This window comes from Streptomyces sp. NPDC085524 (assembly GCF_044541755.1).
Taxonomy (GTDB): domain Bacteria; phylum Actinomycetota; class Actinomycetes; order Streptomycetales; family Streptomycetaceae; genus Streptomyces.
The window spans coordinates 110,050-166,227 of sequence record NZ_JBITTH010000005.1 but is presented as its reverse complement, the minus strand read 5'-3'; the positions used below and the strand labels follow the sequence as shown (position 1 = coordinate 166,227).

Sequence of the window (56,178 nt, the reverse complement as noted above, 5' to 3'; positions counted from 1 at the left end):
AGTACACGATGGAGTGAAATGCCTACCGGCTCTATAACCCGTATGGGTTCGAAGCGTTGTTTCCGGTGTGGGTGCAGCGCCCGCGAACTCCTCCGGAAGGCAGGGAAACTGATGCGTCACAGTCGTCGGAAGGGCTTGATCGCGGCGGTGGTCGCGGGAGGCGGGCTGGCGGTCGCGGGCGTGGGAGGCTTCGCCCACGCCGATGCGGATGCGGACGGCCGGGCCGAACGCTCGCCGGGACTGCTGTCCGGGAATCTGGTACAGCTGCCCGTCCACGTCCCGGTGAACGTGTGCGGGAACACCGTGAGCGTGGTCGGCGTACTCAACCCGGCGGCCGGCAACACCTGTTCCAACGGCGCACCCGGGGGCGGTGGAGGGAATCCTGACCCGCGGCCCTCGCACCCGGCGAAACCCGGGGCCGGGGCCGACGGGGGTGCCTCGGCCGATGGGCGCGCAACGGATTCGCCCGGCGTGCTGTCGGGCAACGGCCTCCAGCTTCCGGTCGACCTCCCGCTGAACGTCAGCGGCAACTCCGTGAACGTCGTGGGCATCGGCAACCCCGTCCACGGCAACACCTCCGTCAACGGCGGGACTCCCGGTGGAGCCGAGCCGACCCAGCCGCCCGCGACCGGGCAGCCCGTGACCCCGCCGAAGCCCCCGGTACCCCCGCAGCAGCCCCAGAAGCCCCAGACGCCCCAGCAGACCCGGCACACCGGAGCGCTCGCCCACACCGGCTCCGAGGGGGTCGGCTACCTCCTGCCCGGCGGCGGCGCCCTGCTCCTCGGCGGCGTCCTCCTCTACCGCCGCTTCCGCCTCAACTAGGGCGAGTGCGCCACCCGTCCAGGACGGCGTCGATCTGCGCGGCCAGCCGGGCCCGGGCCGCGAACCGGGGTACGCCCGCCATCAGCAGGGCGTCGTACTCGGTGTCCGTGTGCCGCACGGCCGCCCGTACCGCGACGGTGACCGCGAGTTCGTCGAGCGCCCGGCCGGCCGCAGTGCGGCCCACCCGGCCGCTGCCGCGCAGCGAGGCGTGCGCGGCGATCGCCACGGCCCGGTCGGCCGGGCAGCCGGGGAACAGCCGCACTATCTCGGCGGCGAAGGCCGCCGTGAACCGGGTGTCCTCGGCCGTACGCCGCACCCGGTCGCGCTCCCTGCGCCGGGCCCGCGCCTCGGAGTCCGCGAAGCAGGCGCGTTCCGCGCGCGCCAGCGCGGCGTCCTCGACGTACAGGCCCTGGCGCTCGTAGCGGCGGCGGCGCTTGTTGAAGCGGACGACGACCGCCGAGAGCGAACTGGCCTCGCGGGAGCGGCGGGTGAGCGCGGCGTCCCCGCGCGGCAGGTAGACGAGGTGCCCGAGATCCGCGCAGTCCAGGCAGCGCGGTACCCCGGCCTCCCGGACGAGGTGCCGCAGCGGGCCCTGCCGGCACTCCGCACAGTGGATCTGCTTCGCGGACTCGAACACCACCAGGCTCATACAGGTGTGATACCGCCGCAGGGCCCTCATATCACCTGACAGGAAACGGCGGTTGATGTTTCCGCAATTCCTTCTCGTCTCCGGGCAGCGCTTCTACCGTGATTCGGTGGTCCACCAGCGGTCCACTGAGGAGGGGTGCATGCGCGCACTGCAGGTGAGGGCCGCACAACCCCGCCCGAGACCCAGACCGAAGCCGCTTCCGAAGCCGCGGTCGAAGAGCAGGCCGAAGCCGGCGGCGCCGGCCCGGGAGGTCGTCATACCGCCGGGCGGCTGCACCGGCTGGCACTTCCACCGGGTCCCGCTGGACGCCGTGGTGCTGGAGGGAACCCTGACCCGGGTCCTGCACGACGGCACGGTCGAGGTGCACCCGGCAGGGACCTCCTTCGTGGAACCGGCCGGCATCGACCACATCCACCTCGGCCACAACCTCGGCGCCGAACCGGTCGTCCTCCGCATCACCCCCGCACTCCCGGTGGGCACCCCCTTCGCCATATCCACCCCGCCCCCGCCGGGAGTCAGCGGGGCGTCCTGCTGCCGTTGACAATGGACCGGTGCAGTTCGAAGCGATCACCTGGCAGCGGATGGCCGAGCGGCTCGCCGGTCATCTCGACGACACCCCCGAGCAGGGGAGTTGGCGGCGAGTCGGCATCGACGGGGCGCCCGCCGCCGACACCGGTGTGCTCGCGGGACACCTCCAGGAGGCGCTGCGCCTGCGCAGCCGGCCCGCGCTGGTGGTGGCGGCCGAGGGGTTCCTGCGGCCGGCCTCCCTGCGCTTCGAGTTCGGGCGCGAGGACGTGGACTCGTACCTCGGCGGCTGGTACGACACGGCCGCGCTCTGGCGGGAGGTGTTCGGCCCGACGGACCCCGGAGGCACCGGGCGGGTGCTGCCCGACCTCTGGGACCCGGTGACGGACCGGGCGACCCGCAGCCCGTACGTCGAACTCCCGCCCGGCGGCGTGCTGATCGTGCACGGGCCGCTGCTGCTGGGGCACTGGTTCCCCTTCGACCTCAGCGTCCACATCCGGCTGTCGGCGGGCGCGCTCGCCCGCCGCACCGAGGAGCGGGCCCGCTGGACGCTGCCCGCGTTCGCCCGCTACGAGGCCGAGACCGACCCCGCGGCAGGGGCCGACGCGGTGGTCCGGGCCGACGACCCCCGCCATCCAGCCTGGACCGGCCTGCGCCCCTCCGCCGGCTGACCCCCGCCGACTGACCCCGCCCCCGTCCCCGCCCCGTCCCGGAGGTCCGGGGTCCGTAACGGGGGCATCCGCGCCCGGCGACGAACCGGATCCGGCCATCGTCCCGGCCGGAACCGCGCGCTACGTTGACGGAGGACTTCGACGGCGGCCACCCGGTGGTGCCTTGGCAGAGGGGGGGACGGCAATGGACGGACGCGGCAGGCCGGTTGCGGGTCCGGCACGGCTGCGGCGGCAGGCGTGCGCCGTGCTCGTGCTGTGCGGGGCCCTGGTCCTCACGGCGTGCAACGGCGACGACGGTGCCGGTGACGCGGGAGCCGCGGGCACGACCCCCGGCACGGGCACGGCGAGCCCGGCGAACCCGTCGGCCACGGCCACGGCCACGGCCACCGCCACCACCGCCACCACCGGCGGGCCGACGCCGTCCGCCTCCGCGGGCCCCGCCAAGAAGCCGACGCCGGCCTCGACCGCCGCCCCGACCGGCAAGCCGAAGCCGCCCGCCCCCGCTCCCGCCCCACCTGCAGCAGGCCACCCGTCGCGGACGACGAGATCGCCGTCTACCGCTGGACCCCCGAGGGCGGGTCCGCCGCCCTGATCGTCAAGCACGGGAACTGGGGCTGCGCCGTCACGGACGGCAGGACCCCCTTCGTGACCGTCGGCGAGGAAACGTTCATCCCGATCGCCGAGGATGCGAAGATCACCGCCCTCAGCCCGATCCTGTCCACGACCGTGAGCAAGCCGATCACCCTGCACGAGCTCACGTCGTGGCTGGAATCCCACCCGAACAGGGGCCTGGTGTTCCACTACAACGCGAACCACCGGGGCATCATCGACACCCTCGGCCAGGAGGAGTACACGCCGTAGGGGGCCGACCGCCGCTACGGACGGCCGCCCAGCCGGGTGACCGCCTGCGCGGCCGCCCGGCACCCCGCCCGGGCCGCGTCCGCCGGGGTCGCGCCCGCGAGCCGGGCCGACAGGAAGCCGCCGGTGAACGCGTCCCCGGCGCCCGTGGTGTCCAGCGCCCCGGCCGGCTCCGCCGGGACCTCGGCGGTGATCCGGCCCCGCTCGGCGACCAGTGCTCCCGCCGATCCCCGGGTCACCACCACCAGCGGTACCCGCCGGCTCAGCTCCACCGCCGCCCGGGCCACCCCCACCGGTTCCGGCAGCCCGGCCAGCAGCCGGGCCTCGTCCTCGTTGGGCAGCAGTACGTCGACCCCCGCCACCGCGTCGAGGAACCGCCGCGGCCCCAGCGCGGCCAGGAACCCGGCCGACGCGGGGTCCACGCTCACCGGCACCCCCCGCGCCCGGGCGTCCCGCAGCGCGACCAGCGCAAGCTCCCGGCTGCTGTCGGCGAAGAACAGGTAGCCGGACAGGTGCAGGTGGGCCGCCCCGTCCAGCAGGGAGGGGGTCCAGTCGGCGGGGCAGAGCCGCAGCGCGGCCCCGCTGTCGGTCAGGAAGGTCCGCTCCGCGTCCTTGGCGACCAGCGCGACCACCGTCCCGGTCGGCTCGTCCGGGTCGACCACCAGCCGCGGCCGCACGCCCGCCGCGAGCAGCGCCTCCTCGTGCCAGCGCGCCGAGTCCGCGCCCACCCGGGCGAGCAGCCGGACCTCCGCGGCCCCCGTCCGGGCCGCCCAGCAGGCCGCGTTGGCCCCGGCGCCGCCGGGCAGGGTCCGGATGCGGGCGGCCGTGTCGGTGGCCGGAGCCAGTGGCTCCGGATGCACCGCGACCACGTCCGTCACCACATCCCCGACGACCAGCAGCGCCCCGGTCACGCCCGTGCCGCCCAGGCCCCCGCGATCCTGGCGCCGAGCCGCACGTTGCCCCGTACCGCCGCCAGGTTCGCCTCCAGCGAGGCCCCGTCCGTCGCCCGGACCAGATACCCCAGCAGGAAGGGCGTCACCGCCTGCCCCGTGATCCCCTGCGCTCGGCACTCGGCGAGCGCCTCCGCCAGGACCCGGTCGTGCAGCCCCGGATCCAGCTGCTCCGCCTCCGCCACCGGATTGGCCACCAGCAGCGCCGACTCCGGACCGCCGAGTGCGTCCTGGGCGGCCATCACCGCCGCCACCTCCTCCGGCCGGTCCACGGTCCAGTCCACCGGCTCGCCCGAATCGGCCAGGTAGAAGCCGGGGAAGCGGTCCGTGCCGTATCCGAGCACCCCCACCCCCAGCGTCTCCAGCCGCTGCAACGTGGCCGGCACGTCCAGGATCGACTTCACGCCCGCGCACACCACGGTGATCCGCGTCCGCGCCAGCAACGACAGGTCCGCGGACTCGTCCTGCGTCTGCGCCCACTCGCGGTGCACGCCCCCCAGCCCGCCCGTGGCGAAGACCCGCAGGCCCGCCCGGGCGGCCAGGAAGGCCGTGGCGGACACCGTGGTCGCGCCGGTCGCGCCCGCCGCCAGGGCCGGCGCCAGATCCCGGTGACCGAGCTTGCGGACCCCGTCCGCGTCCCCGTCCGCGCCCGCGATCCGCTCCAACTGCGCCTTGTCCAGGCCCGCGTGCGCCACGCCGTCCAGGACCGCGATCGTTGCCGGAACGGCGCCCTCCGATCTGACCAGGGCCTCCAGTTCCAGGCCCACCGCCAGATTGCGGGGGCGGGGCAGGCCGTGCGCGAGGATCGTCGACTCCAGGGCCACCACGGGCCGGCGCCGGGCGAGTGCCTCACGTACCTCTTCGGACAGGACCGGGAGCTCAACCGCTGTGTGCTGTGACATGTCCCCATCCATGGCACACGATCGGCGCCCCCAAACGCCCGCCCGCCACTCCCGCCCGAACCTGTCCGAACAGCATCCCCACTGGACAGGGTGACTCGTCGGCCGGGCCGTTCCTGGACGCTCCGCTCACCGTGTCACGCCGGTGGACCGGACTACGCTGGCGCGCCATGAGCACCAGTGATCACTCCGCAGCCCCCGCCTCCTTCGCCGTCTCCGTCCCCGACGTACCGGACGCCGAACTCGAGGCCGATGACCTCGACCCCGACCAGATCGTCTCCGGGGACCCCGTCGTGACGGGCAAGGTGCTCTGGGAGTCGCCGGACGGCAAGCAGCTGCGCGGGATCTGGCAGATCACCCCCGGCGTGGTCACCGACGTCGAGGCCAACGAGCTGTTCGTGGTGGTCAGCGGCCGCGCCACCATCGAGGTCGAGGGCGGCGCGACCCTGGAGGTGGGCCCCGGTTCCGCCTGCGTCCTGCGGGAGGGCGACAAGACCACCTGGACCGTGCACGAGACGCTCCGAAAGGCCTACCACATCAGTTACTGACCGCCCTTGGCGGGAACGGGGTGTCGGCGCGCGGTGAACAGGGCGAGCGCCGCCAGCGGAAGCAGCAGCGCGGCCCCGATGGCATTCAGCCAGCCGTAGCCCGCCTGGGACATGACCAGGCCGGCGGCCGCGCCGCCCACGCCCGCGGAGGCGTTCATCGTGAGGTCGCTCAGGCCCTGTACGGCGGCCCGCGCGGGCTGCGGGACCGAGTCGGTCAGCAGCGCCGAGCCGGACACCATGCCGGCGGACCAGCCGAGGCCGAGGAGGAAGAGGCCGAGTGCGCTCTGGGCGTGGCTCGCCCCGGCGGTACCGGCGAGCAGTGCGGCGGTCGAGAGCAGCCCGGCCGCCAGGCCGATCACGGAGAGCCGGCCGAGGCGGTCCGCGAGCCAGCCCATGAGGGGCGAGAAGGCGAACATGCCGGCGATGTGGCCGCTGATCACCAGCCCGACGAGCTCCAGGCCGGCGCCGTGGTGGCCCAGGTCCACCGGGGTCATCACCATGATCGAGACCATGACGGTGTGCGACACCGCGACGGTGACGAGCGCGAGCCGGGCCCGCGGGGAGGCCTTGACCGCGGCGAACCCGGCACTCAGCGAGCGGCCCTCCCGGGACTGCTCCTCCGGTGAGGCCAGCGCCCGGGCCGTCAGCAGCGGATCGGGCCGCAGGAGTACGGCTATCAGCGCGGCGGTCAGTACGAAGACGGCGCCGGCCCACACGAAGGGGCCCGCCGTCTCGGGTATGGAGGTGCCGACGAAGCTGCGGCTGGCGGGGGCGGAGAGGTTGGGGCCGAGCACCGCGCCGAGGGTGGAGGCCCACACGACGACCGAGATCGCCCGCGCCCGGTGGTCCGGGGCGGCGAGGTCGGCGGCGGCGAACCGGGCTCCGAGGTTGGCGGAGGAGGCGGCGCCGAAGGCGGCCATGCCGACCATGAGCAGCGGGAAGCTCTTGACCGTGGCGGCGAGGACGACGAGCGCCGCGCCGACCGCGCCGATGCCGTACCCCAGCACCAGCCCGGGACGCCGCCCCCGCGAGGTCATCAGGGCGGCGAGCGGCAGCGAGACCAGGGCGGTGCCGATCACCGCGGCGGTGGACGCGAAACCGGACAGCGCCTCGGTGCCGCTGATCTGCGTGGCCAGTACGGGGGCCAGGGCGATGCTGATGGGCACGCCGAGGCCGCCGAGGACCTGGCTGGCCATGAGCACCCCGGAGGTGCGCCGCTGGAGCCGGGCCAGCTCCGCCTCGGTCCTCAGGAGCGGTGCGGCGGACCGGTCCGTGCCGGAGGAGGCGGTCACGCGGCGCACCCCCCTCGAGACGGCGGGACGGAGGGCGGTATCCAGCCGGGTGCGGCGGCAGAAGTAGTCACCGCCGCAGTTTCCCACCCCTTACCCGCCAACGGAACCGGAAAAGCCGCGCGGGCGCCGGGCGCAGCGGGCGCGCCTGGCGGAACGCGGGACCCGTCCGTGCCCGGCGCACCGGCCGGAGCGGGGGCCGCGGTCAGAAGAGCGGCTGCGGCAGGACGCCTTCCAGGGCGAGGAGCTGCCGCTTCGTCTCCACCCCGCCCCCGAAGCCGCCGATGCCCCCGTCGTTCTCCACGACCCGGTGGCACGGCACGACCACCGGCAGCGGATTCGACCCCATTGCGTTGCCCACCGCCTGGGCGGCCCCCGGCTGGCCCGCCCGGGCCGCCAGCTCGCCGTAGCCGACGACCGCGCCGTACGGGACGGAGCGGTCCAGCTCCTGGAGCACCTGCCGGTTGAAGCCGGAGCTGAGGCGCCAGTCCAGCGGCAGCTCGAAGCGCCGCAGCGAACCGGCGAAGTACGCGGACAGCTGGCGTATCGCCTCGGCCAGCAGCACCTCCTCGCCCGGCGCGGGCCGCCGGGCGTCCGCGCCGAGCCGGGAGACGAGCGACCCGATCATGGCGTCGACCCGCTCCGGCGCGGCGTGGAACTCGACGCGGACCAGGCCCACCGGGGTCGCGGCCAGGAGGAGGGGGCCGATGTCGCTGGCGACGACGGTCCATTCGAGGTGCGGCCCGCGGGGCCGCTCGGTGCTGTCCACGCCTCCACCGTACGGCCCCCCACCGACAGCACCGCTCAGAAGCCGCCCACCGCGTCGCGGACCACGTCCGGGGTGTTGGTGATGATCCCGTCCACCCCCATCGCCTGCACCTTGCGGGCGGTCGCCGCGTCGTCGACGGTCCAGGTGTCCACCTCCATCGCCTTGCCGTGGGGCCCCTGCAGGCCGTGCACCGCGGCGACCCAGTCGGCCGAGATCGTCGTGTGCCACGGGTTGATCCGGTCGGTGAACTCGGCGTACGCGGGCAGGTCCGCCACCGTCGGGGTGCCCAGGAAGGCCGTCACCAGGTCCGGGCGCAGCCCGTGCACGATGCGTACGGAGTCGGCGCTGAAGCTCTGCACCACCAGGCGCTGCGTCACGTGGCGCTCGTCGAGCCAGCCCGCCTCGCCGAGCACCTTCAGGGTCTGCTCCTCGATCCCCGGGTAGAGCCCCGGATTCTTGATCTCCAGCAGCAGCCGCTGCCGGTTGCGCTGCACCCGGTCGAGGTACTCCCGCAGGGTCGGCACGAAGGCGCCCGCGTACTCCTCGCCGAACCAGCTGCCCGCGTCCAGCCGGGCGATCTCGGCCGCCGTGAAGTCCTTGACCCTCCAGGGCTTGCGGTCGGGGAAGACCTGTTCGACGTCGGTGGTGCGGGCGAGGGTGTCGTCGTGGATCACCACGAGCTCGCCGTCCTTGGTGCGCTGCACGTCGTTCTCGACCCAGTCGAAGCCCAGCCGCCTCGCCAGGTCGATCGAGTCGAGGGTGTTCTCCGGGGCGTACGCCGAAGCCCCCCGGTGGGCGTAGACGACGGGTTCCCCCACGTCCGCCCGGCGGGCCGCGGGGCCGGCGGGGGAGGCGGTGCCCGGGCCGGGAGCGGCGGCCGAGGCCGTACCGCCCAGCAGGGTGAGGGTGAAACCCAGGAATGCGGCGGCGGTCGCGGCGGCGGGTCGGACGTACATGTGCGTTCTCCTCGGGTCGTGAGCCCTGTTCCTGCGTCAAACGGGTGCGGAGCGGCAGACGTTGTGGGATGCACTTCGCGGTGGTCGGCGGCGGTTCACGGCGGGCCTTCACCGCGATCATGGGGTTGAAGATCACCGAGCCGCCACCGAACTACGACAAACGGACCAGAACGGGTGAGGCCGCCCGGCCCCCGCCCCGCCCGCGCACGGCGCGCCCCCATGCGGGCACGTGCGTGTCAGTGGCGGGTCGTACGGTTGACTCATGCGGCCCGTATCGAAGATCGAACGCACGGTGGCGCCTTTCGAGGTCGTCAGCCCCTATCAGCCCAGCGGCGACCAGCCCGCGGCCATCGCCGAGCTGGAGAAGCGCATCCGTGCAGGTGAGAAGGATGTCGTCCTGCTGGGTGCGACCGGCACCGGAAAGTCGGCGACCACCGCCTGGATGATCGAGAAGCTCCAGCGCCCCACCCTGGTGATGGCGCCGAACAAGACGCTCGCCGCCCAGCTGGCGAACGAGTTCCGCGAGCTCCTGCCGAACAACGCGGTCGAGTACTTCGTCTCGTACTACGACTACTACCAGCCCGAGGCGTACGTACCGCAGTCCGACACCTACATCGAGAAGGACTCCTCGATCAACGAGGAGGTGGAGCGGCTGCGCCACTCCGCGACCAACTCGCTGCTCACCCGGCGGGACGTGATCGTCGTCGCCTCCGTCTCCTGCATCTACGGCCTGGGTACCCCACAGGAGTACGTCGACCGGATGGTCTCCCTCAAGGTCGGCGAGGAGATCGACCGGGACCAGCTGCTGCGCCGCTTCGTCGACATCCAGTACACGCGCAACGACCTGGCCTTCACCCGCGGCACCTTCCGGGTGCGCGGCGACACCATCGAGATCTTCCCGGTCTACGAGGAACTGGCCGTCCGCATCGAGATGTTCGGCGACGAGATCGAGGCCCTCTCCACCCTGCACCCGCTGACCGGCGAGGTCATCAGCGAGGACCGTGAGCTCTACGTCTTCCCCGCCAGCCACTACGTCGCGGGACCCGAGCGCATGGAGAAGGCGATCCGCGGGATCGAGGCCGAGCTGGCCGTGCGCCTCGCGGAGCTGGAGAAGCAGGGCAAGATGCTGGAGGCCCAGCGGCTGCGCATGCGCACCACCTACGACCTGGAGATGATGCGCCAGATCGGGTCCTGCTCCGGCATCGAGAACTACTCGCTGCACATGGACGACCGCGAGCCCGGCTCCGCCCCCAACACCCTCATCGACTACTTCCCCGAGGACTTCCTCCTCGTCATCGACGAGTCGCACGTCACGGTGCCGCAGATCGGGGCGATGTACGAGGGCGACGCCTCGCGCAAGCGGACCCTGGTCGACCACGGCTTCCGGCTGCCGTCCGCGCTCGACAACCGGCCGCTGAAGTGGGAGGAGTTCCTGGAGCGGGTCGGCCAGACCGTCTACCTGTCGGCCACGCCGGGCAAGTACGAGCTCTCCCGCTCCGACGGCTTCGTCGAGCAGATCATCCGCCCCACCGGCCTCGTCGACCCCGAGGTCGTCGTCAAGCCCACCGAGGGCCAGATCGACGACCTGGTGCACGAGATCCGGCAGCGGGTGGAGAAGGACGAGCGCGTCCTGGTCACCACCCTCACCAAGAAGATGGCCGAGGACCTCACCGACTACTTCCTGGAGCTCGGCATCCAGGTCCGCTACCTGCACAGCGACGTGGACACGCTGCGCCGCATCGAGCTGCTGCGCGAGCTGCGGTCCGGCGAGTACGACGTCCTCGTCGGCATCAACCTGCTGCGCGAGGGCCTCGACCTGCCCGAGGTCTCGCTCGTGGCGATCCTCGACGCCGACAAGCAGGGCTTCCTGCGCTCCGGCACCTCGCTCATCCAGACCATCGGCCGCGCGGCGCGCAACGTCTCCGGCCAGGTCCACATGTATGCGGACAGCATCACCCCGGCGATGGCGCAGGCCATCGACGAGACCAACCGGCGCCGCGAGAAGCAGGTCGCCTACAACAAGGCCAACGGGATCGACCCGCAGCCGCTGCGCAAGAAGATCAACGACATCGTCGCCACCATCGCCCGCGAGGAACTCGACACCGAGGAGCTCCTCGGCACGGGCTACCGGCAGACGAAGGACGGCAAGGCCCTCAAGGCGCCGGTGCCCGCCCTGGGCGGCAAGGCCGGTCAGGCGGCCAAGGCCGGCAAGGGTGCGAAGGGGGCCAAGGGCGACAAGGCGGCAGAGGTGCTCACCGACCGCCCGGCCGCCGAACTGGCCGCGCTCATCGAGCAGATGACCGAGCGCATGCGCGGAGCGGCAGCCGAGCTCCAGTTCGAGGTGGCGGCCCGGATCCGCGACGAGGTGGGCGAGTTGAAGAAGGAGCTGCGGCAGATGAAGGAAGCGGGCCTCGCCTGACCCGGAGCCTGTCAGTAGGGTTGGGTCACAGCCGCAGGCACATGCTGCGCGCCCGTCCAATGGGGCGGGCTATGGGAGAGGGGACGACGCGTGACGGTCAACATGACCAAGGGCCAGGCCATCAGCCTGCAGAAGTCGGACGGGGGGACGCTGACCGCGGTCCGGATGGGCCTCGGCTGGCAGGCGGCGAAGCGCCGCGGGCTCTTCGGCTCGCGGACCCGGGAGATCGACCTGGATGCCTCGGCGGTGCTCTTCGCCGACAAGCAGCCGGTGGACGTCGTCTTCTTCCGGCACCTGCAGAGCGACGACGGCTCGGTCCGGCACACCGGTGACAACCTCGTCGGCGGCGCCGGCCAGGGCGGGGACGACGAGTGCATCCTCGTCGACCTGCAGCGCGTGCCGGTGCACATCGACCAGATCGTCTTCACGGTGAACTCCTTCACCGGCCAGACGTTCCAGGAGGTGGAGAACGCGTTCTGCCGCATCGTCGACGAGACCAACGGCCAGGAACTGGCCCGCTACACCCTCGACGGCGGCGGTCAGTACACCGCGCAGATCATGGCGAAGGTGTCGCGCGTGGGCGGCGGCTGGCAGATGACGGCCCTGGGCACCCCGGCCAACGGCCGGACCTTCCAGGACCTGATGCCGGCGATCCTGCCGCACCTGTAAAGCGAAGAGGAACGGGGGAGACGGGACGATGGCGGCCGAACTGGTCCGAGGGCAGAACCATGCCCTGTCCGAACACCAGGTGCGGATCACGGTCTCGGCGGGCACGCCGGTGCTCGCGCTGGCCACGCTCGGGGACGAGCAGGGTGCCGTGACCGGTCAGGACGGGATCGCGCACCCCGGTGCGCGCGCCCTGCCGGGGGTGGAGGCGCCCGACGGGTCCGCCTCCTCGCACCGGTTCGCCGTCGACCTCGACGCGGTGGCCTCCGAGGTGCACCGCGTCGGCGTCCTGCTCTCCCTCCCCCCGGGCGGCCCGGCCCGCTTCGGCGCCGTCGCCGCCTCGCACATCGCGGTCGCGGCCGCGGACGGCACCGAGCTGGCCGAGTACACCCTGACCGGGCTCGACGCCGAGACCGCCGTGGTGGCCCTGGAGCTCTACCGGCGCCAGGGCGCCTGGAAGGTCCGTGCCGTCGGCCAGGGGTACGCGGACGGGCTCGCCGCCCTGTTCGCCGACCACGGGCTCGCCGCCCCCGTCGCGGCGGAGCTGGCCGCTCGGGTGCACGCGAGCGTCGCGGCCCCCGTGGCGTCCGACCCGGTCCCCGTCGCACCCGACCCGGTGCCGGTCTCCGGGGTGCCCTACCCGGGTACGCCGGGCCCCGCACCCGCGCAGACGCCGCCCCCGGCCGATGCCACCACCGGGGACACCACGATCAACTACGCCCACCCGCGCCGCCGCACCACCACGCAGCCGCCCGAGCCCGCCCCGCAGGCGGCTCCGCAGCAGCAGCCGGGCGAGTTCCCGGTCCCCGTCGCGGGCGACGCCAGCGGCTGGTCGATGGAGGAGCGCCTGTACAACCAGGTCTGGGGCATGTTCGAGGACCTGGCCCGCGCGGTCGCCGCCTACCGCAGCGCCGTGGACTTCGCCGACTCCCGCCTGGACCGCGAGCTCGACGAGGCCCTGTCCGACCCGCGCCACCGCATCGGCGGATCCGGCAACGCCGCCCGCGACACCGCGCGGGCCCGTCGCGACGAGCTCGTCGCCCAGGCCCAGGCCGTCCTCGACCGGGACCTCACGCAGCTGGTCGCCGAGTCCGAGGTGGTCGAGCCGGCCCTGCCGGCCGCGTACGCGCGCTGGGACAACCCCGTCTGGCACGCGGGCCGGTCCGCCGGGCTGCCCGACGAGCCTCCGCTGGCCCTGCGCCTGGGCGACCTGCACCTGCCCGAACGGCCCGCCCTGCGGATCCCCATGCTGGTCCGCGTCCCGCTGGAGCGCGGGCTCTGGATCGACAACGGCCGCACCGGCTCCGAGGCCGCGATGGCCATGGACACCGACAAGCTGCGCCGGGCCGCCATGGACATGGCCGTCGCCTACGCGGTACGGCTGCTCGCGGTCCACCCCGCGGACCGGTTCTCCGTCCACGTCATCGACGCGGCCGGGGCCGGATCCGCCTCCCTGGCGCCGCTCGTGCGCGCCGGGGTGCTGGCCGGGCCGCCCGCCGCGGGGGCCGCGGGGGTCACCGAGACGCTGGCGAAGCTGACCCGGCGCGTGGACCTCGTACAGATGGCCCTGCGGGCGGGAGCCCCCGAGGACCTGCCGCCGGACGTGGACACGGCCGAGCAGCTGCTGATCGTGCACGACTTCCCGCACGGCTTCGACGACCGGGCCGTCACGCAGTTGCGCTACCTCGCCGATGAGGGGGCGGCGGTCGGCGTCCATCTGCTGATGGTCGCGGACCGTGACGAGGCCTCGGCCTACGGGCCGCTGCTCGACCCGCTGTGGCGCTCGCTGATGCGGCTGTCGCCCGTCCCGGACGACCACCTCGCCGATCCGTGGGTGCACCACCAGTGGACCTTCGAGCCGAACCTGCCGCCGCAGGGCAGCAGGGTCATCGAAGAGGTGCTGGAGCGGGTTGCGGCAGCCCGGTGGAGCAGCCGATGACCGTTCGCTGACCAGTCCTTGGTCTTCCCTTTACCAAAACTCCCCTCGGCAGGTACCCTGGTGCGTGCGGAGGGGAGTATTCCTGCTTTCCTGCTACGGCGTGCCCGTCAATACGGACAGTTACTCGTCCCGGGGCGTCGGCCCACGGCCTCCAGGCCGTCCGGGTGGAAGAGACCTCCGGCAGCGATGACGCTGACGAAGTGCTGAGCCATCCGCCGGAGGCGTGTTTACCGTGGAAGTTTCCTGGACCCTGTGGGCGCTGACCATTCTCGGTCTGTCGCTCCTCATCGGCGCCGATTTCTTCATCGGCCGCAAACCGCACGACGTATCGATCAAGGAAGCGGGCACCTGGACGGTCGTCTGGATCGCCCTCGCCGGACTCTTCGGCCTCGGCCTGTGGTTCTTCGGCAACGGCCAGGCCTCCCAGGAGTTCTTCGCCGGCTTCATCACCGAGAAGTCCCTGAGCGTCGACAACCTCTTCGTCTTCGTCCTGATCATGGCGAAGTTCGCGGTTCCCTCCCACCTCCAGCAGCGCGTCCTGCTCGTCGGCGTGCTGATCGCCCTGGTGCTGCGCGCGGTCTTCATCGCCGCCGGCGCCGCGATCATCGCCAGCTTCTCCTGGGTCTTCTACATCTTCGGCGCGTTCCTGATCTACACCGCGTGGAAGCTGATCCAGGAGGCCCGCAAGGACGAGGACGAGGAGGAGTTCGAGGAGAACCGCCTCCTGAAGTCCGTCGAGAAGAAGTTCGGCGTCGCCGACCGGTACCACGGCACCAAGCTGTTCATCGAGAAGAACGGCAAGCGCGTACTGACCCCGCTGATGGTCGTCATGCTCGCCATCGGCACCACCGACGTGCTGTTCGCCCTGGACTCGATCCCCGCGATCTTCGGCCTGACCCAGGACCCGTACATCGTCTTCACGGCCAACGCCTTCGCGCTCATGGGCCTGCGCCAGCTGTACTTCCTCATCGGCGGCCTGCTCAAGAAGCTGGTCCACCTCAGCTACGGCCTGTCGATCATCCTGGGCTTCATCGGCATCAAGCTGGTGCTGCACGCCCTGCACGAGTCCGGCCTGCACGTCCCGGTGATCTCGATCCCGGTCTCCCTGGGCGTCATCTGCGGTGTCCTGGTCATCACCACGATCACCAGCCTGATGGCCTCCAAGAAGCGGGCGGCGGCCGAAGCAGCCGCCCGCCCGGAGAGCATCGACGCCTGATCCCGAGGTGCTACGCGGGGGCGGCCGCTTTGGCCGCCCCCGTCTCCGTACCCGCGCCCGCCCGCTCCCGCACGACCACCGGGTTGGTCTCCGGCAGCAGCGCGAAGCAGCCGAGGCTGACCAGGGCGATCCCGCTCAGGTACACGGCGACGCCCCAGGGCGGACCCGAGCCGTCCGCCAGCGCCGTCGCCACGATCGGGGTCAGCGCCCCGCCCAGCACACCGCCCAGGTTGTAGCCGACGGCCGCACCCGTGCAGCGGATCCTCGGGCTGTACAGCTCCGGCAGGTACGCCCCCACCACCGCGAACATCGTCACCATGCCCAGCAGCGCCCCGACGAAGCCCAGCGTCATCAGCAGCGGGTCGGCCGTGCGCAGCAGCGCCACCAGCGGGAACATCCACAGCGCGCACGCCGCACAGCCGGCCAGGCACAGCGGCCGCCGCCCGTGGCGGTCGCCGACCACCGCCACCAGCGGTGTCACCAGCCCCTTGAGCGCGACCGCCGCCATGATGCAGGCCAGCATCACCGTGCGGCTCACGCCCAGGTGCTCGGTGGCGTACGCGAGGGACCAGGTGGTGACCGCGTAGAAGACGGCGTACCCCACGGCGAGCGCCCCGCCGGTCAGCAGGAGCAGCCGCCAGTGGCCGCGCACCACCTCGGCGAGCGGGGCCTCGGCCCGGCGGCCGGTCTCGGCGAGCGCCCGGAACTGCGGGGTCTCCTCCACCGAGCGGCGCAGCCACAGCCCGGCCAGCGCCAGCAGCCCGGCCGCCCAGAAGGGCACCCGCCAGCCCCACGAGGTGAACTGCGCTTCGCTCAGCGAGGCGGACAGCCCCAGGATCATGCCGTTGGCCAGCAGGAACCCCACCGCCGGGCCGATCTGCGGGAAGCTCGACCACAGGCCGCGCCGCGCCTCGGGCGCGTGCTCGGCGGTCAGCAGGACCGCGCCGCCCCACTCGCCGCCGAGTCCGAGGCCCTGCAGGAAGCGCAGCAGGAGCAGGAGCACCGGCGCCGCCGTACCGATCGAGGCGTACGTCGGCACGCAGCCCACCGCCACCGTCGCGAGGCCGGTGAGCAGGAGGGAGCCCAGCAGCACCGGACGGCGGCCGTAGCGGTCGCCGATGTGGCCGAAGACGGCGGAGCCGAGGGGGCGGGCGAGGAAGCCGACGCCGAAGGTGCCGAAGGCGGCGAGCGTTCCGGCGAGCGGGGAGAAGGAGGGGAAGAAGAGCGGGCCGAGCACGAGGGCGGCGGCCGTTCCGTACACGAAGAAGTCGTAGAACTCGATCGCGGTGCCGGCCAGGGAGGCCGAGGCGAGCCGCAGCATGCCGGGCCCGCCGGGCGGCGGTCCGGCGGGGCCGGGACGGGAAGCGGGGGAGGTGGGGGAGGGGTCTTGTTGCATGGTGCAGCAACTACCCCTTCCCCATCGCCCGGGACGTGCGTTCGGTCGGGTACGACCGGAAGGAGTGCACCGCGTCGTGAAGTTGACGCGATGCGGGGGCCGACGGCCGTGCTCTACCAGCCGCGCTCGCGCCATTCGGCGAGGTGCGGCCGCTCCGCGCCGAGGGTGGTGTCGTTGCCGTGGCCCGGGTAGACCCAGGTCTCGTCCGGCAGCTGCTCGAAGAGCTTGTGCTGGACGTCGTCGATCAGGCTGGCGAAGGCCTTCGGGTCGCCCCAGGTGTTGCCGACGCCGCCGGGGAAGAGGCAGTCCCCGGTGAACACGTGGGCGTGCCCGTGCGGGTCGTCGTAGACCAGGGCGATCGAACCGGGCGTGTGCCCGACCAGGTGCCGCGCGGTCAGGGAGACCCGGCCGACGGTGATCACGTCCCCGTCCTGGACCGGGACGTCCGTGGCGACGGGGATGCCCTCCGCGTCGTACGCGCCCGCGTAGGTGCGCGCGCCGGTGGCGTCGACGACGGCCTGGAGCGCGCCCCAGTGGTCGCCGTGCCGGTGGGTCGTGACGACGGACGCGATGCCGTCGTCGCCGATCAGGTTCAGCAGTGTCCCCGGCTCGGCTGCCGCGTCGACGAGCAGCTGCTCGTCGGTGGCCCGGCAGCGCAGCAGGTACGCGTTGTTGTTCATCGAGCCCACCGCGACCTTGGAAATCATCAGGTCCGCGAGCTCGTGCACGTCGGCCGGACCGCCGACCTTGACCTCTCCGGTGTACGTCATGGGTCGATCCTAGAGCGGGGGGAGCTCGGGAAGGCCGTCGCCGGCCATGACGGCGAGGTGGGCGCCCATGAGGCCGCGCCCGGCCAGCCAGCCGAGCAGCTCGTCCATGGAGCCCTCCAGGACCACCGGGGTGCCCTCGGTGCCGCCGGTATGCCAGACGGGGCCGCCTTCTCCGGTCCGCAGGGTCACCGGCGGGACCTCCGGGCGTCCGGACCAGCGGTCGGCGAGGAAGGCGATCTCGCGCTCGGTGAACTCGTCCGGGAGGTCGTCGAGCTCGTAGCCGATGTTCAGGTCGACGTGGTGCAGCGCGACCTCGACCCAGCGGCGGAACGGGACGTTCGAGGCCAGGTCGGTGACGCCGTTGCGCAGTTCGACGGTGCGGGACCAGTCCTGGTCGCGCTCGGAAGTGGCGAGGAAGCGGGCTCCGGAATCGCCGACGTCCGCCAGTTGTTCTTCCAGGGGCCGGACCGCGTCGCGCTCGATGTCCGCGTCGCGGGCGGTGGCGCTCTCGTACATGGGGCGGCCCTCGAGGACGTTGACGAGGGCGTCCGCGTTCCGCGCGAGGTGGGCCAGGATGTGGCCGCGGCTCCAGCCGGGGAGATGTGACTCCTCGGCCAGTGCGGCGTTGTCCAGCTTCGCGACCGCGGTCAGCAGTCGGTCCGTGGCTTCACGTACAGATCGCAGGTCGTGCACATGATCAGTCATGACGGCGAGCCTAGTGGCTGAGGGGCTCCGGCCACACGATCGGGTGAAGAGGTCTCGGGAGTGCCGTAAATCGAATGTGCGTGCTATACGCTCGAAGTCCAAGACTCCATCTCCATCGCAGAGGCGCCCCCCATACCCTGGGACGGGGACCTGTGCCCCCGCTCTCTCAAGAAAGGTGCGGACCGGCGTGACCGACCGTCTCATCGTTCGTGGCGCTCGCGAGCACAACCTCAAGAACGTCTCGCTCGACCTGCCCCGCGACTCACTGATCGTCTTCACCGGACTCTCCGGTTCGGGCAAGTCCTCCCTGGCCTTCGACACGATCTTCGCCGAGGGTCAGCGCCGCTACGTCGAGTCGCTCTCGTCGTACGCCCGCCAGTTCCTCGGCCAGATGGACAAGCCCGACGTCGACTTCATCGAGGGCCTCTCCCCGGCCGTCTCGATCGACCAGAAGTCGACCTCGCGCAACCCGCGCTCGACCGTCGGCACCATCACCGAGGTCTACGACTACCTGCGCCTGCTCTTCGCCCGCATCGGCAAGCCGCACTGCCCCGAGTGCCGGCGCCCGATCTCCCGCCAGTCGCCGCAGGCCATCGTCGACAAGGTGCTCGCGCTCCCCGAGGGCAGCCGCTTCCAGGTGCTCTCGCCGCTGGTGCGCGAGCGCAAGGGCGAGTTCGTCGACCTCTTCTCCGACCTCCAGACCAAGGGCTACAGCCGCGCCCGGGTGGACGGCGCGACCATCCAGCTCTCCGAGCCGCCCACGCTGAAGAAGCAGGAGAAGCACACGATCGAGGTGGTCATCGACCGCCTCACCGTCAAGGAGAGCGCCAAGCGCCGGCTCACCGACTCGGTGGAGACCGCCCTCGGCCTCTCGGGCGGCATGGTCATCCTGGACTTCGTCGACCTCGCCGAGGACGACCCCGAGCGTGAGCGGATGTACTCCGAGCACCTCTACTGCCCGTACGACGACCTGTCCTTCGAGGAGCTGGAGCCGCGTTCCTTCTCCTTCAACTCGCCCTTCGGCGCCTGCCCCGACTGCACCGGCATCGGCACGCGCATGGAGGTGGACCCGGAGCTGATCGTTCCGGACGAGGACAAGTCCCTGGACGAGGGTGCGGTCTCGCCGTGGTCCCTCGGCCACACCAAGGACTACTTCCAGCGGCTGATCGGCGCGCTCGCCGGGGAGCTCGGCTTCCGCACGGACATCCCGTGGGCCGGGCTTCCGGCGCGGGCCAAGAAGGCCCTGCTGTACGGCCACAAGACGCAGATCGAGGTCCGCTACCGCAACCGGTACGGGCGCGAGCGCGCCTACACGACGGCCTTCGAGGGCGCCGTGCCGTTCGTGAAGCGGCGGCACTCCGAGTCCGAGAGCGACGCCAGCCGCGAGCGCTTCGAGGGCTACATGCGCGAGGTGCCCTGCCCGACCTGTGAGGGCACCCGCCTCAAGCCGATCGTGCTCGCCGTGACGGTGATGGAGAAGTCCATCGCCGAGGTCGCCGCGATGTCGATCAGCGAGTGCGCGGACTTCCTCGGCCGGATGCGGCTCGACGCCCGCGACAAGAAGATCGCCGAGCGGGTCCTGAAGGAGGTCAACGAGCGGCTCCGCTTCCTCGTCGACGTCGGCCTGGACTACCTCTCGCTGAACCGCGCCGCAGGCACCCTGTCGGGCGGCGAGGCCCAGCGCATCCGGCTGGCCACGCAGATCGGCTCCGGCCTGGTCGGCGTGCTCTACGTACTGGACGAGCCCTCCATCGGCCTGCACCAGCGCGACAACCACCGGCTGATCGAGACGCTGGTGCGGCTGCGGGACATGGGCAACACGCTCATCGTCGTCGAGCACGACGAGGACACCATCAAGGTCGCCGACTGGGTCGTGGACATCGGCCCGGGCGCGGGCGAGCACGGCGGCAAGGTCGTGCACAGCGGTTCGCTGAAGGAACTGCTGAAGAACACCGAGTCGATGACCGGGCAGTACCTCTCCGGCAAGAAGTCCATCGAGATCCCGGACATCCGCCGACCGGTGAACGGGGAGCGCAGGCTCACCGTCCACGGCGCCCGCGAGAACAACCTGCAGGACATCGACGTGTCCTTCCCGCTCGGCGTGCTCACGGCCGTGACCGGCGTATCGGGCTCGGGCAAGTCGACGCTGGTCAACGACATCCTCTACACGCACCTGGCGCGCGAGCTGAACGGCGCCCGCTCGGTGCCGGGGCGGCACACGCGGGTCGACGGGGACGAGCTGGTCGACAAGGTCGTGCACGTGGACCAGTCGCCGATCGGCCGGACCCCGCGGTCCAACCCGGCCACGTACACCGGTGTCTTCGACCACGTGCGCAAGCTCTTCGCGGAGACGATGGAGGCGAAGGTGCGCGGCTACCTGCCGGGCCGCTTCTCCTTCAACGTCAAGGGCGGCCGGTGCGAGAACTGCTCCGGCGACGGCACGATCAAGATCGAGATGAACTTCCTGCCGGACGTCTACGTCCCCTGCGAGGTCTGCCACGGCGACCGCTACAACCGGGAGACGCTGGAGGTCCACTACAAGGGCAAGTCCATCGCGGAAGTCCTGAACATGCCGATCGAGGAGGCGCTGGACTTCTTCGAGGCGGTTCCGACTATCTCCCGGCACCTGCGGACGCTGACCGAGGTCGGGCTGGGGTACGTGCGGCTCGGACAGTCCGCGCCGACGCTGTCGGGTGGTGAGGCGCAGCGCGTGAAGCTGGCCTCCGAGCTGCAGAAGCGGTCGACGGGCCGGACGGTGTACGTGCTGGACGAGCCGACGACGGGCCTGCACTTCGAGGACATCTCGAAGCTGATCAAGGTCCTGTCGGGGCTGGTGGACAAGGGCAACTCGGTGATCGTCATCGAGCACAACCTGGACGTCATCAAGACCGCGGACTGGGTCATCGACATGGGCCCGGAGGGTGGCTACGGCGGCGGCCTCGTCGTCGCCGAGGGCACTCCGGAGCAGGTCGCCTCGGTGGGGGCGAGCCACACCGGCAAGTTCCTGAGGGACATCCTGGGGGCGGACCGCATCTCCGACGCGGGGTCGCCTCCGGCGCGGGTCGCCGCGAAGAAGGCGCCGGCCAAGAAGGCGGCCGCGAAGAAGGCTGCCGCCCCGGCGAAGAAGACGACGGCGCGGGCCCGCAAGGCGTAGCAGTTCGTCTGCGGCGCCGTTGCCGGGGGCTCTGCCCCCGCACCCCCGCACCCCCGCTCCTCAAACGCCGGAGGGGCTGGGTTTCCCGCTCGGCGGGGCTGGATTGCCCGGAGGGCAATTCCAGCCCCGCCGGCGTTTGAGGCGCGGGGTCTGGGGCGGAGCCCCGGGGAGCGGTGCCGCGGGCTACGATCCCGCCGGGGGCTAGGAGGCCACCCCTACCGCGTGGCACGCGGTGGCGGGGTCCGTCAGGGACGTCAGGAGCGCGTCCGCGACATCTGCGCGGGGGATGACCCGGCCCCCGCGGACGTTGCCGTCGATCGCGCGCCGGTAGGTCCCCGTGTGCGGCTTGTTCCGGAGCATCGGCGGGCGGATGACCGTCCACTGCGTACCGCTCGCCCCCATCGCCGCCTCCATGTCCGCGAGGTCCGCGTACAGGTCCCGCAGCAGCCTGCGCAGCAGCGGGTAGACCACGGCCCGGGTGAACACCCCCTCGCCGTCCGGCAGCCGGCCCACCGGCGCGGCGCTGACCGCCGACAGCCGCCGCACGCCCGCCCGGTCCATGGCCGAGGTGATCGCCTCCAGGGCCGGGCCCGCGATGGGTGTCTCCTTGGCCTGCTTGTTGCTCGCCGCACCCAGCGCGGAGACCACCGCGTCCCGGCCGCTCACCACCGACAGCAGCGCCTCCTCGTCGGTCACGTCGGCCACCGTGGCCACGCGGAGCCGCTCATGGGCGGGAACGGGCAGCCGCGCCGGGTCGCGGACCACCGCGGTCACCTCGTGGCCCGCATCGAGGGCCTGCCGGACGACCTCGCGGCCGACGCCGCCCGTGGCACCGAACACCGTGATCTTCATGGATTCCCCCATGCTCGAAAAGAGTGGGACGAGTGGTGGACACAGGGGTGGGTGAGTGCTCACTCACCCACCCTTCGGCTATGGTGAGTGAATGCTCACCTCCAAGTCAAGCCGTCCCACCCCGGAGCGGCTGCTCGACGCCGCCGAGAAGCTGATGCGCACCAGCGGCCTCGCCAGTGCCACCACGAAGGCCATCGCGCGCGAGGCCGGATGCTCGGAGGCCGCGCTCTACAAACACTTCGCGAACAAGGAAGAGCTCTTCGTGCGCGTGCTGATGGAGCGGACCCCCAATGCGGGCCCGCTCATGGCCGCCCTCCAGGCCGACCCGAGCGGGCAGGGCGTCGAGGAGGGGCTCGCCGACATCGCCCGGCACGCCTCGCTCTTCTACGCCGACGCCATGCCGATGGCCGGCTCGCTCTTCGCCGAGCCCGCCCTGCTCAGCCGTCACCGCGAGGGCGTCCAGAAGATCGGCTCCGGGCCGCACGTGGTCCTCGCCGCGCTGGCCGGGCGGCTGCGCAGGGAACTCGAAGCGGGCCGGCTGCGTCCCGACGCCGATCCGGAGGCGGCGGCCGCGCTGCTGCTCGGGGCCTGCTTCCAGCGGGCCTTCTTCCTGCACTTCTCCGGAGCCGAAGTGGTCCAGCCCGTCGAGGAGTTCGCCCCCGCGGTGGCGTCGACCCTGTGGGCCGCTATCCGGTGAGCTCGGCGGCGTACGGGGGCTCCGCCCCGGCCCGGGTGCAGGTCAGCGCGGCCGCGTGCGCGGCGTACGCCAGGACTCCGGGCCAGTCCACGGGCTCGCCCGGCGCCACGGCCGAAAGCCGGTGCAGCAGGGCGGCGTTGACGGTGTCACCCGCCCCGATGGTGTCCGCCACCGCCATCCGGCGGGCCGGGACCGAGTGCTCGGCGCCCTCCCGCGTCCAGACCGTCAAGCCGGCCGCGCCCCGGGTCAGGACCACCGCCCCGGGCCCCGCCGCCAGCCAGTCGCCGGCCCGGCCGCCGAGCCAGGCCGCGTCCTCCTCCGACAGCTTGAGGACACCCGCGTGCGGGAGCAGCCGCGTGAGGAAGCGGGCCCGGTAGGCCTCCGGGTCGGGGATCAGCGCCGGCCGGATGTTGGGGTCCAGCAGGGTCAGCAGCCCGCGCCGCGACTCCCGGCGCAGCAGGGCCTCGTACGCGCTCGCACCCGGTTCCAGCACCAGTGAGCAGGTGCCGAGCGCAAGGGCCCGGGCCGCCTCGGGGAGGGCGGGCGGCAGGGTGAACAGCCGGTCCGCGGTGCCCTCGACGTAGAAGCCGTACGAGGCGGAGCCGTCCGGGGCCAGGGAGGGCACGGCGAGCGTCGTCGGCTCGGGCCCCCGCTGCACCAGCGACAGATCGACCCCGGCCGTCCGCAGCCCGGCCAGCAGGGCCTCGCCGAAACCGTCCGTGGAGACCCGGGAGCAGAAGGCCACCTCGGCGCCGAGCCGGCCGAGGGCGAGCGCGGTGTTGTACGGGCCCCCGCCCGGCCGGGGCAGCAGCGCACCGGACGGCCGTTCGGTGGGCACCAGGTCGATGAGGGCTTCTCCGCCGACGACGATCACCCGGGGGAAGCTACCCCATCCGGCGGAGGTATCGTCGGTGGGCCGGTGCCCGGCCGGTCCCACACTCCAGGAGAAGCGCATGTCCGCGTCGCAGTCCGCAGCTCGCCGTACCGTCCTCAAGGGCGCCGCCGCGCTCGCCGGGGCCGTCGGCGCCGGCGTGACGCTCACGGCCTGCTCCACGGAGTCCAACAGCGGCAACGGCAGCCCCGCGGTCCCGTCCGCGCCGGTGGAGCTGGGCGCCGCGTCCGAGGTCCCGGTGGGCGGCGCGAAGCTGTACCGGGAGAAGAAGCTGATCGTCAGCTGCCAGGCGGAGGGCCAGTACAAGGCCTTCAGCGCCCAGTGCACGCACGCGGGCTGCGTCCTCGACAAGATCGAGAAGGACGCGGGCAACTGCCCCTGCCACGGCAGCCGCTTCGACGTGAACACCGGCAAGGTCCTGCAGGGCCCGGCCACCGACCCGCTGCCGGCCGTCCCGGTCAAGGCGGAGAACGGCAAGCTGATCGCGGGCTGACCCGCCGGCCGCCCCCGCCGCCCCCGCCCCTCAGGGCGTCGCCAGCCTGCGCGACCACCACGGGTCGCCGGGCGCGGCGAACGGGTCGTTCAGGGTACGGGCGAGGAAGCGGGCGTCGACCGGGGCGAGCAGCGCGCGCAGTTCGGCCGCCGGACGGCGCGGGAGCGCGCAGCACAAGGCCTCCAGGACTGCACGGACCTCCGCCCCCGCGAAGGGGTCGCAGCAGACGCAGACCTCGTCCACGGCGTACATCGGCCAGGGTCCGGGCCGGTGGGCGAGCGCGTGCCAGCGCCGCCACGCCTCGGAGACGGGCCCGGGCCAGGACGGCCGACGCTCGATCCGGGCGATCGCGGCGAGGGTCCGGCCGGACAGGCCGGGTACCGGTGCAGCACGCCGTCCGCGCGCCGGGCGGGTCCGTGGGGGCAGGCTCCGGCGCACCTGCGCGGAACTCCTACGCGGCATACGCCTTTCGTTGCTGGTCCATGCCGTCATCCTGCCCGAGCCGCGGCCGTACGGCAGCTGCATTTCCGCGGGTTCCCCCGCTTCCGGCCGGGGCTAGGGGGTGTCCGGCGGATCATGGCCGGGCCCGGCCCGCCTGGCACCGCGGCTGTCCGACCCTGATCCGCCGGACACCCCCTAGTCCCAGTCCCAGGCGATCCCCAGGAGCCCGCGCCTCACCGACTGTTCGACCAGGTGGACCGCCCGGTGGCGGCCGCTCGGGGTGAGGTCCACGAGGGCGGTGCGCGGGGCGTCGGGGCCCGAGCGGGCGAAGCGGCGGCAGCGGACCGGGAGGGCCGCCTCGTCGAAGCGGACCTGGAGCATGTACTGGCCGCCCGCGTAGCTGAAGCCCCGCACGTACTCGTCGCTGCGCGCGCCCGTGCCGTCCTCCACCCCGTAGCCGAAGACGTACGTGTCCCCGCGCCGCAGCCGCGCGTCGAAGAGCAGCTCCGCGACCACCAGCCCGGCCCCGGGATGGCGGCGGACCCGGCCCGTGCGGCAGTTCTCGTACGCCGTCACATGCATCCGGGACACGTCGCAGCCCGGGTCGCCCTGGTGGATGGCCAGGTAGCGGTCGACGCCGTCGCGGTGCGCCCGGACGATCTGCTGCGACTCGCGGGCCCGCATCTCGCCCCCGGGCCCGATGCGGACGCGCTCGTGGTGGCCGAGCGAGTGCAGCCCGCCGTCGGCGGGGAGCTCCATCGCGTCCAGCATCCGCTCCACCGCGCCGCCCGTGCCCAGCAGGGCCCGGTAGGAGCGGGCGGCGGGGCGGGCGGGTCCGGGGGCCGGGTCCGGGGCGGTCAGCAAGCGGAGGAGGGAGCCGTCCGGCAGCTCCAGGATCTGCTCCAGCGCGGTGACGGCACGCAGTGACTCGGGGTGGCGCGGGCGCCGGGCGCCCTGCTGCCAGTAACTCAGGCTGGTGACGCCGACCTTGATGCCGCGGGCCGCCAGCCGGTGCTGCACCCGGTGGAGGGGCAGTCCGCGGGCGGCGAGGGCGGCGCGCAGGGCGAGGTGGAAGGGGCCGACGCGGAGTAACCGGCCGAGTTCGGGCGTGTCCGCGGTGTCCGGGGTGTCCGGCGTGTTCCCGGTCGGCCGCATCGCGACTCCTCTGTGAACATTCACACGCGCCGGCGTGGGGGGCCGGGCCGGTGGTACCGCGGGAGCAGGTGACACGACAGCCACCGTTCACACCGCAGTCCCACCATTCACACTGCAATGTCAGGCCGTATTGAAGCGTGTTGACCTGATCGCGACAACACCCCGATGCTCCTCCACAGCGTCCGGACGCGCTCCTCCACCCCCACTGTCCCCACCTCGGGAGGAACGCGATGCGCAACAGAACCCGGCGGCATCCCCTGGCCGCCGTCCTCACCGCCCTGCTCCTCGCCCTGTCCCTCGGCACAGGTACCGCCACCGCCGCCGATACGGACGCCGGGTCCGTCGAGTCCGTCCAGTCCGCCCGGTCCGCCGGGTCCGCCGGGTCCGCCCTGGCGTACAAGCGGCTGGGCATCACCATGCAGGCACAGCAGAAGACCAACTGGTGCTGGGCCGCGAGCGGCAACACCATCGCCACCTGGTTCGGCCGCACCTACACCCAGAACCAGTTCTGCAACGCCGCCTTCAACCGCCAGCAGGGCTATGACTGCCCCAACAACCAGGCCACCCTCGGCAACGTCCAGACCGGACTGCGGTGGGCCGGCATCAACCCCGGTTCGTACGTGAACGGCTGGCTGCTCTACTCCACGGTCCAGACCGAGATCAACGCCGACCGCCCGATCGAGACGCGCATCCAGTGGTCCAACGGCGGCGGCCACATGCACGTCGTCTACGGCTACGACACCGCGAGCAGCTGGGTCTACTGGGGCGACCCCTGGCCCTCCAGCGACCGCTACAACTGGGCCTCGCACGCCTGGTACGTGGACAACAGCACCTTCTCCTGGACCCACTCCCTCTACCGGATCGGGGCGTGAGCGCCATGACCCTGCGCGCCTCCGCAGCCGCCGCGGTCCTCGCGGCCACCGCCCTCCTCGGGATCGCCGCGGCCACGGCCCCCCAGGCCTCCGCGACGCCCGTCCCGCAGCCGCAGACCGTCACCGCCGAGACGAGGGCCGCCGCCGCGCGGGCGGCCTCGGCGCCGGACACCCTCGCCACGCTGTCCCGCTTCTTCGCCAGGGAGGGCAGGATCTCCCCGGCCGCTGCCCAGCCCCGTGTCGAGGGCGAGGCGATACCGGTCCACTACCTCTCCCCGGACTTCGTCGCCGGCAAGGCGGGGGCGTCCGTGGCCCGCCTGGAGTTCCTCGCCGGGAAGGCGGTGTCCGCCGACGGGCAGCAGGCCGTGCTGTGGACGGCCCGGACGGAGGCGGGGTGGCAGGTCGTGAACATCGCCACCGGCGACGACGAATTCCGCTACGCGCAGCTGGGCGCGGAGAAACTCCCCGGCGGGACGGTGTTCCGCGAGCCGCAGATCGACGCGTGGTACGTGGCCGGGGGCGGGCGGGTGCTGCCGCTGGACGAGGACGCGGTGGCTGCCGTCGGCAGCGGGGGGACGACGCTGGGCGCGTACCGGACGCGGGTCGTCAAGGCGTACGGGGACAAGCTGCCGGGGTCGGCGTACGCCGAGCGCGGCATGGCGGGCGGCTTCGAGGAGCCGTCCGCGTCCGTGGGGGGCGGCGTGCCGGTCGGCGGGGGCGTGGCCGCTGCCGGGGCGCTGGCGCTGGCGCTGGCCGGGGTCGGGGCGCTGGCCCTAGTCCGCCGCCGCACCGCCGAGGCGTAACCGCCCCGACCTCCCGCCGCCCCGGCCCCCATCCGGGCCCCGGCCCCACCCGGGCCCCGGCCCCACCCGGGCCCCGGCCCCACCCGGGCCCCGGCCCCACCCGGGGCTCGGGTTCCGTTCGGAGTGCGGCTGCCGTCCGGCCGGCTCTCGCCGCACGGCGCCCGCCAGGGTCCGGGTCCTGCGGGGAGGGCTCCGGGGTCGGGGCTCCCTGCGGGGCCGTTTCCCCACCCCGCCCCTTCCCGAACTGGGGCTCCGCCCCAGACCCCGCGCCTCAAACGCCGGCGGGGCTGGAGTGGTCGCGCGGCAGGGCTGGGGAATCCGCCCGGCGGGCCACCCGGCCCTGCCGGGGGCGGGGCTCGGACGGATCCAGCCCCGCCGGCGTTTGAGGCGCGGGAGTCCGGGGGCGGAGCCCCCGCCGGGTGCGGGGTTGCCGCCAGGCGGGGGTTCCGCCCCCGGGGTGCGGGGTTGCCGCCAGGCCCCGGGGGTTCATCCCCAGGCCCCCGCAGGGTGCGGGGCGGGGGCCCGGTGCGGGGGGTCGCGGGGCGTGCCGGACGCGTACCGCAGGTTGTCGGTGGGCGACAGTAGGGTGTTGGCATGGCCGACCCTTCCAGTTACCGACCCAAGCCGGGACAGGTCCCCGACTCCCCGGGGGTGTACAGATTCCGCGACGAGCACCGCCGGGTGATCTACGTCGGGAAGGCCAAGAGCCTGCGCCAGCGCCTGGCCAACTACTTCCAGGACGTGGCCGGGCTGCACCCGCGCACCGCGACCATGGTGACCACGGCCGCCTCCGTCGAGTGGACCGTGGTGTCCACCGAGGTCGAGGCGCTGCAGCTGGAGTACTCCTGGATCAAGGAGTTCGACCCCCGGTTCAACGTCAAGTACCGGGACGACAAGAGCTATCCCTCCCTCGCCGTCACCCTGAACGAGGAGTACCCGCGCGTGCAGGTCATGCGCGGGCCCAAGAAGAAGGGCGTGCGCTACTTCGGCCCGTACGGGCACGCCTGGGCCATCCGCGAGACCGTCGACCTGATGCTCCGCGTCTTCCCGGTACGGACGTGCTCCGCGGGCGTGTTCAAGCGCTCCGCCCAGATCGGCCGGCCCTGTCTGCTCGGCTACATCGGCAAGTGCTCCGCGCCCTGTGTGGGGAGGGTCAGCCCCGAGGAGCACCGCGAACTGGCCGAGGACTTCTGCGACTTCATGGCGGGCCGGACGGGGACGTACCTCTCCCGGCTCGAGAAGCAGATGCACGAGGCCGCCGAGGAGATGGAGTACGAGAAGGCCGCCCGGCTGCGCGACGACATAGGGGCGCTGCGCCGGGCGATGGAGAAGAACGCCGTGGTGCTCGCCGACGCCACCGACGCCGACCTGATCGCGGTCGCCGAGGACGAGCTCGAGGCGGCCGTGCAGATCTTCCACGTCCGCGGCGGCCGGGTCCGCGGCCAGCGCGGCTGGGTCACCGACAAGGTCGAGGCCGTCGACACCGCCGGGCTCGTCGAGCACGCCCTCCAGCAGCTCTACGGGGAGGAGAGCGGCGAGAGCGTGCCCAAGGAGGTGCTGGTCCCGGCGCTCCCCGAGGACACCCCCGCCCTGAACCAGTGGCTCGCGGAGCGGCGCGGGTCCCAGGTCAGCCTGCGGATCCCGCAGCGCGGCGACAAGAAGTCGCTGATGGAAACCGTCCACCGCAACGCCCAGCAGTCCCTCGCCCTGCACAAGACCAAGCGCGCCAGCGACCTCACCACCCGCTCCCGGGCGCTGGAGGAGATCGCCGAGGCCCTGGATCTGGACGGTGCGCCCCTGCGCATCGAGTGCTTCGACATCTCGCACCTCCAGGGCGACGACGTCGTCGCGTCGATGGTCGTCTTCGAGGACGGCCTGGCCCGCAAGAGCGAGTACCGGCGCTTCCAGATCAAATCCTTCGAGGGGCAGGACGACGTCCGCTCCATGCACGAGGTGGTCTCCCGGCGCTTCCGCCGCTACCTCCAGGAGAAGCTGAAGACGGGGGAGTGGGAAGCCGAGGAGGAGGGCGGCGAGGTCGCCGAGGACGACGGGCGGCCCAAGCGGTTCGCCTACCCGCCCCAGCTCGTCGTGGTCGACGGCGGGCAGCCGCAGGTCGCCGCGGCCAAGCGGGCCCTGGAGGAGCTCGGGGTCGACGACGTCGCCGTGTGCGGGCTGGCCAAGCGGCTGGAGGAGGTCTGGCTGCCCGGCGAGGACGACCCGGTCGTCCTGCCCCGCACCAGCGAGGGCCTCTACCTGCTCCAGCGCGTCCGTGACGAAGCCCACCGCTTCGCCATCCAGTACCAGCGCAACAAGCGCGGGAAGCGCCTGAAATCCGGGCCGCTGGACGAGGTGCCCGGGCTCGGCGAGAGCCGCAAGCAGGCCCTGGTCAAGCACTTCGGTTCGGTGAAGAAGCTGAGACAGGCGACAATCGACCAGATCTGCGAGGTCCCGGGCATAGGCCGCAAGACGGCCGAGACCGTGGCCGCGGCCCTCGCCGGTGCGGTCCCCGCCGGTCCTGCCGTGAACACGGCCACAGGAGAGATCATTGAGGACGAGACCCCCGCGCCAGCGGGAACGTCGTCCGAACGGGGGACCGAGCAATGACCGAGCACGAGACCACGCACGCGACCGAACCCCAGACCGCGCACGAAACCATGCACGACCGAGACGGAGCACAGGTGAGTACGGGCACGACAGTGGAGCCCGGCGAGACCGCCGAGGCGGCCATCCCCGAGCTGGTGATCATCTCCGGGATGTCCGGGGCCGGCCGCAGTACGGCGGCGAAGTGTCTGGAGGACCTCGGCTGGTTCGTCGTCGACAACCTCCCGCCGGCGCTGATCCCCACCATGGTGGAGCTGGGCGCCCGCTCCCAGGGCAACGTGGCGCGCATCGCGGTCGTCGTCGACGTGCGGGGCCGCCAGTTCTTCGACGCCCTGCGCGAGTCCCTCGCCGACCTCGACAGCCGCGGGGTCACCCGCCGCGTCGTCTTCCTGGAGTCCTCCGACGACGCGCTGGTCCGCCGGTTCGAGTCGGTCCGCCGCCCGCACCCCCTCCAGGGCGACGGGCGCATCACCGACGGCATCGCCGCCGAGCGGGACCTGCTGCGCGAGCTGCGCGGCGACGCCGACCTGGTGATCGACACCTCCAGCCTGAACGTGCACGAGCTGCGCGCCAAGATGGACGCCCAGTTCGCCGGGGACGAGGAGCCCGAGCTGCGGGCCACCGTCATGTCCTTCGGCTTCAAGTACGGCCTGCCCGTCGACGCCGACCTCGTCGTGGACTGCCGGTTCATCCCCAACCCGCACTGGGTCCCGGAGCTGCGCCCCTTCACCGGGCTCAACGAGGAGGTGTCGGGGTACGTCTTCAGCCAGCCCGGCGCCAAGGAGTTCCTCGACCGGTACACCGAGCTGCTCCAGCTCATCGCCACCGGCTACCGCCGCGAGGGCAAGCGGTACGTGACGATCGCGGTCGGCTGCACGGGCGGGAAGCACCGCAGCGTGGCCATGTCCGAGAAGCTCGCCGCCCGCCTCGCCTCCGAGGGAGTCGAGACCGTCGTCGTACACCGGGACATGGGGCGCGAGTGATTGCACGTACCCCGCGGCTGAGCCGCCTGCGCCGCCTCGCCCCCGTCCGGGACGAAGGCGGCGCACGCCGCTCCGGCCGCCGGCGCGGCGCCACCCCCAAGGTGGTGGCCCTCGGAGGCGGACAGGGCCTGTCTGCCTCCCTCGCCGCGCTGCGCCGCATCACCGGTGACCTCACCGCCGTGGTCACCGTCGCCGACGACGGCGGATCCAGCGGCCGGCTCCGGGAGGAGCTCGGCGTGCTGCCGCCCGGCGACCTGCGCAAGGCGCTGGCCGCCCTGTGCGGGGACGACGACTGGGGCCAGACCTGGGCCCGCGTCATCCAGCACCGCTTCCAGTCCGAGGGAGACCTGCACGGGCACGCCGTGGGCAACCTGCTGATCGTCGCCCTGTGGGAACAGCTCGGCGACCCCGTCCAGGCCCTCGACCTCGTCGGCAGGCTGCTCGGGGCGCAGGGGCGGGTGCTGCCCATGTCCGCGGTGCCGCTGGAGCTCCAGGCCCTGGTCAGGGGGCACGATCCGGCGCGCCCCGAGTACGTGGACACCGTCCGCGGGCAGGCCACGGTGGCCCTCACCCCGGGCGAGGTGCTCTCCGTGCAGGTCGTGCCCGGCGACCCGCCGGCCGTGCCGGAGGCCGTCGCGGCGGTGCTGGACGCGGACTGGGTGGTGCTCGGTCCGGGGTCCTGGTTCTCCTCCGTGATCCCGCACCTGCTGGTACCGGAACTGCTCGACGCGCTGATCGAGACGAAGGCCCGGCGGGTGCTCTCGCTGAACCTCGCGCCGCAGCCCGGCGAAACAGAGGGCTTCTCTCCGCAGCGTCATTTGGAGGTTTTGGCCCGACACGCCCCTAAACTCGCCCTGGACGTGGTGCTGGCCGACGAGGCTGCCGTGCCCGACCGCGAGTCCCTCGCCGATGCCGCAAAACGCTTCGGCGCCGCGGTCGAGCTGGCGCCGGTGGCCAGGCAGGACGGCTCTCCGAAGCACGACCCGGAGCTGCTGGCCGCCGCGTACGACCGTATTTTTCGGATGCATGGAAGGATCGGCCCATGGCGATGACGCCTGCGGTGAAGGACGAGATCTCCCGCCTGCCCGTCACCCGGACCTGCTGCAGGAAGGCGGAGGTCTCGGCGATCCTTCGGTTCGCCGGCGGTCTCCACCTGGTGAGCGGCCGCATCGTCATCGAGGCGGAGCTGGACACCGGGATCGCGGCCAGACGCCTGCGCAAGGACATCCTGGAGATCTTCGGGCACTCCTCGGACCTCGTGGTCATGGCTCCCGGGGGCTTGCGCCGCGGCAGCCGCTACGTGGTCCGCGTGGTGGCCGGCGGTGACCAGCTCGCACGCCAGACGGGCCTCGTGGACGGCCGCGGCCGCCCGATCCGGGGCCTGCCCCCGCAGGTGGTCTCCGGGGCCACCTGCGATGCCGAGGCGGCCTGGCGCGGCGCGTTCCTGGCCCACGGCTCGCTCACCGAGCCGGGCAGGTCTTCCTCGCTGGAGGTCACCTGCCCCGGCCCGGAGGCCGCCCTGGCCCTGGTGGGCGCCGCACGCAGGCTCTCCATCGCCGCCAAGGCGCGCGAGGTGCGCGGCGTGGACCGGGTCGTGGTCCGCGACGGCGACGCGATCGGCGCCCTGCTGACCAGGCTCGGCGCGCACGAATCGGTACTGGCCTGGGAGGAGCGGCGGATGCGGCGCGAGGTCCGCGCCACCGCCAACCGCCTCGCCAACTTCGACGACGCCAACCTGCGCCGCTCGGCGCGGGCCGCGGTGGCGGCCGGCGCCCGGGTGCAGCGCGCGCTCGAGATCCTCGGCGAGGAGGTCCCCGAGCACCTCGCCGCCGCCGGCCGGCTGCGGATGGAGCACAAGCAGGCCTCCCTGGAGGAGCTGGGCGCGCTCGCCGACCCGCCGCTGACCAAGGACGCGGTCGCGGGCCGGATCCGGCGGCTGCTGGCGATGGCGGACAAGCGGGCGCAGGACCTCGGGATCCCGGGCACCGAGTCCAACCTCGACCTCAGCGAGGAGCTGGCCGACAACATGGCCGGCTGAGCCGGGGCTGCCGGGGCCGGGCCGGGCCGGGTTCTGGGGGCGGGTACGGGTGGGTGGGCCGCTGCGCGGTGCCGGTCCCCTACCCGCCCTTCCTCCGTTCCCCGGGGCTCCGCCCCCGGACCCCGTCCCCGGGGGCTCCGCCCCCGGACCCCGCGCCTCAGACGCCGGCGGGGCTGGAAGAGAAACGCCCGCGGGGCTGGAAGGCGCCCGCGGGGCCGGGGTGTGGCCCGTGGGGCCCGGGGTGTGGCCCGTGGGGCCCGGGGTGGCCATGCGGCTGAATCCGTCCCGGCGGTGCGGTACGCCCCATTGACACGGGCGTCGGACGATCGTGAGCCTGTCCCCCAACGCTTTCGTGGCTGACGACGCCCAGGGGGGCATATGAGGCACCGCGCGAGATCGATCCTCGCGGCAAGCGCACTCGTCTTCGGCACCACACTCGCCGCGCTGCCCGCGGCGGCCCAGGGCCGGACCGGCACCGCGCCCGCCGCCGACGAGGTACGGGTGTACGACGCCGACATCACCCGGGAACAGGTCCCGCTCGTCCTCGCCGCAGGGCAGGACGCCCACGAGCTGTCCGAGCGCGCCCCGGAAACCGGGACCGCCCGCGTCGAGCTCTTCCTCACCGGCGCCCAGGCCCGGGAACTCGGCGCCCGGGGCGTCAAGCTGGCCGAGCGCAAGGTCGGCGCCGCGGGCCTGGCCCGGGCCAAGGCCGCCGGGGACGGGGTGTTCCGCCCGTACAGCGGCAAGGGCGGCCTCCAGGAGGAGATCCTGCGCACGGCCGGGGAGAACCCGGGGCTCACCAAGGTCGTCTCCATCGGCAAGACCGTCCAGGGCAAGGACATCCTCGCCCTCAAGGTCAGCAAGAACGCCGGGAAGACCAGGGACGGCGCCAAGCCCTCCGTGCTCTACATGTCCAACCAGCACGCCCGTGAGTGGATCACCCCCGAGATGACCCGGCGGCTGATGCACCACACGATCGACAACTACGGCAAGGACCCGCGGATCACCAAGCTGGTGGACTCCACCGAGCTGTGGTTCCTGCTCTCCGCCAACCCGGACGGGTACGACTTCACGCACGCGCCCGACGGCGAGCGGCTGTGGCGCAAGAACATGCGCGACAACAACGGCGACGGCAAGATCACCTCCGGCGACGGGGTCGACCTCAACCGCAACTTCGCCTACAGGTGGGGCTACGACAACGAGGGTTCCTCGCCGAACCAGGCCAGCGACACCTACCGCGGCCCGAGCGCCTCCTCCGAGCCCGAGACCGCCGCCCTCGACGCCTTCGAGAAGCGCATCGGCTTCGAGTACGCCGTCAACTACCACTCCGCGGCCGAGCTGCTGCTCTACGGGGTGGGCTGGCAGGTGGCCACCCCCACCCCCGACGACATCGCGTACAGGACGCTCGCCGGCACCCCGGAGAACCCCGCGATCCCCGGGTACCACCCGGAGCTCTCCGCAGAGCTCTACACCACCAACGGCGAGGCCGACGGACAGGCGGCCAACGCCAACGGCATCATGATGTTCACGCCGGAGATGACCACCTGTCAGACCGCCTCCGAGAGCGACCCGAACGACCGGTGGAAGCCCGAGGACTGCGCCTCCGGCTTCAACTTCCCGGACGACGAGAAGCTCATCCAGGCCGAGTTCGCCAAGAACCTCGCCTTCGCCCTGACGGTCGGCGAGAGCGCCGAACACCCCGACCGCCCGGCGTCCGCCGTGGGCCTGAGCGCCCCGGACTTCACCCTGGACCCCTTCACCACCTCCTACGCGGCCCGCGGCGAGGACCAGAAGGTCTCCGTCACGGCCCGCAAGGCGCTGAAGGACAAGGAGCTCAACTACCGCATCAACGGCGGCCGTACGCACGACGAGGACCTGGAGGCCTGGAAGGGCGGCGAGGTCTACGGCGGCGACGACAACAACTGGTACGACGAGTACCGGGCCGAGGTGGAGGGCGCCAGGCCCGGCGACAAGGTCGAGGTCTGGTTCACCGGCCGCGACCGCGCCTCCGGCAAGCAGGTCTCCAGCGAGCACTTCACCTACACGGTGGCCGAGCGGCCGCGCGGCGACGTGCTGGTGATCGCCGAGGAGGGCGCGAAGGCCCAGCACGCCCAGGAGTACGTCGACGCGCTGCGCGCCAACGGCAAGGCCGCGGCGGTCTGGGACGTCGCCGTCCAGGGAGTCCCGCACCCCCTCGGAGTGCTCTCCCACTTCCGTACGGCCGTCCACTACACCGGGGCCAAGACCCCCGGCGGCAGCACCCAGATGGCCGTGCGCGACTTCCTGAACGAGGGCGGCAAGCTGATCGAGGCCGGTGAACTGGCGGGCGGGAACGTCCAGATCGGCGGCACCGTGACCAACGACTTCAGCCAGTACTGGCTCGGCGCCTACGGGCGTACGAGCGTCAGCGGCGCGACGGGCTTCACCGGCGCCGGCACCCTCGGCGGCGCCCAGGGCGCCCTCGGTGACGCCGCCGGCAACCCGCTGAACGCCCCCGGCTCCTACACGGTCACCTCCGAGACCCTGGCGCCCGCGCAGTTCCCGCAGTTCAAGAGCGCGCAGGCGGGCCAGTTCGCCGGGGTCGTGAACCCGTACGCCCCCTACGCCGGCACGCAGATGGCCTCGGCCCTGCACACCGACGACGACTGGAAGCGCCTCGTGCGCACCATCGACCTGACCCGTGTCACCGCGGCCGACCAGCCCCGGCTCGAGCTCGCCCTGAACTGGAACGTCGAGGAGGGCTACGACCACGCCGCACTGGAGGCCCGTACGGCGGGAGGCGAGGACTGGACCACGCTTCCGGACCTCGGCGGCCTGACCGGGTCGGCCGTTCCGGAGGAGTGCGGGGCCGGGTTCTTCATCAACGGCCACCCCTTCCTGCGCCACTACCTCACCCTCGAGGGCGGCGGCTGCACCCCGCAGGGGACCAGCGGCGCCTGGAACACCTTCACCGGCTCCTCCGGCGGCTGGAAGCAGGTCTCCTTCGACCTGAGCCCCTACGCCGGAAAGACCGTGGAGGTGTCGCTCTCCTACATCACCGACCCCGGGTCGGGCGGCCGGGGCGTCTTCGCGGACGAGGCGCGGGTGTCCGTCGGCGGAGTGGACCAGACCACTGAAGGTTTCGAGACCTCTCTCGGACCCTGGAGCGCGCAGGGCGCGCCCGCCGGAAGCCCCGAAGTTCAAGGCGATTGGTCCCGGTCCGGAGAGCTGTTCAAGTCCTACGCGGCCGTCACTACGCGTGACACCGTTCTGCTCGGCTTCGGTCTGGAGCACCTGCCGGCCGCAGCCGATCGCACCCTACTCGTCGGTAAGGCGCTTCGCGCGCTGAACCGCTGACCAGCACCCCCGCGCCGCAGTCACCCTGAGTGACGGGGGCCGAGGTCCTCGGGGTCCCGTTCCCGCCTGTCCGGGGCGGGTCCCCGAGGCGTGTCAGCTCTCGATCGATGTCACTCAGAAGCTCACGGAGAGGTAGGGTCGTAAGCGGTCGGGGACATCCCATACAGCTCGCCGGCGGGACAGGCCGGCGTACCACGAGGAGATCGGTTCGTGACGATCCGCGTAGGCATCAATGGTTTTGGCCGAATTGGCCGCAACTACTTCCGGGCGCTTCTGGAGCAGGGAGCGGACATCGAGATCGTCGGTGTCAATGACCTGACCGACAACGCCACTCTGGTGCACCTTCTCAAGTACGACACGATCCTGGGCCGCCTCAAGGCCGAGGTCTCCCACACCGACGACACCATCACCGTCGGGGGCAACACCTTCAAGACCTTCGCCGAGCGCGACCCCGCGAACCTCCCCTGGGGCGAGCTGGGTGCAGACATCGTCATCGAGTCCACGGGCATCTTCACGAAGAAGGCGGACGCGGCGAAGCACCTTGCGGCGGGTGCGAAGAAGGTCCTCATCTCGGCTCCGGCCAAGGACGAGGACATCACCATTGTGATGGGCGTCAACCAGGACAAGTACGACGCGGCCAACCACCACGTCATCTCCAACGCCTCCTGCACCACCAACTGCGTGGCGCCGATGGCCAAGGTCCTCCTGGAGAACTTCGGCATCGTCAAGGGCATGATGACCACGGTCCACGCCTACACGAACGACCAGCGCATCCTCGACTTCCCGCACTCGGACCTGCGCCGGGCGCGCGCCGCCGCCGAGAACATCATCCCGACCACCACCGGTGCCGCCAAGGCCACCGCCCTGGTCATCCCGGAGCTGGCGGGCAAGCTCGACGGCATCGCGATGCGCGTCCCGGTCCCCACCGGCTCCGTGACCGACCTGGTCATCGAGCTGGAGCGCGAGGTGACCAAGGACGAGGTCAACAACGCCTTCCAGAAGGCCGCCGAGGGCCAGCTGAAGGGCATCCTGGACTACACGGAGGACGCGATCGTCTCCTCCGACATCGTGAACTGGCCCGCCTCCTGCACCTTCGACTCCTCCCTGACCATGGTCCAGGGCAAGAGCGTCAAGGTCGTCGGCTGGTACGACAACGAGTGGGGCTACTCCAACCGTCTCGTCGACCTCACCGTCTTCGTCGGCGGTCAGCTCTAAGAACGTAGGGCAAGGCAGCACGATGTGAGCACAGGGTCCGTGACCGCGCGATGGTGCGCCGCACGGGCCCTGTTGCTTGCCCCGTACCCTCTTCGCCCGGTGGGCCCTACGCCCCGCAGGGAACAAGGAGTAGAAACACATGAAGACGATCGACGAACTTCTCGCCGACGGCGTCGCCGGAAAGCGGGTCTTCGTCCGCGCGGACCTGAACGTGCCGCTCGCGAACGGTGAGATCACCGACGACGGCCGCATCCGCGCCGTTCAGCCGACCATCGCGAAGCTCGCCGAAGCCGGCGCCCGCGTGGTCGTCGCCTCGCACCTGGGCCGCCCCAAGGGCGCCCCGGACCCGGCCTTCTCGCTCGCCCCCGCCGCCAAGCGCCTCGGCGAACTGCTCGGCACCGAGGTCGCGTTCGCCGGGGACACCGTCGGCGACTCCGCCAAGGCGACCGTCGCCGCCCTCGCAGACGGCCAGGTCGCCGTCATCGAGAACCTGCGCTTCAACGCCGGCGAGACCTCGAAGGACGACGCCGAGCGCGGCGCCTTCGCGGACCAGCTCGCCGAGCTCGCCGACGTCTACGTCGGCGACGGCTTCGGCGCCGTCCACCGCAAGCACGCCTCGGTCTTCGACCTGCCCGCGCGCCTCCCGCACGCGGCCGGCTACCTCATCGCCACCGAGGTCGGCGTCCTGAAGAAGCTGACCGACGAGGTCAAGCGCCCGTACGTGGTCATCCTCGGCGGCGCCAAGGTCTCCGACAAGCTGGCCGTCATCGACCAGCTGCTCGGCAAGGCCGACCGCATCCTCATCGGCGGTGGCATGGCGTACACCTTCCTCTACGCCAAGGGCCACGAGGTCGGCATCTCCCTGCTCCAGAAGGACCAGGTGGACGTCGTCAAGGAGTACATGGAGCGTGCTGCGAAGAGCGGCGTCGAGCTGGTCCTCCCCGTCGACGTGCTGGTCTCCTCCGAGTTCCCGGACCTGAAGACCAAGGCCCCGGCCGACTTCGAGACCGTCGACGCGGACAAGATCCCGGCCGACAAGGAGGGTCTGGACATCGGTCCCAAGACCCGTGAGCTGTACGCGTCGAAGATCGCCGATGCGGAGACCGTCTTCTGGAACGGGCCGGTCGGCGTCTTCGAGCACCCCGACTACGCGGGCGGGACCAGCGCCATCGCGCGGGCCCTCCTCGACAGCGACGGCTTCACCGTCGTCGGCGGTGGCGACAGCGCCGCCGCCGTCCGCACCCTGGGCTTCGACGAGAACGCCTTCGGTCACATTTCCACCGGTGGTGGCGCCAGCCTCGAATACCTCGAAGGCAAGACGCTCCCCGGCCTCGCCGCCCTGGAGGGCTGAACCCCTATGACCACGCGTACCCCGCTGATGGCGGGCAACTGGAAGATGAACCTCAACCACCTCGAGGCCATCGCCCACGTCCAGAAGCTCGCCTTCGCGCTCGCCGACAAGGACTACGACGCCGCCGAGGTCGCGGTCCTGCCGCCCTTCGTCGACCTGCGCTCGGTCCAGACCCTGGTCGACGGCGACAAGCTGAAGATCAAGTACGGCGCCCAGGACATCTCCGCGCACGACTCCGGCGCCTACACCGGCGAGATCTCCGGCTCCATGCTCGCCAAGCTGAAGTGCACGTACGTGGCCGTCGGCCACAGCGAGCGCCGCCAGTACCACGGCGAGAACGACGAGGTCTGCAACGCCAAGGTCAAGGCCGCCTACAAGCACGGGATCACCCCGATCCTGTGCGTCGGCGAGGGCCTCGACATCCGCAAGGCCGGCCAGCAGGTCCAGTACACGCTGAACCAGGTCGACGGCGGCCTCAAGGACGTCCCGGCCGAGCAGGTCGAGTCCATCGTGATCGCCTACGAGCCCGTGTGGGCCATCGGCACCGGCGAGGTCGCCACCCCCGAGGACGCGCAGGAGGTCTGCGGGGCGATCCGCGGCCGTCTCGCCGAGCTGTACTCGCAGGAGCTGGCCGACAAGGTCCGCATCCAGTACGGCGGCTCGGTGAAGGCCGGGAACATCGCGGCGATCATGGCCCAGCCCGACGTCGACGGCGCCCTGGTCGGCGGCGCGGCGCTGGACGTGGACGAGTTCGTCAAGATCGTCCGCTTCCGCGACCAGTGAGTATGCGGTAGGGCCGATCCGTCGTACCCTTGCGGGGCCAGGGGCTGATCCGTCAGCCGCTGGCCCCGCGCACCTCCCGCAAAGCCGGAAAGCCCGCACAGCAAGCAGGCCGGTAAGCCAGAAAGTAGGAATCAGCCGTGATTATGGGGTTCTCGATCGCCCTGATCGTCTTCAGCGCCCTGCTGATGCTGCTCGTGCTGATGCACAAGGGCAAGGGCGGCGGCCTTTCCGACATGTTCGGCGGCGGCATGCAGTCGTCGGTCGGCGGTTCCTCCGTCGCCGAGCGCAACCTGGACCGCATCACCGTCGTCATCGGCCTGCTGTGGTTCGCGTGCATCGTCGCCCTCGGCCTGCTGATGAAGTCGAGCAGCTGACCCGTTCCGGCCAACCGGCAGTACGGTGGGCGCCGCCCGGCCTATCATTGAGCCTCCGGAGTCCAGGGACATGGAATCAGTAACTCCGCTCACTGGACGTGCGTTGGGCCTTACGTAGACTTGGGCGCCCGCGGCGGAAAACCACTCACACTCCGCGGCACCATCACGCAGGGAGTTACGACCGTGGCAAGTGGCAACGCGATCCGTGGTAGCCGGGTCGGCGCGGGGCCGATGGGTGAGGCCGAGCGCGGCGAGTCCGCGCCCCGCCTGCGCATCTCCTTCTGGTGCTCCAACGGGCACGAGACGCAGCCGAGCTTCGCCAGTGACGCGCAGGTGCCGGACACCTGGGACTGCCCGCGCTGCGGGTTCCCGGCCGGCCAGGACCGCGACAACCCGCCGGCGCCGCCGCGCACCGAACCGTACAAGACGCACCTCGCCTACGTACGGGAGCGCCGCACGGACGCCGACGGCGAGGCGATCCTCGCGGAGGCGCTCGCCAAGCTCCGCGGCGAGATCTGAGAGCAAGCGGACGGCATGACTTGAGGCCCGGCCGCGCAGGAATCTTCCTCCTGCGCGGCCGGGCCTCTTCGTGTCGGTTGAGCCGCTTCGGATCCCTTAGGTTGTAGTCGGGCGGGGCACGACAGGACGGAAGAAACGGGTTGATGTCCGAGATGAATGCGGAGCGTACGAAGCTGAACCGGACGCACGAGTGGCTGGCCCTCGGCAAGCACCGGCTTGAGTTCGGGCAGACGCATCTGCGGGAGCTGTTCGACGAGGATCCGGGCCGCGGCACCGGCTACACCCTGCAGGTCGGAGACCTGTACATCGACTACTCGAAGCACCTCGTGACCGACGAGACGCTCGCCCTGCTCCGCGAACTCGCCGAGGTGACGGGCGTGGCGGAGCTGCGCGAGGCCATGTTCCGCGGCGAGAAGATCAACACGACGGAGGGCCGGGCGGTCCTGCACACCGCCCTGCGCGCCCCGCGGGACGCCGTCGTCGAGGTGGACGGGGAGAACGTCGTCCCGGGCGTGCACGCCGTCCTGGACAAGATGGCGGCCTTCTCCGAGGAGATCCGCTCGGGCCGGTGGACCGGCTTCACGGGCAAGCGCATCAAGAACGTCGTCAACGTCGGGATCGGCGGCTCCGACCTCGGCCCCGCGATGGCGTACGAGGCCCTGCGGGCCTTCACCGACCGCGGCCTGACCGTGCGCTTCGTGTCCAACGTGGACGGCGCCGACCTGCACGAGGCCGTGCGCGACCTGGACCCGGCCGAGACGCTGTTCATCATCGCCTCCAAGACCTTCACCACCATCGAGACCATCACCAACGCCACTTCGGCCCGGGCATGGCTGCTGGCCGGGCTGGGCGGCGACCAGTCCGCCGTGGCACGGCACTTCGTGGCGCTGTCGACCAACTCCGAGAAGGTCACGGAATTCGGCATCGATCCGGCCAACATGTTCGAGTTCTGGGACTGGGTCGGCGGACGCTACTCCTTCGACTCCGCCATCGGGCTCTCGCTGATGATCGCGATCGGCCCGGACTCCTTCCGGGAGCTGCTCGCCGGATTCCACAGCATGGACGAGCACTTCCGCACGGCGCCGCCCGAGGAGAACGCCCCGCTGCTGCTGGGCCTGTTGGGGATCTGGTACGGGGCCTTCTTCGAGGCGCAGTCGCACGCGGTGCTCCCGTACAGCCACTACCTCTCCCGGTTCACGGCGTACTTGCAGCAGCTCGACATGGAGTCCAACGGCAAGTCCGTGGACCGGGACGGCAATCCGGTGGACTGGCAGACCGGACCGGTGGTCTGGGGCACGCCCGGCACCAACGGACAGCACGCCTACTACCAGTTGATCCACCAGGGCACGCGGCTGATCCCCGCGGACTTCATCGGCTTCGCCCGGCCCGTGGCGGACCTGGAGGCCGGGCCGGCGGCCCAGCACGACCTGCTGATGGCGAACTTCTTCGCGCAGACGCAGGCTCTGGCCTTCGGCAAGACGCCGGAGGAGGTCCGGGCGGAGGGCGTCCCGGAGGAGCTCGTCCCGCACAAGACCTTCAAGGGCAACCACCCGACGACCACCATCCTCGCGGGTGAACTCACCCCGGCGGTCCTGGGCCAGCTGATCGCGCTGTACGAGCACAAGGTGTTCGTGCAGGGCGCGGTGTGGAACATCGACTCCTTCGACCAGTGGGGCGTGGAGCTCGGCAAGGTCCTCGCCAAGCGGGTCGAGCCCGCGCTGAGCGAGGGCGCGGACGTGCCGGGGCTGGACGCCTCGACGACGGCCCTGGTGGCCGCGTACCGCGGGCTCCGTGGCAGGAGCTGACCCGATCGGTCGGCCGACCGGGCGGCGACGCTGACACACGGACGAAGGGCCCGCTCCCTGGGGAGCGGGCCCTTCGTCGCGGACCGGCTTCGGCGTCAGGACGAGGCCGGGGGGTACATCCCGCTCGGTAGCTTGGCCGCCGCCGCGCGGTCGAGGAGCCACAGGGTGCGGAAGAGGCCGGAGGCCGCTGCCGCCGGGGCCTGGAACTCGCCCGCGCCGCCCAGCGCGATGGACACCGCGCCGGCCTTGTCCTCGCCCGCCGCGAGCAGCCAGACCTCGCGGGCCGCCCGGATCGCCGGGAGGGTCAGGGAGATGCGGGTGGGCGGGGGCTTCGGGGCGCCGTGCACGCCGACCACGGTGCGCTCGGTCTCGTGCGCGGCCGGGTGCTCCGGGAAGAGGGAGGCCACGTGCGTGTCCGGGCCGACGCCGAGCATCAGCACGTCGAAGCGGGGGACCGGGCCGTGGTCCTCGGGGCCGGCCGCCTTCGCGAGCTCGGCGGCGTACGCGGCGGCCGCCGCGTCCACGTCGGGCCCGTACGGGCCGTCGGAGGCCGGCATCACGTGCACGCGGGCCGGGTCGACGGGGACGGAGTCCAGCAGGGCCTCGCGGGCCTGGGTGTGGTTGCGCTCGGGGTCGTCGGCGGGGACGTACCGCTCGTCGCCCCACCACAGGTCGAGCCGGGACCAGTCGACGGCGTCCCGGGCGGGGGCCGCCGCCAGGGCGGCGAGGAGGCCGTTGCCGTTGCGGCCGCCGGTGAGGACGACGGACGCGGTGCCGCGGGCGGCCTGCGCGTCCACGATCTTGGTGATGAGCCGGGCGGCTGCGGCCTGGGCCATCAGCTCCTTGTCCCGGTGGACGACGACCTGGGGAGTCGTCATACCCATGTGCGGCTTCCTTCGTTGGTAGTGCCGGGTGCGCGTACGGGTGCGGGTGCGGGTGCGGGTGCGGGTGCGGGTGCGGGTGCGGGTGCGGGTGCCGCTGCGCGGAGCCGTTCCCCACCCCGCCCCCTCCCGAAACCGGGGCTCCGCCCCGGACCCCGGTCCTCAAACGCCGGACGGGCTGGAACATCCAGCCTCGCTGGCGTTTGAGCCCCAGGGAACGGAGAAAGGGCGGGTAGGGGACCGCTCCGCGCAGCGGCCCGTACTACTTGGCCGCGGTCTTCTTCGCCGGCTTGGCCGCCGCCGGCTTCGCGGGCTCGGCCTTGGCCGGGGCTTCGGCCGATGCCTCCGCCGGGGCCGGGTTGAGGCGGTCGACGCCGAACTTCAGCGAGGCCTCGTACGTGTTGTCCGGGTCCAGGCGGCGGAGTTCCTCCGCCAGGAGCTCGGCCGTGTCGCGGCGCTTCAGCGCCACCGCACGGTCGGGCTGCCCCGGCATGCACAGCGTGGCCAGCGCCCCGTCCGCCCGGTCCAGGACGATCGCGCCGTCCTTGGTCTCCAGGCGTACGGCCGTCAGTCCCGGGCCCGCGGACGGAGTCCGCTTCACGGGGACCTGGAGCCGGTCCGCCAGCCACATGGCCAGCAGTTCGCAGCTCGGGTTCTCGCCCTCGCCCTCGACGGTCGCCGAGGCGACCTTCAGGGCCTGCTGGTCCAGTGCGGCCGCCAGCATCGAGCGCCACGGGGTGATCCGGGTCCACGACAGGTCCGTGTCCCCGGGGGCGTACGCCTCGGCGCGGGCGCCGAGTGCCCCGATCGGGTTCTCGGAGGAGTACGTGTCCGTGATCCGGCGCTGTCCGAGCGCACCCAGCGGGTCGCCCGCCAGGTCCGCCGGGGCGCCCTCCGGCCACCAGACGACCACGGGGGCGTCCGGGAGGAGCAACGGGAGAACCACCGACTGGGCGTGGTCGACCAGTTCGCCGTGAAGGCGGAGCACGACCGTTTCGCCGGAGCCGGAGTCCGCCCCGACGCGGATCTCCGCGTCGAGACGGGCACCCTGGCGGCTGCGCGGCGAGCGGCTGACCCGCTTGATGACGACGACGATCCGCGAGGGGTGTTCGTGGGACGCGTCGTTCGCCGACTTGAGAGCGTCGTACGCGTTCTCTTCGTCGGTCACGATCACCAGCGTGAGGACCATGCCGATGGCCGGCGTGCCGATGTCCCGGCGTGCCTGCACCATCGCGGCGTTGATCTTGCTGGAGTTGGTCTCCGTGAGGTCGATCTTCATGGCCGGCGCCAGCTCCGTCCGTCTCGTGCGAGCATCTCGTCCGCCTCGACCGGTCCCCAGGTGCCCGCCGGGTACTGCGCGGGCTTGCCGTGCTTGTCCCAGTACTCCTCGATCGGGTCGAGGATGTTCCAGGACAGTTCGACCTCCTGGTGACGGGGGAAGAGGTTCGCGTCGCCCAGCAGCACATCGAGGATGAGCCGCTCGTACGCCTCGGGGCTCGACTCCGTGAAGGACTCGCCATAGGCGAAGTCCATCGTCACGTCGCGTACCTCCATGGAGGTGCCCGGGACCTTGGAGCCGAAGCGGACCGTGACGCCCTCGTCCGGCTGGACCCGGATGACCAGGGCGTTCTGCCCGAGCTCCTCGGTCGCGCCCGACTCGAACGGAAGGTACGGGGCCCGCTTGAAGACCACCGCGATCTCCGTCACCCGTCGGCCCAGGCGCTTGCCCGTCCGCAGGTAGAAGGGGACGCCCGCCCAGCGGCGGTTGTTGATCTCCAGGCGGATGGCCGCGTAGGTGTCGGTCTTCGACTTGGGGTCGATGCCGTCCTCTTCGAGGTACCCGACGACCTTCTCGCCGCCCTGCCACGCGGCCGCGTACTGGCCGCGCACGGTGTGCTTGCCCAGGTCCTCCGGCAGCTGGACCGCCGTCAGCACCTTGAGCTTCTCCGCCACCAGCGCCTTGGGGTGGAAGGAGCCGGGCTCCTCCATCGCGGTCAGCGCGAGCAGCTGGAGCAGGTGGTTCTGGATGACGTCACGGGCCGCGCCGATGCCGTCGTAGTACCCGGCCCGGCCGCCGATGCCGATGTCCTCGGCCATCGTGATCTGGACGTGGTCGACGTACGACCGGTTCCAGATCGGCTCGAACATGGTGTTGGCGAAGCGGAGCGCCAGGATGTTCTGGACGGTCTCCTTGCCGAGGTAGTGGTCGATCCGGAAGACCTCGTCACGCGGGAAGACCTCGTGGACGACCTTGTTGAGTTCCTCGGCGCTCTTCAGGTCGTGGCCGAAGGGCTTCTCGATGACGGCACGCCGCCAGGAGCCCTCCTTCTGCGCCAGCCCGTGGTTCTTGAGCTGCTGGACCACCTTGGGGAAGAACTTCGGCGGCACGGACAGGTAGAAGGCGAAGTTGCCGCCCGTGCCCTGTGCCTTGTCGAGGTCGTCGATCGTCGCCTTCAGCGTCTCGAAGGCCGCGTCGTCGTCGAAGTCGCCCTGGACGAACCGGCAGCCCTGCACCAGCTGCTGCCAGACCTCCTCCCGGAAGGGGGTGCGCGAGTGCTGCTTGACGGCCTCGTACACCTCCTGTGCGAAGTCCTCGTGCTCCCACTCGCGGCGGGCGAAGCCGATCAGCGAGAAGCCCGGCGGGAGCAGGCCTCGGTTGGCGAGGTCGTAGACGGCAGGCATCAGCTTCTTGCGCGACAGGTCACCCGTAACGCCGAAAATGACCAGGCCGGACGGCCCCGCGATGCGCGGGAGCCGCCGGTCCTGTGCGTCACGAAGCGGGTTCGCTCCGTTTACAGACAAGGTGTTCAGGCCTCCGTGGGGGCGAGGCGCTCGAGCTCCGCCTCGGTCGACTTCAGCAGGTCGTTCCAGGACGCCTCGAACTTCTCGACGCCCTCGTCTTCGAGCAGCTGCACCACATCGTCGTACGAGATGCCCAGCTTCGCGACCGCGTCGAGCTCGGCGCGGGCCTGCTCGTAGGTGCCGCGCACGGTGTCACCGGTGATCTCGCCGTGGTCGGCCGTGGCCTCCAGGGTGGCCTCCGGCATGGTGTTCACCGTGTTCGGGGCGACCAGGTCGACCACGTACAGGGTGTCCTTGTACGCCGGGTCCTTGACGCCCGTCGAGGCCCACAGCGCGCGCTGCTTGTTGGCGCCGTGCTTCTCCAGGGCGGTCCAGCGGTCCGAGGAGAAGACCTCCTCGTAGGCCTCGTAGGCCAAACGGGCGTTGGCGAGGGCCGCCTTGCCCTTGAGGGCCTTGGCCTCGTCGGTGCCGACCGCGTCCAGGCGCTTGTCGATCTCGGAGTCCACGCGGGACACGAAGAAGGAGGCGACCGAGTGGATCAGGGAGAGGTCCAGGCCGGCGGCCTTGGCCTTCTCCAGACCCGCCAGGTACGCGTCCATGACCTCGCGGTAGCGCTCCAGCGAGAAGATCAGCGTGACGTTGACGCTGATGCCCTTGCCGATGACCTCGGTGATCGCCGGCAGGCCGGCCTTGGTCGCCGGGATCTTGATCAGCGTGTTCGGGCGGTCCACCAGCCAGGCGAGCTGCTTGGCCTCGGCGATCGTCGCCGCCGTCTGGTGGGCCAGACGGGGGTCGACCTCGATCGACACGCGGCCGTCCTGGCCGTCGGTGCGGTCGTAGACCGGGCGCAGGATGTCGGCGGCGTCGCGGACGTCCGCCGTGGTGATCATGCGCAGGGCCTCGTCGACGGTGACCTTGCGGGTGGCGAGGTCGGTGAGCTGCTGCTCGTAGCCCTCGCCGCCGCTGATCGCCTTCTGGAAGATCGCCGGGTTGGTGGTGACACCGACCACGTGCGACTCGTCGATGAGCTCCGCCAGGTTGCCGGACGTGATGCGCTTGCGGGACAGGTCGTCCAGCCAGATCGCCACGCCCTCGTCGGAGAGGCGCTTGAGTGCGTCTGTCATGGGAATTGCATCTCCTACTGGTGTTGTACGGGCGTCAGCGCGCGGCGACGGCGGAGAGCGAGGCCTTGGCGGCTGCGGTCACGGCCTCGGCGGTGAAGCCGAACTCGCGGAACAGCACCTTCGCGTCCGCGGAGGCACCGAAGTGCTCCAGCGAGACGATCCGGCCGGCGTCACCGACGTAACGGTGCCAGGTCAGGCCGATGCCCGCCTCGACCGCGACCCGTGCCTTGACGGAGGACGGCAGGACGCTGTCCTTGTACTCCTGCTCCTGCTCCTCGAACCACTCGACGGACGGCATGGAGACGACCCGGGTGGGGATGCCCTCGGCCTGGAGCTGCTCGCGGGCCTCGACGGCCAGGTGCACCTCGGAGCCGGTGCCGATGAGGACGACCTGGGCGTCAGCGGTCTCGCCCTGGGGGCCCGTGGCCTCGAAGAGCACGTACCCGCCCTTGGCGGCGTTGTCGTTGCGCTCGTAGGTCGGCACGCCCTGGCGGGTCAGCGCCAGACCGTGCGGGGCGCCCTTGCCGAACACCTTGGTGTGGCGCGTCAGGATCTCGCGCCAGGCGACGGCGGTCTCGTTCGCGTCGGCCGGGCGGACGATGTTCAGGCCCGGGATGGCGCGCAGCGAGGCCAGGTGCTCGACCGGCTGGTGGGTCGGGCCGTCCTCGCCGAGGCCGATGGAGTCGTGCGTCCACACGTAGGTCACCGGCAGGTGCATCAGCGCGGAGAGGCGGACGGCGTTGCGCATGTAGTCGGAGAACACCAGGAAGGTGCCGCCGTAGATGCGGGTGTGGCCGTGCAGGGCGATGCCGTTCATGGCCGCGGCCATGGCGTGCTCGCGGATGCCGAAGTGGATGGTGCGGCCGTACGGGTCGGCCTCCGGCAGCGGGTTGCCCACCGGCAGGAACGAGGAGTTCTTGTCGATGGTGGTGTTGTTGGAGCCGGCCAGGTCGGCCGAGCCGCCCCACAGCTCCGGGATGACCGCGCCGAGCGCCTCGAGCACCTTGCCGGAGGCGGCGCGGGTCGCGAGGCCCTTGCCGGCCTCGAAGGAGGGGAGCTTGTCCTCCCAGCCCGCGGGCAGCTCGTTGGCGTTGATGCGGTCGAAGTCGGCGGCGCGCTCCGGGTGGGCGGTGCGCCAGGCGGAGAACTCCTTCTCCCACTCGGCGCGGGCCTCGCGGCCGCGGTCCCCGAGGGCGCGGGTGTGCGCGATGACCTCGTCGGAGACCTCGAAGGTCTGCTCCGGGTCGAAGCCGAGGACGCGCTTGGTGGCGGCGACCTCGTCGTCGCCGAGCGCCGAGCCGTGGGCGGCCTCGGTGTTCTGGGCGTGCGGGGCGGGCCAGGCGATGATCGAGCGGGCCGCGATGAAGGACGGGCGGCCGGTCTCGGCCTTGGCGGCCTGGAGGGCGGCGTACAGCGCCTTCGGGTCGAGGTCGCCGTTCTCCTGCTGCTCGACGCGCTGGACGTGCCAGCCGTACGCCTCGTAGCGCTTCATGGTGTCCTCGGAGACGGCCGTCTCCGTGTCACCCTCGATGGAGATGTGGTTGTCGTCCCACAGCAGCACCAGGTTGCCGAGCTTCTGGTGGCCGGCGAGGGCGGACGCCTCGTGGGAGATGCCCTCCTGGAGGCAGCCGTCACCCGCGATCGCGTAGACCATGTGGTCGAACGGGGAGGTGCCCGCGGCGGCCTGCGGGTCGAACAGACCGCGCTCGTAGCGGGCGGCCATGGCCATGCCCACCGCGTTGGCGATGCCCTGGCCGAGGGGGCCGGTGGTGGTCTCGACGCCGGCCGTGTGGCCGTACTCCGGGTGCCCGGGGGTCTTGGAGCCCCAGGTGCGGAACGCCTTGAGGTCGTCCAGTTCCAGCCCGAACCCGCCGAGGTACAGCTGGGTGTAGAGGGTGAGGGACGAGTGCCCCGCGGAGAGCACGAAACGGTCGCGGCCCACCCACTCGGGGTCGGCCGGGTCGTGCCGCATGACCTTCTGGAAGAGGGTGTACGCGGCGGGGGCCAGGCTCATGGCCGTGCCCGGGTGCCCGTTCCCGACCTTCTGGACCGCGTCAGCGGCCAGGATGCGGGCGGTGTCGACGGCCCGCTGGTCCAGTTCGGTCCATTCGAGCTCTGTGGTCGTCGGCTTGGTGCTCACCGTGAGTCAGGGCTCCTCTCCACATGTCTGAATCCCGGTGACGAACGGTGCACCGGCGCGATTCCGAGCCTACCCCCGCAACGGCGTGCAGCTATTCGAGTGCCCACACTCCGTCACCTATGGTTCACCTCCGTTCGGGCCAACACGACGCGACCCCCGCGCAGGGCGACGTAAGACCAACGTCTACAGTGGCGTGGTACGTGCAAGCCCTTACGGAGCTTGCTGGTTTCTCTCTCAGGGGTGCGTGTGACGGCCGTCGAATCCCGTCCAGCGGGGGTGCTCGGGACGAGCCCCGGTCACCGGCCGTTCGGGGCCCGGGCCATGGCTTTCGTGGCTTTGACCAAGCCGCGGATCATCGAACTTCTGCTGATCACCACAGTGCCGGTGATGTTCCTGGCGGAGCAGGGCGTGCCCTCGCTCTGGCTGGTTCTCGCGACCTGCTTCGGCGGCTACCTGTCCGCGGGCGGCGCCAACGCCCTGAACATGTACATCGACCGCGACATCGACGCGCTGATGGACCGGACCTCGCAGCGCCCCCTGGTGACCGGCATGGTCAGCCCGCGGGAGTGCCTGGCCTTCGGCATCACCCTCGGCGTGGTCTCCACCCTGTTCTTCGGGCTGCTGATCAACTGGCTGTCGGCGGCGCTCTCGCTCGGCGCGCTCCTCTTCTACGTGGTCGTCTACACGATGCTGCTGAAGCGGCGCACCGCCCAGAACATCGTCTGGGGCGGCATCGCGGGCTGCATGCCGGTGCTGATCGGCTGGTCGGCGGTGAAGAACGAGGTCTCCTGGGCCGCCGTCATCCTCTTCCTCGTCATCTTCTTCTGGACGCCGCCGCACTACTGGCCGCTGTCGATGAAGGTGAAGGACGACTACGCGCGTGTCGGCGTGCCGATGCTGCCCGTCGTGGCCGGGAACAAGGTCGTGGCGCGTCAGATCGTGCTCTACAGCTGGGTGATGGTGGCGGTCTCGCTGCTGCTGACCCCGCTGGGCTACACGGGCTGGTTCTACACCTCGGTCGCGCTCCTCGCGGGCGGCTGGTGGCTGTGGGAGGCGCACGCGCTGCACGCGCGGGCCAAGGCGGGGGTGACGGGCGCGAAGCTCAAGGAGATGCGCCTGTTCCACTGGTCGATCACCTACGTGTCGCTGCTCTTCGTGGCGGTGGCCGTGGATCCCTTCCTCCGCTGATTACTCGCCGGTAGCATGCCCTCCATGGGAGACACCGCAGACACCGCAGACATCGCGGACGCCGCAGGCGCCGCGGACAAGAAGCAGGACCGCAAGGCGTCGAAGCTGGCCAAGCAGATCGCCGCCTTCGCCAAGGAGCACGGCGGCGCCGAGGGCCAGCTCGCCCACATCGGCCAGGCCGGCACCCGCATCGTGCTCGTGGGCACGGACGGCGGCTGGGGCGACCTGGTCGCCCCGTCCCTCGCCGTGGCGCAGCTGGCCGCCGAGAAGGCCGGTCTGACCCTCCACGAGGAGTTCGACGGCGAGTTCGCGGCGCGCGTGAAGACCGGCCCGTACGAGTGGACGCGCATGGCCGGCATCCAGATCGGCGGGGCCGCCAACCCGGCGGCCTGACCCGGTCCGACCCGGCTGCGACCGATCCGGTGCCGTCTCGGTCAACAGCGCGAGAAACACCTCACACCCCGCTCACCCGTTAGGACGTGTGGAAGCCCCTTCCTCACGTCCGCAACGGGATGACCGGATGATCGAAACGCCGCCCCTGGTGGACCAGTACTGCCACGGAGTACTCCGTACGGAGCTGGGCCTGGGCACCTTCGAGGCCCAGCTGCTCCCCGCGGCAGGACCGCCCGCCGCGGGCACCACCTCCTTCGACACCCAGACCGGCTTCGCCGTGCGCCGCTGGTGCCCGCCGCTGCTCGGGCTGGAACCGCACGCCGCCCCCGCCCGCTACCTGGCCCGGCGCCGCGAACTCGGCGTGTCCGAGTCGGCCCGGCTGCTGCTGAGGGGCTCCGGGGTCACCGCCTACGTGGTCGACACCGGGGAGTCCGGGGACCTCACCGGGCCCAAGGAACTGGCGCTCGCCGGGGACGCGGAGGCCTTCGAGGCGGTCCGGCTGGAGTTACTGGCCGAGCAGGCGGCCGACACCTCCGGGACGGTGGCCGCGTTCCTCGCCAACCTCGCCGGAGCCGTCCACCACGCAGCCGCCGGGGCCGCGGCCTTCACCTGCGCCGCCGGCCCGTCCTTCGCCGCCGAGCCGCCCGGACCCGGCGAGGTGCGCGGGGCTGCCGGGCGCTGGCTGGAGCGGCGCACGAAGGGCGGAGCCGTACGGGACCCCGTGCTCCTGCGGCACCTGCTGTGGAGCGCGGTGTCCTCCGGGCTGCCGCTCCAGCTGCGCACGGGCGCGGGGGAGCAGGCCGCGCTGACCGGCTTCGTACGGGCCACCGAGGGCCTGGGCGCGCGGCTCGTGCTGTTGGGGGAGTATCCGCACCACCGGCACGCGGCGCGGCTGGCCGCGGCCTTCCCGCACGTCTACGCGGACACCGGTCCGGCCCTCGGGCGGACCGGAGCCGGCGCCGCGACGGTGCTGGCGGAGCTGCTGGAGCTCGCGCCGTTCGGGAAGCTGATGTTCTCCAGCGGCGGGAGCCGGCTCCCCGAACTGCACGCGGTCGGCGCCCTGGTGTTCCGGGAGGCGCTGGGCCGGGTCCTGGGCGGCTGGGTCGCCGACGGGTCCTGGTCCTGGCGGGACGCCGACCGGGTGGCGGCCATGGTCGCGGCGGGCAATGCCCGCCGCGTGTACCGGCTGGACGAGCGGGGGTAGGGCGGCTCAGACCGCGGAGAGCTGCGGGTCGCCCTGGGCGGGGATCTCCGCCTGCTCCGCGGGCCGTTCGCGCAGGCTCAGCGCGACCCGGAGCACCGCGATCCACACGAGGCAGGAGCCGAGCATGTGCGCGGCGACCAGGAGCTCGGGCAGCTGGGTGAAGAACTGCACGTACCCGATGGCGCCCTGGGCCAGCAGCACGACCAGCAGGTCACGGGCGCGGGCACGGGTGTCGGCGGGGGCGTCGACCACGCGCAGTGCCAGCCACATCGCCAGGGCCAGCGCGCAGACCGCCCAGGCGGCGATGGCGTGCACGTGGGCCGTGGTCGCCCAGTCGAACGGCATCCGCTTGATCTCGCTGCGGTCGCCGGCGTGCGGTCCCGAACCGGTCACCACGGTGCCGGCCGCGATCAGGACGAAGGAGACGGCGAGCATCGCCCACGACAGCTTGCGCACCGGACCCGGCACGCGCGGCCGGGGGGCGGAGTCGCCCTCGCGGGTGCGCTGCCAGGTGATCGTGGTCACGGTGATCAGCGAGGTGGCGAGCAGGAAGTGGCCCGCCACGCTGTACGGGTTGAGCCCCGTCAGGACGGTGATGCCGCCGAGGACCGCGTTGCCCATCACGAGCGCGAACTGCACCCAGCCGAGCTTCGTCAGCGAGCGGCGCCAGGGCTTGGCCGAGCGGGCCGCCAGGATGATCCCGCCGACGGCCGCGCAGAGCACGTACGTCAGCATCCGGTTGCCGAATTCGATGGCGCCGTGGAATCCCTGCGCCTGCGTCACGATCAGGCTGTCGTCCGTGCACTTGGGCCAGGTGTCGCAGCCGAGTCCGGATCCGGTCAGCCGCACCGCGCCGCCCGTGACGACGATGACCACGCTCATGACGAGCGCGGCGGCCGCGGCGCGCCGGACGGTCCGAGGTGACGGCGTCCAGCGGTCGGCGATGTATGCGAATGGGTTCAACACGGCCCCTATCGTATGGGGCGCCTTGTGCAAACTTTCACGAGGGGGTGGTGTCGGGGCCGACGAGCAGGTGGAACCGGGCCCCCGCCGGGTCGCCCTCCTCGTGCCACCACAGCCGGATGCGCCAGTGGCCGCCCTCGCCCGGGCAGTCGGCCGAGGCCCTGAAGGCCTGCACCACTTCCGACGCCACGTCCTGGGCCGTCCTGTTCCGTACTTCCGTGGAGCTGTGCCAGGGGTGGCCCAGTACGGTCCACAGCCCGTCGGCGGTGCGCACCTCCACGCGCCACACCGCGAGCCAGGGCGTGACCTCCAGCATCGTGCCGACCTGCTCGGCCCCCAGCCCCAGCCGGGCCGCGATCTCCTCCTCCGCTACCCCCTGGATGCGGGCGGCGACCACGGCCTGCGGCAGCAGCCGCTCGGGCAGCAGCCCCTCCGAGCGCAGCCGGACCAGGGAGGCGAAGGCCAGGAAGCGCAGGCGCAGCTCGAGCTGGCGGCCGATGTGGTCGAGGGCCTCCTCGGCCTCCTCGGACTCCTCCGCGCCGGTGTCCGCGAGCAGCAGCTGGCGGAAGTCCGCCTCCGCGTCCACCGCCCAGGCCACGGCCTCCTCGGCGAGACCCAGCTCCGCGAGGCGGTCCCCGAGGAACACCTTCGCCTGGGCGAGCCCCCGCCGGTTGACCGGATCGCGCTGGTCCAGGCCCGACCACACCTCGACGGCGGTGCGGGTCAGGTCACGGGCGCGCTCGCCGGCGGCCCGCTCCATGGCGCTGGGGCCCTCGGAGGCGGCGGGCCCCAGCGGATGCCGCGGCAGCCGCTCGTCGTCGCTCAGCGGCCAGGCGAGCCACACCCCGTGGTTGATCAGCCCGCGCGCGTACCAGCGGGCGAAGTCGGGGGAGTACGGCGCCGCGCGCTCGGAGCTGCGCAGCCCCTCCTCGATCGTGGCGAGGGCGCCCGCACGGTCCCCCTCGGCGAAGCGCAGGGCGGCCCGGTCGGCCAGCCGCAGACCCAGCAGCGCGGTGCACTCCGGATCGTCGGAGAGCGGGCGCAGGGCCCCGATCAGTTCGTCGAGCAGCCGCTCGCGTTCCCCGGGCTCCGCGTGCGCCGCCCCCGACCGCACCCGTGCCCATTGCTCGTCCAGCCGAAGTACGGCCTCCCGCTGCACCATGTCCGCCCCCCGGCTTCATGTGTGGTGGCGTCCATCCTCGCGGCATTTCCGCCGCGAGGGGAGGGGTTTCATTCCCAGCGGAAGAGCCGCGCGGCGGCGCCCAGACCGAGTACGGCCCAGGCGGCGAGCACGGCCGCATCGCCCCACGGCAGCGCCGCCCCGTGCTGGAGCACCTCGCGCAGGCCGTCGGACAGGGCCGAGATGGGCAGCAGGCCCAGGACGGCCTGGACGCCTCCCGGGAACTTCTCCAGCGGCACGATCACCCCGCCGCCGACGAGCAGCAGCAGGAACACCAGGTTGGCGGCGGCCAGGGTGATCTCGGCCTTCAGGGTGCCCGCCATCAGGAGCCCCAGCCCCGAGAAGGCGGCGGTGCCGAGCAGGATCAGGGCGGCGACCGCCAGCGGGTTGCCGTGCGGGGACCAGCCCAGCGCGAAGGCGATCACCGTCAGCAGCGCGATCTGGAGCACCTCGGTCACCAGCACCGACAGGGTCTTCGCCGCCATCAGCGCCCGGCGCGGCAGCGGGGAGGCCCCGAGCCGCTTGAGGACCCCGTAGCGGCGGTCGAAGCCGGTGGCGATGGCCTGGCCGGTGAAGGCGGTGGACATCACGGCGAGGGCCAGGACGCCGGGGGCCAGGAAGTCCACGGACTTCCCGTCGCCGCCCTCCTCAACAGGCACCGTGATGATGTCGACGGCCGAGAACAGGGTCAGCAGCAGCGCCGGGATGACCACGGTCAGCAGCAGCTGCTCCCCGTTGCGCAGCAGCATCCGGGTCTCCAGCGCGGTCTGCGCCAGGACCATGCGGGACACCGGGGCCGCTCCCGGGCTGGGGGTGAACGTACCGGCGCTCATGCGCGCAGCTCCTTACCGGTCAGTTCCAGGAAAACGTCTTCGAGGGTGTGCCGCTCCACCGTGAGGCTGTCCGGCATCACGCCGTGCTGCGCGCACCAGGAGGCGACGGTGGCCAGCAGTTGCGGGTCGACGTCGCCGGTGACCCGGTAGGAGCCGGGGAGGAGCTCGGCGGCCTGGGTGCCGTCGGGCAGCGCCTTCAGCAGCGAGGCGAGGTCGAGGGAGGGGCGGCCGGTGAAGCGCAGGGTGTTCTCGGCGCCGCCCCGGCACAGCTGCTCGGGGCTGCCGTGGGCGATGACCCGGCCCGCGTCGACGATGGCGACCTCGTCCGAGAGCTGCTCGGCCTCGTCCATGTGGTGGGTGGTGAGGACGACGGTGACCCCGTCGGCGCGCAGTTCCCGTACGAGTTCCCAGGTCGCGCGGCGGGCCTGCGGGTCCAGGCCGGCCGTGGGCTCGTCCAGGAAGACCAGCTCGGGGCGGCCGACCACGGCCATGGCCAGCGCCAGGCGCTGCTGCTGGCCGCCGGAGAGCCGGCGGTAGGGGGTGCGGCCGCAGCCGCCGAGGCCGAGGCGCTCCACCAGGGGGTCCACCTCGAGCGGGTCGGCGTACAGCTTCGCCATGTGGCGGAGCATCTCGACGGCGCGGGCTCCGGAATAGACGCCCCCCGACTGCAGCATCACGCCGATCCGGGACCGCAGTGCCCCGGCCTGGGCGACCGGGTCGAGGCCGAGGACGCGGACGGTTCCGGCGTCCGGGCGGCGGTAGCCCTCGCAGGTTTCCACCGTGGTCGTCTTGCCCGCGCCGTTGGGGCCGAGGACGGCGGTGACGGAGGCCCGGCGGACGGTGAGGTCCAGTCCGTCCACCGCTGTCTTGGGGCCGTACCGCTTCACCAGTCCGCGGATCTCCACGGCGGGGTCGTTGCTCATGGGCAATGAGTCTACGGAGCCCGGGAAGGGGTCCTTGGTCCCGGGGGCGCAAGGGTCACGGGCCCGCCCGTCGGTGACCTTTTCGCCCGGGCCGGGCCCGCCCCGGGCCCTGGCGTCGCATGATGGACAGCACCGC

At 72.1% G+C, this 56,178-nt stretch carries 51 protein-coding genes (1 of these 51 only partly in view); 29 read left to right on the top strand and 22 right to left on the bottom strand.

The window, feature by feature from the left end:
* Positions 1-111 precede the first annotated feature (111 nt).
* A complete protein-coding gene (locus tag ACIGFK_RS09480) occupies positions 112-822 on the top strand; it encodes a chaplin (protein WP_400051116.1) in 711 nt (236 codons plus the stop codon).
* Here ACIGFK_RS09480 and ACIGFK_RS09475 read toward each other — a convergent pair.
* On the bottom strand, positions 815-1,471 hold the full coding sequence (locus ACIGFK_RS09475; protein WP_376658755.1) for a DUF2293 domain-containing protein: 657 nt from the start codon (positions 1,469-1,471) through the stop codon (positions 815-817). The genes ACIGFK_RS09480 and ACIGFK_RS09475 overlap by 8 nt on opposite strands.
* 139 nt (positions 1,472-1,610) lie before the next feature.
* Between ACIGFK_RS09475 and ACIGFK_RS09470 the strand changes: the two genes are divergently transcribed.
* The 3 genes from ACIGFK_RS09470 (at position 1,611) to ACIGFK_RS09460 (ending at position 3,528) form a co-directional block, all read left to right on the top strand.
* On the top strand, positions 1,611-2,012 hold the full coding sequence (locus tag ACIGFK_RS09470) for a cupin domain-containing protein (protein ID WP_400051114.1): 402 nt from the start codon (positions 1,611-1,613) through the stop codon (positions 2,010-2,012).
* Positions 2,013-2,022: 10 nt separating this feature from the next.
* Positions 2,023-2,667, top strand: coding sequence for a uridine kinase (locus tag ACIGFK_RS09465; protein ID WP_376658757.1), 645 nt, complete (start codon positions 2,023-2,025; stop codon positions 2,665-2,667).
* A 645-nt stretch (positions 2,668-3,312) separates the two neighbouring features.
* The gene (locus ACIGFK_RS09460; protein WP_400051112.1) at positions 3,313-3,528 is read left to right on the top strand and encodes a hypothetical protein; all 216 of its coding nucleotides are present in this window, start codon (positions 3,313-3,315) and stop codon (positions 3,526-3,528) included.
* A 14-nt stretch (positions 3,529-3,542) separates the two neighbouring features.
* Here the strand turns inward: ACIGFK_RS09460 and ACIGFK_RS09455 are convergent, their stop codons facing one another.
* Positions 3,543-4,436: a carbohydrate kinase family protein gene (locus ACIGFK_RS09455; protein ID WP_376658759.1), complete on the bottom strand. Its 894-nt coding sequence runs from the start codon at positions 4,434-4,436 to the stop codon at positions 3,543-3,545.
* On the bottom strand, positions 4,433-5,377 hold the full coding sequence (locus ACIGFK_RS09450) for a pseudouridine-5'-phosphate glycosidase (protein WP_376658760.1): 945 nt from the start codon (positions 5,375-5,377) through the stop codon (positions 4,433-4,435). The genes ACIGFK_RS09455 and ACIGFK_RS09450 overlap by 4 nt, the downstream gene beginning before the upstream one ends.
* Before the next feature lie 167 nt (positions 5,378-5,544).
* Here ACIGFK_RS09450 and ACIGFK_RS09445 point away from each other — a divergent pair, with 167 nt between their 5' ends.
* Entirely contained in the window at positions 5,545-5,922 is a 378-nt protein-coding gene (locus ACIGFK_RS09445; RefSeq protein ID WP_376658761.1) for a cupin domain-containing protein, read from the top strand.
* Here the strand turns inward: ACIGFK_RS09445 and ACIGFK_RS09440 are convergent.
* The 3 genes from ACIGFK_RS09440 to ACIGFK_RS09430 form a co-directional block, all read right to left on the bottom strand.
* The gene (locus tag ACIGFK_RS09440; RefSeq protein WP_376658771.1) at positions 5,916-7,118 is read right to left on the bottom strand and encodes an MFS transporter; all 1,203 of its coding nucleotides are present in this window, start codon (positions 7,116-7,118) and stop codon (positions 5,916-5,918) included. The genes ACIGFK_RS09445 and ACIGFK_RS09440 overlap by 7 nt on opposite strands.
* 298 nt (positions 7,119-7,416) lie before the next feature.
* Entirely contained in the window at positions 7,417-7,980 is a 564-nt protein-coding gene (locus tag ACIGFK_RS09435) for a methylated-DNA--[protein]-cysteine S-methyltransferase (RefSeq protein WP_376658762.1), read from the bottom strand.
* A gap of 35 nt (positions 7,981-8,015) precedes the next feature.
* Positions 8,016-8,936 carry a glycerophosphodiester phosphodiesterase gene (locus ACIGFK_RS09430; RefSeq protein ID WP_376658763.1) on the bottom strand — a complete coding sequence of 307 codons (921 nt, stop codon included), beginning with the start codon at positions 8,934-8,936 and terminating at the stop codon, positions 8,016-8,018.
* 262 nt (positions 8,937-9,198) lie between these two features.
* On the opposite strand from ACIGFK_RS09430, the gene uvrB reads away from it, so the two are divergent.
* From uvrB to ACIGFK_RS09410, 4 genes are all read left to right on the top strand, one after another.
* Positions 9,199-11,355: an excinuclease ABC subunit UvrB gene (gene uvrB, locus ACIGFK_RS09425; protein ID WP_386465258.1), complete on the top strand. Its 2,157-nt coding sequence runs from the start codon at positions 9,199-9,201 to the stop codon at positions 11,353-11,355.
* A gap of 90 nt (positions 11,356-11,445) precedes the next feature.
* Entirely contained in the window at positions 11,446-12,024 is a 579-nt protein-coding gene (locus tag ACIGFK_RS09420; protein ID WP_376658765.1) for a TerD family protein, read from the top strand.
* Between the two features lie 28 nt (positions 12,025-12,052).
* Positions 12,053-13,960 (top strand): TerD family protein, encoded by a 1,908-nt coding sequence (locus ACIGFK_RS09415; RefSeq protein ID WP_400051109.1) that lies wholly within the window; start codon positions 12,053-12,055, stop codon positions 13,958-13,960.
* Between the two features lie 232 nt (positions 13,961-14,192).
* Positions 14,193-15,176: a TerC/Alx family metal homeostasis membrane protein gene (locus ACIGFK_RS09410; RefSeq protein ID WP_376658767.1), complete on the top strand. Its 984-nt coding sequence runs from the start codon at positions 14,193-14,195 to the stop codon at positions 15,174-15,176.
* Between the two features lie 10 nt (positions 15,177-15,186).
* On the opposite strand, the gene ACIGFK_RS09405 is transcribed toward ACIGFK_RS09410, so the two are convergent.
* From ACIGFK_RS09405 to ACIGFK_RS09395, 3 genes are all read right to left on the bottom strand, one after another.
* Complete coding sequence (locus ACIGFK_RS09405; RefSeq protein WP_400051233.1) at positions 15,187-16,497, bottom strand: MFS transporter; 1,311 nt, start codon at positions 16,495-16,497, stop codon at positions 15,187-15,189.
* Positions 16,498-16,685: 188 nt separating this feature from the next.
* Positions 16,686-17,342 carry an MBL fold metallo-hydrolase gene (locus ACIGFK_RS09400; RefSeq protein WP_400051107.1) on the bottom strand — a complete coding sequence of 219 codons (657 nt, stop codon included), beginning with the start codon at positions 17,340-17,342 and terminating at the stop codon, positions 16,686-16,688.
* 9 nt (positions 17,343-17,351) lie between these two features.
* Entirely contained in the window at positions 17,352-18,047 is a 696-nt protein-coding gene (locus ACIGFK_RS09395) for a maleylpyruvate isomerase family mycothiol-dependent enzyme (RefSeq protein ID WP_400051105.1), read from the bottom strand.
* 187 nt (positions 18,048-18,234) lie between these two features.
* Between ACIGFK_RS09395 and uvrA the strand changes: the two genes are divergently transcribed.
* Positions 18,235-21,201, top strand: coding sequence for an excinuclease ABC subunit UvrA (uvrA, locus tag ACIGFK_RS09390; protein WP_376658770.1), 2,967 nt, complete (start codon positions 18,235-18,237; stop codon positions 21,199-21,201).
* A gap of 201 nt (positions 21,202-21,402) precedes the next feature.
* On the opposite strand, the gene ACIGFK_RS09385 is transcribed toward uvrA, so the two are convergent.
* On the bottom strand, positions 21,403-22,053 hold the full coding sequence (locus ACIGFK_RS09385; protein ID WP_376660201.1) for an NAD(P)-dependent oxidoreductase: 651 nt from the start codon (positions 22,051-22,053) through the stop codon (positions 21,403-21,405).
* 91 nt (positions 22,054-22,144) lie between these two features.
* Between ACIGFK_RS09385 and ACIGFK_RS09380 the strand changes: the two genes are divergently transcribed.
* Positions 22,145-22,750, top strand: a complete 606-nt coding sequence (locus ACIGFK_RS09380) for a TetR/AcrR family transcriptional regulator (protein WP_376660200.1) — start codon at positions 22,145-22,147, stop codon at positions 22,748-22,750.
* Here ACIGFK_RS09380 and ACIGFK_RS09375 read toward each other — a convergent pair.
* Positions 22,740-23,624, bottom strand: coding sequence for a carbohydrate kinase (locus ACIGFK_RS09375; RefSeq protein ID WP_376660199.1), 885 nt, complete (start codon positions 23,622-23,624; stop codon positions 22,740-22,742). The genes ACIGFK_RS09380 and ACIGFK_RS09375 overlap by 11 nt on opposite strands.
* Positions 23,625-23,703: 79 nt before the next feature.
* Here ACIGFK_RS09375 and ACIGFK_RS09370 point away from each other — a divergent pair, with 79 nt between their 5' ends.
* Positions 23,704-24,135 carry a Rieske (2Fe-2S) protein gene (locus ACIGFK_RS09370; RefSeq protein ID WP_376660198.1) on the top strand — a complete coding sequence of 144 codons (432 nt, stop codon included), beginning with the start codon at positions 23,704-23,706 and terminating at the stop codon, positions 24,133-24,135.
* 30 nt (positions 24,136-24,165) lie between these two features.
* Here ACIGFK_RS09370 and ACIGFK_RS09365 read toward each other — a convergent pair whose 3' ends face one another.
* Positions 24,166-24,597, bottom strand: a complete 432-nt coding sequence (locus ACIGFK_RS09365; RefSeq protein WP_376660197.1) for a hypothetical protein — start codon at positions 24,595-24,597, stop codon at positions 24,166-24,168.
* Positions 24,598-24,771: 174 nt separating this feature from the next.
* Complete coding sequence (locus tag ACIGFK_RS09360) at positions 24,772-25,731, bottom strand: hypothetical protein (protein ID WP_376660196.1); 960 nt, start codon at positions 25,729-25,731, stop codon at positions 24,772-24,774.
* A gap of 230 nt (positions 25,732-25,961) precedes the next feature.
* On the opposite strand from ACIGFK_RS09360, the gene ACIGFK_RS09355 reads away from it, so the two are divergent.
* The 13 genes from ACIGFK_RS09355 to pgi all read left to right on the top strand — a co-directional run bounded on the left by ACIGFK_RS09355 (position 25,962) and on the right by pgi (position 42,411).
* Positions 25,962-26,603 (top strand): papain-like cysteine protease family protein, encoded by a 642-nt coding sequence (locus ACIGFK_RS09355; RefSeq protein ID WP_400051102.1) that lies wholly within the window; start codon positions 25,962-25,964, stop codon positions 26,601-26,603.
* Positions 26,604-26,608: 5 nt separating this feature from the next.
* On the top strand, positions 26,609-27,406 hold the full coding sequence (locus ACIGFK_RS09350) for a hypothetical protein (RefSeq protein ID WP_400051232.1): 798 nt from the start codon (positions 26,609-26,611) through the stop codon (positions 27,404-27,406).
* 594 nt (positions 27,407-28,000) lie between these two features.
* Positions 28,001-30,010: an excinuclease ABC subunit UvrC gene (gene uvrC, locus ACIGFK_RS09345; protein WP_400051100.1), complete on the top strand. Its 2,010-nt coding sequence runs from the start codon at positions 28,001-28,003 to the stop codon at positions 30,008-30,010.
* Positions 30,007-30,990 carry an RNase adapter RapZ gene (gene rapZ / locus ACIGFK_RS09340; protein ID WP_376660193.1) on the top strand — a complete coding sequence of 328 codons (984 nt, stop codon included), beginning with the start codon at positions 30,007-30,009 and terminating at the stop codon, positions 30,988-30,990. The genes uvrC and rapZ overlap by 4 nt, the downstream gene beginning before the upstream one ends.
* Positions 30,987-32,042: a uridine diphosphate-N-acetylglucosamine-binding protein YvcK gene (yvcK, locus tag ACIGFK_RS09335; protein ID WP_376660192.1), complete on the top strand. Its 1,056-nt coding sequence runs from the start codon at positions 30,987-30,989 to the stop codon at positions 32,040-32,042. Before rapZ ends, yvcK begins: the two co-directional genes overlap by 4 nt.
* Positions 32,033-33,028: a DNA-binding protein WhiA gene (gene whiA, locus ACIGFK_RS09330; RefSeq protein ID WP_037792880.1), complete on the top strand. Its 996-nt coding sequence runs from the start codon at positions 32,033-32,035 to the stop codon at positions 33,026-33,028. Before yvcK ends, whiA begins: the two co-directional genes overlap by 10 nt.
* 378 nt (positions 33,029-33,406) lie before the next feature.
* On the top strand, positions 33,407-36,364 hold the full coding sequence (locus ACIGFK_RS09325) for a M14 family zinc carboxypeptidase (protein WP_386465284.1): 2,958 nt from the start codon (positions 33,407-33,409) through the stop codon (positions 36,362-36,364).
* Positions 36,365-36,574: 210 nt separating this feature from the next.
* Positions 36,575-37,579 carry a type I glyceraldehyde-3-phosphate dehydrogenase gene (gap, locus tag ACIGFK_RS09320; RefSeq protein ID WP_376660190.1) on the top strand — a complete coding sequence of 335 codons (1,005 nt, stop codon included), beginning with the start codon at positions 36,575-36,577 and terminating at the stop codon, positions 37,577-37,579.
* 139 nt (positions 37,580-37,718) lie between these two features.
* A complete protein-coding gene (locus tag ACIGFK_RS09315; RefSeq protein WP_376660189.1) occupies positions 37,719-38,930 on the top strand; it encodes a phosphoglycerate kinase in 1,212 nt (403 codons plus the stop codon).
* Positions 38,931-38,936: 6 nt separating this feature from the next.
* Positions 38,937-39,713, top strand: a complete 777-nt coding sequence (gene tpiA, locus ACIGFK_RS09310) for a triose-phosphate isomerase (RefSeq protein WP_376660188.1) — start codon at positions 38,937-38,939, stop codon at positions 39,711-39,713.
* 143 nt (positions 39,714-39,856) lie between these two features.
* Positions 39,857-40,087: a preprotein translocase subunit SecG gene (secG, locus tag ACIGFK_RS09305; RefSeq protein ID WP_037792874.1), complete on the top strand. Its 231-nt coding sequence runs from the start codon at positions 39,857-39,859 to the stop codon at positions 40,085-40,087.
* A 183-nt stretch (positions 40,088-40,270) separates the two neighbouring features.
* Positions 40,271-40,606, top strand: coding sequence for an RNA polymerase-binding protein RbpA (locus ACIGFK_RS09300; RefSeq protein WP_007263454.1), 336 nt, complete (start codon positions 40,271-40,273; stop codon positions 40,604-40,606).
* Positions 40,607-40,758: 152 nt separating this feature from the next.
* Positions 40,759-42,411: a glucose-6-phosphate isomerase gene (pgi, locus tag ACIGFK_RS09295; RefSeq protein WP_376659676.1), complete on the top strand. Its 1,653-nt coding sequence runs from the start codon at positions 40,759-40,761 to the stop codon at positions 42,409-42,411.
* A gap of 95 nt (positions 42,412-42,506) precedes the next feature.
* Here pgi and pgl read toward each other — a convergent pair whose 3' ends face one another.
* From pgl to tkt, 5 genes are all read right to left on the bottom strand, one after another.
* Positions 42,507-43,289: a 6-phosphogluconolactonase gene (pgl, locus tag ACIGFK_RS09290; protein ID WP_376659677.1), complete on the bottom strand. Its 783-nt coding sequence runs from the start codon at positions 43,287-43,289 to the stop codon at positions 42,507-42,509.
* 265 nt (positions 43,290-43,554) lie between these two features.
* Positions 43,555-44,571 (bottom strand): glucose-6-phosphate dehydrogenase assembly protein OpcA, encoded by a 1,017-nt coding sequence (gene opcA, locus ACIGFK_RS09285; protein ID WP_376659659.1) that lies wholly within the window; start codon positions 44,569-44,571, stop codon positions 43,555-43,557.
* Positions 44,568-46,094: a glucose-6-phosphate dehydrogenase gene (gene zwf, locus ACIGFK_RS09280; protein ID WP_376659660.1), complete on the bottom strand. Its 1,527-nt coding sequence runs from the start codon at positions 46,092-46,094 to the stop codon at positions 44,568-44,570. Before zwf ends, opcA begins: the two co-directional genes overlap by 4 nt.
* A 5-nt stretch (positions 46,095-46,099) precedes the next feature.
* On the bottom strand, positions 46,100-47,218 hold the full coding sequence (gene tal, locus ACIGFK_RS09275) for a transaldolase (RefSeq protein ID WP_376659661.1): 1,119 nt from the start codon (positions 47,216-47,218) through the stop codon (positions 46,100-46,102).
* A 34-nt stretch (positions 47,219-47,252) separates the two neighbouring features.
* Positions 47,253-49,358 carry a transketolase gene (gene tkt / locus ACIGFK_RS09270; RefSeq protein ID WP_376659662.1) on the bottom strand — a complete coding sequence of 702 codons (2,106 nt, stop codon included), beginning with the start codon at positions 49,356-49,358 and terminating at the stop codon, positions 47,253-47,255.
* 246 nt (positions 49,359-49,604) lie between these two features.
* Here tkt and ACIGFK_RS09265 point away from each other — a divergent pair, with 246 nt between their 5' ends.
* The 3 genes from ACIGFK_RS09265 (at position 49,605) to ACIGFK_RS09255 (ending at position 52,143) form a co-directional block, all read left to right on the top strand.
* Positions 49,605-50,546, top strand: coding sequence for a heme o synthase (locus ACIGFK_RS09265; protein ID WP_376659663.1), 942 nt, complete (start codon positions 49,605-49,607; stop codon positions 50,544-50,546).
* A 24-nt stretch (positions 50,547-50,570) separates the two neighbouring features.
* Complete coding sequence (locus tag ACIGFK_RS09260; protein ID WP_376659664.1) at positions 50,571-50,939, top strand: hypothetical protein; 369 nt, start codon at positions 50,571-50,573, stop codon at positions 50,937-50,939.
* Between the two features lie 127 nt (positions 50,940-51,066).
* Positions 51,067-52,143, top strand: a complete 1,077-nt coding sequence (locus ACIGFK_RS09255) for an amidohydrolase (protein WP_376659665.1) — start codon at positions 51,067-51,069, stop codon at positions 52,141-52,143.
* A 6-nt stretch (positions 52,144-52,149) separates the two neighbouring features.
* On the opposite strand, the gene ACIGFK_RS09250 is transcribed toward ACIGFK_RS09255, so the two are convergent.
* The 4 genes from ACIGFK_RS09250 to ACIGFK_RS09235 all read right to left on the bottom strand — a co-directional run bounded on the left by ACIGFK_RS09250 (position 52,150) and on the right by ACIGFK_RS09235 (position 56,042).
* Positions 52,150-53,139: a heme A synthase gene (locus ACIGFK_RS09250; protein WP_376659666.1), complete on the bottom strand. Its 990-nt coding sequence runs from the start codon at positions 53,137-53,139 to the stop codon at positions 52,150-52,152.
* Between the two features lie 4 nt (positions 53,140-53,143).
* Positions 53,144-54,268 (bottom strand): hypothetical protein, encoded by a 1,125-nt coding sequence (locus ACIGFK_RS09245; protein WP_376659667.1) that lies wholly within the window; start codon positions 54,266-54,268, stop codon positions 53,144-53,146.
* Between the two features lie 68 nt (positions 54,269-54,336).
* A complete protein-coding gene (locus tag ACIGFK_RS09240; RefSeq protein WP_376659668.1) occupies positions 54,337-55,119 on the bottom strand; it encodes an ABC transporter permease in 783 nt (260 codons plus the stop codon).
* The gene (locus ACIGFK_RS09235) at positions 55,116-56,042 is read right to left on the bottom strand and encodes an ABC transporter ATP-binding protein (RefSeq protein WP_376659669.1); all 927 of its coding nucleotides are present in this window, start codon (positions 56,040-56,042) and stop codon (positions 55,116-55,118) included. The genes ACIGFK_RS09240 and ACIGFK_RS09235 overlap by 4 nt, the downstream gene beginning before the upstream one ends.
* A gap of 119 nt (positions 56,043-56,161) precedes the next feature.
* Here ACIGFK_RS09235 and ACIGFK_RS09230 point away from each other — a divergent pair, with 119 nt between their 5' ends.
* A protein-coding gene (locus ACIGFK_RS09230; RefSeq protein WP_376659670.1) for a formate/nitrite transporter family protein crosses the window boundary here: on the top strand, positions 56,162-56,178 show its 5' end (the start). Its footprint extends 367 nt past the window's final position; 17 of the gene's 384 nt are visible here — the first part of the coding sequence; it begins with the start codon at positions 56,162-56,164; its stop codon lies off the right edge, out of view.

What these genes read in the sequence shown, in the direction of transcription:
- ACIGFK_RS09480 (WP_400051116.1), top strand. Translation starts at nt 112, where the DNA reads ATGCGTCACAGTCGTCGGAAGGGCTTGATCGCGGCGGTGGTCGCGGGA.
- ACIGFK_RS09475 (WP_376658755.1), bottom strand. Translation starts at nt 1,471, where the DNA reads ATGAGCCTGGTGGTGTTCGAGTCCGCGAAGCAGATCCACTGTGCGGAG.
- ACIGFK_RS09470 (WP_400051114.1), top strand. Translation starts at nt 1,611, where the DNA reads ATGCGCGCACTGCAGGTGAGGGCCGCACAACCCCGCCCGAGACCCAGA.
- ACIGFK_RS09450 (WP_376658760.1), bottom strand. Translation starts at nt 5,377, where the DNA reads ATGTCACAGCACACAGCGGTTGAGCTCCCGGTCCTGTCCGAAGAGGTA.
- ACIGFK_RS09445 (WP_376658761.1), top strand. Translation starts at nt 5,545, where the DNA reads ATGAGCACCAGTGATCACTCCGCAGCCCCCGCCTCCTTCGCCGTCTCC.
- ACIGFK_RS09440 (WP_376658771.1), bottom strand. Translation starts at nt 7,118, where the DNA reads ATGGCCAGCCAGGTCCTCGGCGGCCTCGGCGTGCCCATCAGCATCGCC.
- ACIGFK_RS09430 (WP_376658763.1), bottom strand. Translation starts at nt 8,936, where the DNA reads ATGTACGTCCGACCCGCCGCCGCGACCGCCGCCGCATTCCTGGGTTTC.
- uvrB (WP_386465258.1), top strand. Translation starts at nt 9,199, where the DNA reads ATGCGGCCCGTATCGAAGATCGAACGCACGGTGGCGCCTTTCGAGGTC.
- ACIGFK_RS09415 (WP_400051109.1), top strand. Translation starts at nt 12,053, where the DNA reads ATGGCGGCCGAACTGGTCCGAGGGCAGAACCATGCCCTGTCCGAACAC.
- ACIGFK_RS09405 (WP_400051233.1), bottom strand. Translation starts at nt 16,497, where the DNA reads ATGCTGCGGCTCGCCTCGGCCTCCCTGGCCGGCACCGCGATCGAGTTC.
- ACIGFK_RS09400 (WP_400051107.1), bottom strand. Translation starts at nt 17,342, where the DNA reads ATGACGTACACCGGAGAGGTCAAGGTCGGCGGTCCGGCCGACGTGCAC.
- ACIGFK_RS09395 (WP_400051105.1), bottom strand. Translation starts at nt 18,047, where the DNA reads ATGACTGATCATGTGCACGACCTGCGATCTGTACGTGAAGCCACGGAC.
- ACIGFK_RS09385 (WP_376660201.1), bottom strand. Translation starts at nt 22,053, where the DNA reads ATGAAGATCACGGTGTTCGGTGCCACGGGCGGCGTCGGCCGCGAGGTC.
- ACIGFK_RS09380 (WP_376660200.1), top strand. Translation starts at nt 22,145, where the DNA reads ATGCTCACCTCCAAGTCAAGCCGTCCCACCCCGGAGCGGCTGCTCGAC.
- ACIGFK_RS09370 (WP_376660198.1), top strand. Translation starts at nt 23,704, where the DNA reads ATGTCCGCGTCGCAGTCCGCAGCTCGCCGTACCGTCCTCAAGGGCGCC.
- ACIGFK_RS09365 (WP_376660197.1), bottom strand. Translation starts at nt 24,597, where the DNA reads ATGCCGCGTAGGAGTTCCGCGCAGGTGCGCCGGAGCCTGCCCCCACGG.
- ACIGFK_RS09360 (WP_376660196.1), bottom strand. Translation starts at nt 25,731, where the DNA reads ATGCGGCCGACCGGGAACACGCCGGACACCCCGGACACCGCGGACACG.
- ACIGFK_RS09355 (WP_400051102.1), top strand. Translation starts at nt 25,962, where the DNA reads ATGCGCAACAGAACCCGGCGGCATCCCCTGGCCGCCGTCCTCACCGCC.
- ACIGFK_RS09350 (WP_400051232.1), top strand. Translation starts at nt 26,609, where the DNA reads ATGACCCTGCGCGCCTCCGCAGCCGCCGCGGTCCTCGCGGCCACCGCC.
- uvrC (WP_400051100.1), top strand. Translation starts at nt 28,001, where the DNA reads ATGGCCGACCCTTCCAGTTACCGACCCAAGCCGGGACAGGTCCCCGAC.
- rapZ (WP_376660193.1), top strand. Translation starts at nt 30,007, where the DNA reads ATGACCGAGCACGAGACCACGCACGCGACCGAACCCCAGACCGCGCAC.
- whiA (WP_037792880.1), top strand. Translation starts at nt 32,033, where the DNA reads ATGGCGATGACGCCTGCGGTGAAGGACGAGATCTCCCGCCTGCCCGTC.
- ACIGFK_RS09325 (WP_386465284.1), top strand. Translation starts at nt 33,407, where the DNA reads ATGAGGCACCGCGCGAGATCGATCCTCGCGGCAAGCGCACTCGTCTTC.
- ACIGFK_RS09315 (WP_376660189.1), top strand. Translation starts at nt 37,719, where the DNA reads ATGAAGACGATCGACGAACTTCTCGCCGACGGCGTCGCCGGAAAGCGG.
- tpiA (WP_376660188.1), top strand. Translation starts at nt 38,937, where the DNA reads ATGACCACGCGTACCCCGCTGATGGCGGGCAACTGGAAGATGAACCTC.
- secG (WP_037792874.1), top strand. Translation starts at nt 39,857, where the DNA reads ATGGGGTTCTCGATCGCCCTGATCGTCTTCAGCGCCCTGCTGATGCTG.
- pgi (WP_376659676.1), top strand. Translation starts at nt 40,759, where the DNA reads ATGAATGCGGAGCGTACGAAGCTGAACCGGACGCACGAGTGGCTGGCC.
- pgl (WP_376659677.1), bottom strand. Translation starts at nt 43,289, where the DNA reads ATGACGACTCCCCAGGTCGTCGTCCACCGGGACAAGGAGCTGATGGCC.
- opcA (WP_376659659.1), bottom strand. Translation starts at nt 44,571, where the DNA reads ATGAAGATCGACCTCACGGAGACCAACTCCAGCAAGATCAACGCCGCG.
- tal (WP_376659661.1), bottom strand. Translation starts at nt 47,218, where the DNA reads ATGACAGACGCACTCAAGCGCCTCTCCGACGAGGGCGTGGCGATCTGG.
- ACIGFK_RS09260 (WP_376659664.1), top strand. Translation starts at nt 50,571, where the DNA reads ATGGGAGACACCGCAGACACCGCAGACATCGCGGACGCCGCAGGCGCC.
- ACIGFK_RS09255 (WP_376659665.1), top strand. Translation starts at nt 51,067, where the DNA reads ATGATCGAAACGCCGCCCCTGGTGGACCAGTACTGCCACGGAGTACTC.
- ACIGFK_RS09245 (WP_376659667.1), bottom strand. Translation starts at nt 54,268, where the DNA reads ATGGTGCAGCGGGAGGCCGTACTTCGGCTGGACGAGCAATGGGCACGG.
- ACIGFK_RS09240 (WP_376659668.1), bottom strand. Translation starts at nt 55,119, where the DNA reads ATGAGCGCCGGTACGTTCACCCCCAGCCCGGGAGCGGCCCCGGTGTCC.
- ACIGFK_RS09235 (WP_376659669.1), bottom strand. Translation starts at nt 56,042, where the DNA reads ATGAGCAACGACCCCGCCGTGGAGATCCGCGGACTGGTGAAGCGGTAC.